Below are 57,671 nucleotides of genomic sequence, written 5' to 3' on the forward strand. Positions count from 1 at the left end.
GATGTGCTCTATGGTGATGATGGAGATGATATGCTTATTGATTATTATGGTGCTAATATGTTGAATGGTGGTAAGGGTAATGATCGGATCTGTGTAGCATCAATGGATAGAGGGCTTCCAGGCAGAAATATCATTCAAGGGGGAGAAGGTGATGATGAAATATATTTGGGCACAGGAACTCATCGTATAACAGGTGGACAAGGAAATGATACCTTTAATTTTTTCTGCTATGAGGGCGTTGAAAGCAATAGTTCAATTTGGGATTTTGAAAAAAACAAGGATAAAATAACGTTGATCACTAGGGATTATAGAAAAATAGATATATCAAAAATGAAAAAAGTTGATAAATTATCAGGAGATAAAAATGAATTTTCATTAAATCATAATAAACCAGCCAACAAAACCATCATAAACGTTTCAACATCTTCTAACGATGATAAGTCCATTGTACATATAGAGATTTTAGGTATATTTAACCACGATGAACTCTTTGCGGTATAAATAAATCTCACCATATGATTTGTTAAAATTTTAAACTATCTCTCTATAAATCATCATCAATTATTATATTAATAACAACCCAACATAATAACGATAACCAACTAAAAACACACTAATAAATAGTGTGTTTCTATAAAATTTATTTCTATAAATATAACAACCACCTAATAATATAAAAAATACTTATATGTGTTTTTTCAAAAAGCAATAAAACAACAAAAATACAATAATTAGCTAATTATAGAATAAGTTTATTTTATAATAATTAATGCAAATAATTTATTATTAAATAAGAAAGGAATTTATATGACTATAGTAAAAAATGTTAAAGAAACGACTAATTTCTATTTACCTAAAGGGATCATCACAACAGGAACTATGATAGGTTGGCCAAAAAAATCACCAAATGAAATAACAACAATAACTTATACATTTCCAGATCATAACACATACCGAGAAATTATAAAAAATAAAAACCCATTAACAGAAAACATGAGAAAAAAAACGCTAAAAGATATATATGAATATTATAGGTTAGTAAATATTAGAGAACAAAAAAAACAAGAATTAAACACCATTGAAGATAAAGATAGTGAGGCTTCAAAAAAAAGAATAAAAGAATTAGAAGAAGGAATAAAAAAAATAGCAAATGATATTTATACTATACTAGATAATATACCTATCTATATTTATTCCACTCAAGAAACAATATTCCCCCATCAACAAGAAGTTATCGAAGAAATATTAAAACATGCCTCAGATATATTACCTATATTTTTTAAAAAAATATCACCATATAGCAATGCTGATTTAAAGTTTGGTTATTATAATCAATTTGTTAATATATCTGGTACAAAATTCATTTCAGGTTATCGAAAAGGCAGTGCTAGTCATCCTAACGAGGAAGGTACACCTATAAAAGAGATAAAACCAGATGAAGAACATGATAAACCTGGTACTATATTTATTGATTTTTCTTCACGCGAATATTATAAAACAATTAAACAAGATAATATTGATGAATATATAGAAAATGAGGCTGATATCTATGATATATATTATATTAATAAAAATAAAACTATTACAATAGCAAGGGGTAATAATGAGTTACGCGAAGAATACCAACAAAATAAACATAAAATCGGCTCATTTGTATATCATGCTTTTATACATGAATTAGGTCATTCTCTAGGGCTATTTCATATTTGGGAATACATACCAAATGAAAAGCATAAAGTATTAGATTCACTTAAATACTCAGTTATGAGCTATAAGTGTCCTGATATTAAAGATGCAGATTTTGGTGGCCTTTATCCTATGACCTTTATGCTATTAGATATATTATTGTTACAATATATCTATGGTCCAAATATGACCACACGCCTTGAAAATAATACCTATGGGTTTCATTCCAATACGGGACGCGCCTCTTACTCTTTAAATAGCATAGAAGATAAACTAGTGAGCTGTATTTGGGATTCGGGTGGAATTGATACATTAGACTTTTCCCTATATACCGTTAATCAAGTCATTAATCTCAATGAAGGCTGTTTTTCAGATATTGGAGGATTACGGAGTAATATCTCTATTGCCTATAAAACGATTATTGAAAATGCGATTGGTGGTAAAGGTGATGATACTCTCATAGGAAATCCTTTTGATAATAACCTAATAGGTGGTGATGGCAATGATTTATTCTATGGCGGTGATGGCAATGATTTATTCTATGGTGGCTCTGGAAACGATGTTATATACGGAGAATTGGGAAATGATGTGCTCTATGGTGATGATGGAGATGATATGCTTATTGATTATTATGGTGCTAATATGTTGGATGGTGGTAAGGGTAATGATCGGATCTGTGCCGCCTCAACTGATAGAGGGCTTTCAGGCAGAAATATCATTCTAGGGGGAGAAGGTGATGATGAAATATATTTGGGCACAGGGACTCATAATGTAAAAGGTGGACAAGGAAATGATACCTTTAATTTTTTCTGCTATGAGAAGGTTGAAAGCAATAGTTCAATTTGGGATTTTGAAAAAAACAAGGATAAAATAACGTTGATCACTAGAGATTTTAGAAAAATAGATATATCAAAAATGAAAAAAGTTGATAAGTTATCAGGAAATAAAAATGAATTTTCATTAAATTATAACAAACCTTCCAATAAGACCATCATAGATGTTTCAACATCTTCTGACGACAATAAGTCCATTGTACATATAGAGATTGTCGGTATATTTAACCACGATGAACTCTTTGCGGTATAAATACATTTCACCATATGATTTGTAAATTTTTAAATTATTACTCTATAAATAACCATCAATTATTACATTAATAATAATCTAGCATAATATGCGTATAAATAATTAATAGTAATCAACTAAAAAACATACTAATAAATAGTGTGTTTTTATAAAATTTATTCCCATATATATCTCCATTAATTATAAAATTAAGAAATATAGAAAATTCTCTTTTGGTAAAAGGATTTAGTATGAATAGTTTTAACTCAATAAAAAAACCAACTTACTTCTATCTACCTGATGGTAAAATTGTTATAAATTATATGTATGGTTGGCCTAAACAACCACATAGTAATATCACCAAAATAACTTATATATTTCCTGATTATAATAAAAAAAGAAATTACTCAAATAAAAAATATTCAGTAACAGAAAAAGATAGAATAGAATCAATAAAACATACCGCTAAAGTATATGAATTGACCTATCTTAAGGAAAAAAAAGAAAAAGAAATCGCTTCATTAAAATATTATAGAAATAAATATTCAATAAGTAGAATAGCTGAATTAGAAAAAGATATAGAGGATATAGAAAATAGTATTAATAAAAATAAGAATAGTATACATCCTTATTTTTATAATACACAAACAACCATATATCCTCATCAACAAGAAGTTATTTCCGATATTCTTAATGAAATTGCCCATATAACACAAGCAAAGTTTATTGCATCTAATCCAAAATACGATGCCGATATAAAATTTGGTTTTTACGATGATTTTCATATTAGTCATGGTTCAATAGAATTTTCATATACCACCAGAGGTTTTGCAACCTACCCTAGCGGGTATTCAACCCCTATAAAAAAGATAAATATTGATGAAACATATCAATACTCTGGAACTATATTTTTAAATTTATCATCACACCAATATTATAAGATAATACATCAAAATGATCTTGATAATTATATAAAAACAGAAGGTAATATTGGTGATGCTTTCAATTTTAAAGATAATGGTACTGTTCTGATAATAAAAAAAACCAATACTCTAATTGAAACACTAAAAAATAATAAATATCAGCCAGGTACATATCATTATAAAGTTGTTTTGCATGAAGTTGGTCATGCACTCGGGCTAAGCCATAGTTGGCAATACTTAGAATATAAAGATAAAAATCATGTATTAGCTTCATTGAAATATTCTGTTATGGGTTATGATATACCAACCTCAGAGCATGCTGATTTTGGTGGTCTTTATCCCATGACCTTTATGCTGCTAGATATATTATTATTGCAACAACTCTATGGCGAAAATATGACCACACGCCTTGAAAATAATATCTATGGATTTCATTCTAATACCGGACGTGTCGCTTACTCCTTAAAAAGCATAGAAGATAAATTAGTAAGTTGTATTTGGGATTCGGGGGGAATTGATACATTAGACTTTTCCCTATATACCGTTAATCAAGTTATTAACCTAAATGAAGGTAGCTTTTCAGATATTGGCGGGTTACGTAGTAATATCTCTATTGCCTACAAAACGATTATTGAAAATGCTATTGGTGGATCAGGTCATGATACTATCATAGGAAATAGTGCTAATAATGAACTTATAGGTGGTGATGGTAATGATACTATCAATGGTGGTTTGGGTAATGATCACCTCTATGGTGGTATGGGTAATGATATTCTCTATGGTGATATAGGCAATGATTATCTCTATGGAGGTATAGGTGATGATATTCTCCATGGTGGTATGGGTAATGATATTCTCCATGGTAGTATGGGTAATGATTACCTCTATGGAAATAAAGGTAATGATAAACTCTTTGGTGGTGATGGAGATGACACCCTTGTTGATTATTATGGAAATAATACATTCATTGGCGGTAAAGGCAATGATCTATTATTTTCGATATCAAAAGCAGGACGAAATGAACTTCAAGGTGGCGAAGGGAATGATATATTTTATTGTGGATTAGGTACTAATCTATTATATGGTGAACAAGGAAATGATACTTTTAACTTCTTATGCTATAAAGGCGCTAAAAGTTATAATTTAATTTTTGATTTTAATACGAATGAAGACAAAATTATTTTTGTTGATCAAAATTATAAAAAAATCGATATATCAAAAATGAAACGAGTAGAACAATTATCAGGAAATGAAAATGAAATAGTTTTACATAATGATATTCATACAAATAAAACCACAATAACTATTTCAACAGCCAATAACGACCATCATTCGACTATCTTTATAAAACTTGAGGGTATATTAAGTTACAATGATCTTTTAGATATATAAAGATATTATTCTAATTAACAATAAGGATTATGATTATATTGTAGTCCTTTTTTATTTAGATGTTCTGTTTTTTAGCAGTATAAAAATAATACATTATGTTATTTTTATTTTGTTTATTATTCACCAATATTATTATTACTATAGAAATAAATCAAACATCAAACATCAAACATCAAACATCAAACATCAAACATCAAACATCAAACATCAAACATCAAACATCAAACATCAAACAACTTAACATAATAAATGATACATTAATTTTAAACAAACCCATTAATTAAATTAAAAATCAAACTTAAGTAAAATTTTCCTTTCAATTATAAAACAATAACTAACAATAGAAATCATCTAAAAATAAAATATAACTATACTTATATTCACCTCATTAAATTATTCTGACTTAAAACACACTTTACTTCACAATTATTTAAAAACTTATTTTACCCCCCTAGATTAATAATAATTAATGTCTATCTTTATCCTCAATGGCATTCGCCAGATAAATATATTTTCAGTATGAAAATAAACTTAACCTAAATTTATATCTGGAGGATATTATGGGATCTTTTTTATTAAAAAAAGCCGTTGGGTTATCTAATATTTCTGATTTATTAGATAAAAGCGGGATCTTCTATAACTATTCAACCAAAGTATTACCTTCTTTTGATTATGATACCGCAGGAAAACATATAGCCCGTGAAGATTCCACTTGGAATGGCAAATATGTTATTGGGCAACCCGCTGAGGTGACTTATTCATTCCCAAAATGGGAAGGCAAATTTAATCAATTTGGTAATAAGAATCCTTATGAATTTAATGAATTACAAAAAGAGCATGCAAGAAAATCTTTAGATGCATGGTCTGACATTGCAAATATTAAATTTACTGAAGTTGCTGTTGGGAATGTTGATGGAATGAAGGCTTCTGACGTAAAAACAGATATTACTTTTGGTAATATCTATGATCCCAATGGCACATTTCAGGCTTATGCAACATTGCCTAATACCTATGCTTATGGAAAAGATCTTTCTGGCCAAGCATGGTTTAGTGATTATCATTATGCAGGTAATACTACACCAGAATTGGGTAATTATGGTCGTTTAACTATTATCCATGAAATTGGTCATACACTGGGTCTTATGCATCCTGGTGATTATAACGCAGGTCAGAATGTTCCAGGTTATTTAAAATCTGATTATGCGGAAGATAGTCGCCAATATACAGTAATGAGCTATTGGGATGAATATGAAACAGGCGCCCACTTCCAAGGTGCTTATGCTGGAGCCCCTCTCCTTCATGATATTTCTGCTATGCAATATCTCTATGGCGCAAATACGACTACCAGAACAGGTGATGATGTATATGGTTTCAATTCAAATACTGGGATTGATTATTATACGGCTACTGATAGCAATGATAAATTAATTTTCTCTGTATGGGATAGTGGTGGTAACGATACATTTGATTTCTCAGGCTTCTATCAAGATCAACTGATTGATTTACGTGCTGGGAACTTTTCTGATGTGGGGGGATTACAGAAAAATGTTTCTATTGCACAAAATGTTACCATAGAAAACGCAATTGGTGGTTTTGGTAATGATATTATTCATGGTAATGATGCTGATAATACTCTTATTGGAGGCGAAGGAGACGATATTATCTATGGCCATAGTGGTAATAACACTATTTATGGTGGTCGTGGACAAGATACATTACATGGTGGCACAGGAAGCAATACCTTTATTTATAAAGAAATTGCAGATTCTTTAGTAACAGCCGCAGATAAAATAATGGATTTCAAAACCGGTATTGATAAAATTGATTTATCAACATTAATTCAAGATACATTTAGTAGCAAAATTCTTAACTTTGTTGATAACTTTACAGGAAATGCTGGCGAAGCAACTCTTAGCTATAATGAAGTAACCAATGCTTCTGAATTAGCCATTAATGCTTATGGCTATAATTATAATCCTGATTTTAAAATTGATATCGTAGGTTTTGTTAATTACGAAACTGATTTTATTGTTTAAGTCATAGTTGGGTAGGAGAAAGTTATTTCTCCTACCCTCTTTTGCTTTAAATGAAGCTATTTTGATATTCATAATAAAAAATAAAGAGAAAATAGACACTTCTTTAAAACCAACAAAAGATATTTAGTACTAAAAATAGACAAATTAAATCAGGAATACCACATGCCACAAATAAAATATAATAACGAGATAACAAGTATCATAAAAGAGAGACGAAAAGTTTTTCTCTCTATTGGGCTATTTACCGCTTTAATTAATATATTAATGTTAGTCCCTTCTATTTATATGTTACAAGTTTACGATCGAGTATTACCATCAGGTAATGAAATGACACTATTGATGCTAACAATCATTATGTTAGCTCTTTTTATCTTTATGGGAGGATTAGAATATTTAAGAAGCATTATTGTTATACGTATGAGTAATAAATTAGATTTATCACTTAATTCACGCATTTATACTGCAGCTTACCGAGAAAAATTAAACAAAATAGCGAATATTAATCCAACATTAGCATTAACAGATCTAATTACTTTACGACAATTCATTACTAGTCATGCCATATTCACTTTCTTTGATCTACCTTGGTTCCCTATTTACCTTTTAGTTATTACTTTATTTAATCCTTGGTTAGGATTATTTGCACTTTGTGGTGCCCTTATCTTATTTGCTTTGGCTATCCTTAATGAATATCTATCTAAAAATCATTTAAAAAAAGCGAACAATTTTGCCAATCAAGCACAACTAATACAAAGTCATCATTTAGAACATCCACAGACTATCGAAGCGATGGGAATGCTTAGTCAATTACGTAAACAATGGCAAACCTCTCATTTCAAATATTTACAAGCACAAACACAAGCCAGTGATAATGCAGCTGGTATTAACGCTATCACAAAAGTAACACGTATGGCATTACAATCTTTAATGCTAGGTTTAGGGGGATGGCTTGCTATTGATAATACTATCAGTCCTGGAATGATGATTGCCGGTTCAATACTTTTAGGTCGAGCATTAGCCCCTATTGAGCAAGTGATCAATGTATGGAAAAGTTGGGATAGTAGTAAAGCAGCCTACAATCGATTGACAACTTTATTAAAAACATACCCTCAAGAAAATAAAAAAATGGCCTTACCTAAGCCTCAAGGCCAATTACTTGTTAATATCGATGAAGCCGTGTATCCACACAGTGACAGAATATTACTAAATAATATCAATTTTGCTCTATTACCGGGAGATATACTAGGTATTATTGGCCCGAGTGCTTCTGGTAAGTCTTCTTTAGCAAAATTTATTGTCGGTATATGGCCGGTCAAAAAAGGCATTGTACGATTAGATAATGCGGATATCTTTCAGTGGAGTAAAGAAGAAATTGGTCCACATATTGGTTATTTACCTCAAGAAATCGCCCTTTTCCCCGGCACTATCGCTGAAAATATTGCACGCTTTACTGAGGTTGATCCTCAAAAAGTGATCCAAGCCGCCAAAATGGCACATGTACACGAGATGATTTTACGCTTTCCTCAAGGATATGAAACCCAAATTGGTGCTCACGGTGAAGGATTATCCGGCGGACAAAAACAACGTATTGCATTAGCCAGAGCATTATATGGCGATCCCACGTTAGTTGTCTTAGATGAGCCAAATTCTAATTTAGATGATTTAGGTATTAGAGCGTTAACACAGGCGATCGAAACATTAAAACAGCATAAAAAAACCGTTATTTTAATTACCCACCAAAAACAGCTACTTTCTGTCACTAATAAATTATTAGTGATATTTGATGGAAACACCAAATTATTCGGTCCAACGGCGTCTGTTATTGCTGAATTAAATAATCCAACTATCACAAAAACGGCAAACACTATTTCTTCAACACCAGCAACCTCAAATAACGCTTAATTTTTCGGAATTGATTATGACTATAGAAAAAAATGTTATACCACTGTCAGAAAAAATTTCAGATGATCCAAAGAAATTTCTCGTTATTGGATGGACTGTGGTTTTATTAGGCTTAGCAATTTTTATTTTTTGGGCTGCTTTCGCGCCCCTTGATAAAGGCGTTCCTGCAATAGGAAACGTAGTAATATCGGGGAATAAAAAAAGTGTACAGTCTTCTGTTGAAGGTATTATTACTCATATTTTTGTAAAAAATGGTGATCCGGTATCAGCTGGACAAACTCTGATACAGCTAAGCCCTATTCAATCTCAAGCGTTAGTAAAATCGTTATCAGAGCAATATGATAATTTACTGATCACTCAACAAAGATTATACGCTGAACTTAATCAACAAACTTCATTTAAATTAAATAATAGCGATAAATACTATTCATCTACTGAAAATAGAGAGAAGTTATTACTACAACAAAATCGTTTATTAAATGAAAAAAGTGCAGAATTAATAAGTGAAATAAATGGTTATAAAGCAGCTATCGATGGCATTACTGGTCGCCTAACCCATCTAAAGCGCTCAATTCAGAATAAAAAGAGTCAAATTAGTAATCTACAAAATCAGCTTAATGATTTACAAATATTAGCTAATGAAGGATATATTCCTCGTCATCGATATCAAGAAATGGTGCGAGAATTAGCAGAAAATAATAATCAACTCAACGAGACTTTTGGGCAAATAAGTGCATTAGAAAAACAAAAATTAGAATATGAGCAAAGAATATTGCAACGTAATGCCAATTTCCACCAACTAGCTCGAACAGAGCTAAATAAAATACAATTACAAATCAGTGAAACAGAAAAACAACTTATTATAGAAACAGATAAATTAGCTAAAATGGCAATTATCGCACCGATATCGGGTACTGTAATGGATCTTTCTGTTTTTACCCAAGGTGGCTTTGTAAAAACAGGTCAGACATTGATGGATATAGTGCCTGAAGATCATCAACTTGTTATTGAAGCGCGTCTTGCTCCGCATCTTATTGATAAGGTAACTCCTGGCCTTCCCGTTGATTTGATCTTTAGTGCCTTTAATCAAAATACCACGCCAAAAATTCCTGGTGAAGTAACAATTATTTCTGCCGATAGATTAATTGATGAACGAACAACTGAGCCATATTATCAAGTTCTTATTAACATAAAAGATTATACATTATTAGCAGATAATAAAAATAAATTGAAAGCAGGTATGCCCGTTGATGTATTTATTAAAACTGGCGATCGCTCATTATTAAATTATCTTTTCAAACCAGTATTGGATAGGCTCCATACTTCATTAACGGAAGAATAATGATGCTAATAAAAAAACTTTTTACACTTTTTTCCGTAGGACTCCTAAGCTTGCCAGCTTCAGCGGTTACACTGTCTGATCTCTATTTTTTAGCGATTAAACATGATCCCACATTTAATGCAGCTGTAAAAGAGCAAGTAGCAGGTAAAGAGTATGAAAATATCGGATTATCACAATTGCTACCCAATATTTCTGTCAATTACAAAAATAATCCTCGCAATTGGCAACGTAAGGCTTATCCAATAAATATATTTCAGGATAAAATAACAACAGTTGAGTATCAAAACTATCAAAGCTATTCTGTCAACGCGATTATTAGTCAACCACTATTTGACTACACCGCATTTAGTGAATACAAAGCTTCTATCATTAAAACATTATTAGCAGACAGTCATTATCAAAATAAATTTTCAGAATTAATTATTCGACTTATTGATAATTATATTCAAGTTGCTTATACACAAGATAAATTATTGCTAAATCAAGCACAGCAAGAAATCTATCAAAAACAACTAGCTTCAAGTCAACGCCTATTTGAGTTAGGAGAAGGAACCAAAACAGATATTGCTGAAATAGAGACTCGTTTATATTTAACCCAGTCACAATATACCGATCTTCAATTAGAAATTGAAAAGGCTAAAAACAAACTCAGTGCTATGATCGGTTCACAATTGCCTACTCATGAGCACATCGCAAAGCTAACTGATACAAAGTTTGTTCTTCAATCACTGGCTCCCGATGACTATTCCACATGGGAAAAAAATGCCATACAAAATAACTTAAAGATACAATCTGCTCGTCATGAAATGGCGATAGCTAAACAAGAGATTGAGAAAAATAGAGGAGAATTTTTCCCAACAGTACAATTTTATGCGGCTTACTCTAGTAGTAATTCTGATAGTAATAATACCATTAACCAGAAATACCAATCTGCTAACGTGGGTTTTTATGTCAGTATGCCTTTATTTAATGGGGGTAAAACAACGGCATCAATGCGTCAGTCGACAGCAAAATATCAGATGAGTGCATTTGAAAGGGATGCTATTATTCAAAATATTATGCAGGAATTAAGATATCAATATCAAATTTGCTCAACGAGCCATATTAAATTGATGGCTTTTGAGCAAGCCGTTAGTTCCGCTAAGTTACAATTAAATGCAACACGAAAAAGCTATATTGGTGGTCAGCGAACGATGGTTGATGTGCTTAATGCGGAAGAGCTTTTATATAGAGCGCAGCAAGATTTAATCAAAGCCAAATATGATTATATTCAAGCTTGGGCATTATTACATCAATATACCAATACTCTAGATATTGAAAAAATAAAAATTATTGAAAACTATTTTCAGTAGCTGAAAATATATATTTAATTTAACTCAATACTATAATAAAAGCCCTATAATTAATCAGGTTATAGGGCTTTGCGTCTATGATAGTTAGTCTAATAGATTACTTAGCTTATTAGCATATCGTATTTTCATCACTTCTTTTTATTACCGTACAACATTAATACACGGTGAGTAAGAGCAATTGATGCCAGACCGATAATACATTCAGTTAAAAAAATCAGCATAAATTCCCCCTATTCATGAGTACATTTTGTCTGGGTGGGGGTTCTGATAAAGTTAAGTGACTTGTCATATAGTGCTTAGCTAACTCCGTTCTAATGGACACATTTTAAACCTACCATTAAAACGACAAAGAGCAAAATATATTTACCGACAAATTCTGTTTTTTAATCTAGATCACATATAAATCACACGAAAAGCAAAATCGTAATACATGATCAGTACTCACTGAGAAAAAACATCACAGCAAAATAAATATTAAAGCAATTCAGCTAATTAAAGAACACCAGCGTTAAATCGCCCTCTTTTTCTACTATCGGCTTTTCCTTTAATGTAGTCAATTTAGTCAAAATCTGCTTTCTATCAGGTCTGACTAAAACAATCGCTACCCCTTTATATTGGTTTGCTTCAATTAATGCTAATAGCTGTTCAAGGCTATAGTATTTATTTTTTACATCTGGGTAATTTAAACCATAAGCCAACTCACCTTTCGTCTCTGTTAAACGAATATCAGTCCGTTTTAGTCCCCAAGCAAGTGATGTACCAATACCAACTTCGTCCGTTAAAAGATACGATTTATTACTCAAAGGCTCATAATAACGTTGGATAATATTTTCCGGTGTACTTCTACTTTCTATCTTTTCTGGGATTGCATAGCCAATAACTAAACTTAGTCCGATAGAGCAAAACATCGTTAAAAACTGTGTTTGTCTAAACAGCGCCCCCGCACCAATCACACTCCAAAATAAAAACCCACTTATTGCTAACACTATTTTTAACGTTTCATTCGTATCATAAAGCGCAAATTTGGCACTGTATAAAGAATAGATAACGGCTGATATACCCATTAGCCCAAAAGCAATATTGATAGATGCATTCACTTTGCTAATTTTCTCATCAGGTCTATCTTTTAACTCTTCGATATAGTGTGCAATTAAAATAGATAATGGCACAAAGCACGGTAGCATATAGGTTAATAGTTTTCCTTTTGAGGCTGAGAAAAAAGCAAAAAAGAGAGCAAACCACAGCAGAAAATAGAGTGTACCTTTTTTTAAAGAGAAAGCTGATTTTAATGCACCAAATAAAAAACCTAGCCAAGGCAATACACCCAATATAACTATCGGGATATAGAACCACGTTGGTTGTGAGCGAGCAGACTCTTTAGCAATAAAACGCTGTACATGTTCAACCCAGAAAAAATAATTCCAATAATCCGGTGCTTGTAATGCAACAGTAATCACCCAAGGTCCAGCTGTAATAGCGAGAGCTAACAATGCAATAGAGGAATAGCAAACCACTTCTTTAAAGCGAGCTTGACTAATTGCCATGACTAAAAAAACTAATGCAGGTAAAACAACCGCAATAAAGCCTTTTGTTAAAAAACCAAGTGCGCAAAAAAAGCCAATACCCATATAAGCAATTATTTTGCCCTTTTTATTCGGGGTCGATAACGCAACTAAAAATGAGTACATTGCAGCGGTCACAAACAGCGTCACAATAGGATCTAATATATTATAAGTACCTATTGCTAATACCAGAAAAGAAGATAAAAAAACGGTCATAGCATTAAAAGCAAGAGCACTATTGCGCCAAACTACCATTGCCGCTTTATAAATAAGCCATCCTGTTAATAAGGTTGATGTTACTACAACAATACGCACCGCAAAATGGCTTTCACCAAATAGCCACTGAGCAATACAATTGATCCAATATCCTAAAACAGGTTTTTCAAAATAACGAATATCAAGAAGATAAGGCACTGACCAATTGCCAGAAACTAACATTTCACGGCTAATTTCAGCATAACGAATTTCATCTGGTTGCCATAACAGGCGCGTTTCTAAAGGAATAAAATAAGTTAATAAGATAAATAGGAAAAACAATAACCATTTATATCTTTCTGTCATCGCTATATTCATAATTCCTCAAATAAACGCACTACATTATTTATCAACATCAATTAGTCATAATATTTTATAAAAAATTCAAATATATTTATTAAAGCTTTATTAATAAAAATAGAGAAATAAAAAAATATTATTAAAAATCAAATTGTTATCTTTTATTTTTTTACGTAAAAATACTCACAATTCCTTTATGTTTTTATAAAAAAAGGTTATCAATAATAATTTCCTTTTGGCATTTCACGAATATAACTAATACCATTAGTAATCATTAAGAAAAACTAAAATATAAGTGAGCCACTATAAGCTTTAAAACCCAAAAAGCCAGCAATATGCTGGCTATAATGATAACTAAATTTTATTAAATACTATTGACTAAATTCTTTAAAAGCACCCATGGTATTGGACGCATACATCACAGAAGGGCCCCCTCCCATATAAATCGCGACGCCCAATGCTTCTGCAAGCTCCTGCTCTGTCGTCCCTAATTCAACTAGGGTTTTAGTATGAAAACCTATACAACCATCGCAACGATTAGCAACAGCAATGGCAATAGCAATCAGCTCTTTGGTTTTAGCATCGAGCACACCATCTTTAGAGCTTGCTTTGGTGGTACTCATAAATGACTTCATAACTTCAGGAATATTTTTAGATAATGTCCCCATATTTCCCGAGATGTCTGTTACTATTTCTTGGTACTTGCTCATTTTACTCTCCCTACAACAATATATATTTTTATATAATATAAAAATATAATATCATTTTATGTGATTTGATCAAGTGAAATTAAGTTTGTTATTTTATTGATTACATTAGTCATTAATGTTGAGGCTGAATAATGTCAATTCTTGATGAATGGGCGGAGCGCCACATTGAAAAGGCGTTGAAAAATGGTGAACTCTCTTCTTTGCCAGGAGAAGGTAAACCCTTGGTATTAGATGATAACAGTCATGTTCCTGAGTCTTTGCGGGCTAGTTATCATTTGCTTAAGAATGCCGGCTTTTTGCCCCCAGAAATGCAAGATAGAAAAGATGCATTATCTTTAGCCGAAATATTAAGTTCACTTTCAGAAACTGGCATCAAAGATGAACAGTTACAAAAAAAACTCACTTTACTCGAATTAAAATTACAACAGGCAGGAATGGACACACAGTTTCTACATACGGACTATGCAACCCAATTAACAGAAAAGTTAGCAACACATAAACACAAATAAGCCTATACATCCTTGTATAAGCTTATCTAAAGAATAATATTATCCCGCATGCGGTGAATAATAAATTGGCGATCCAGGCCCTACAGGTAAGTGGAAAACAAATACCCAAAGGTAGAATAACAGTGACCAACCAATTAAGAAGATAATAGAATATGGCAACATCATCGAGATCATAGTTCCAATACCCGTATCTTTCTTATATTTTGTGGCAACCGCTAAGATTAAACCAAAGTAACTCATCATTGGCGTAATAATATTCGTCACCGAATCACCTATACGATAAGCTGCTTGAATAGTTTCTGGCGCATAACCTGCCAGCATTAACATAGGAACAAAAATAGGCGCCGTTACTGCCCATTGCGCGGAAGCTGAACCAATCATTAAATTGATAAAGGCGCAAATTAAAATAAAGCCCAAAAATAGCAACCCACTTGGCATATCAATACTATTAAGTAAAGCCGCACCTTTAACAGCGATCACTTGCCCTATATTTGTCCAGCCAAAAAAAGCCACAAATTGAGCAGCAAAGAAAATAATTACTAAATAAAGACCTAATGTGCTCATAGAGTTTGCCATGGCATCGACAATATCTTTATCTGAACGCATAGTCTTAGCTATCCAACCATAAACAATACCGGGGATAGCAAAAAATAAGAAAATGAATACAACAATGGATTTTAAGAATGGTGAGTTACCAATTAAACCTGTTTCTTGGTTTCTTAATATGCCATTTTCAGGTACGACAGTGAATGCCAGAATGATGGCCATCACAATAAATGTTCCTGTTGCTGCCCATAGTGCTTTTTTCTCAAGAGGGGTAACTTGCGCAGCATTTTTTAGATCAGTTTCTTCATCATCTAATTCATTACCATTATAAGGCCCTAACTGAGGCTCAACGATTTTTTCTGTGATGATGTAGCCTAAAAATGTAATTAAAAAGGTGCTGACAAACATAAAGTACCAGTTTGCTTCCGCACCAACAATATAGCTTGGGTCAATAATGCGTGCTGCTTGTTGTGTAATACCTGATAATAATGGATCGATAGTCCCTAACAGTAAGTTAGCTGAATATCCGCCAGATACTCCCGCAAACGCAGCAGCAATCCCCGCTAATGGATGACGACCTAGCGAATGGAAAATAATTGCCGATAGCGGGATCAAGACAACATATCCTAATTCAGCTGCAGTATTTGACATAATACCTGCAAATACAATGGCTAATGTAGTCATTTTGCGTGGGGCTTTCATAACCACTAAACGCATAACGGCTGATAATAATCCCGCTCGTTCAGCTATTCCGACACCGAGTAAAGCCACCAGTACGGTTCCTAAAGGAGCAAACCCTGTAAAATTGGTAACAATATTAGCAAGAATACGTCGTATACCATCAGCATCAAGTAAACTGATAATATGAATATAACCATCTTCAGCGCGCCCTTTAGCGCCTTCTGGTCGTGGATCTTGCACTGTAACGCCGAAGTATTCACCAACCGCTGAAGATACAAGTAAAATAGCAATTAAAATAATAAATAAAATAACGGGATGGGGGAGTGCATTTCCAAGCCATTCCACTGTGCGTAGAAAACGACTTCCTCCCTGTTTTTTTGTTTGCATGATTTATCCTTTTTATAAAAAAACAGAAAATGCACAGTACACAACCAAATTTGTTTTTACTATCCGTAAATACCTATCATATAAATGATATGATCTAAAATTAACACTCAAACAATGAAAAAAAACATAATTTAATTAATACAAAACAATAAGTTAAAAAACATACCATCAATTATAGATAACAAACATTAAAATCAATTTATAATATCTAAAATTAAAAAATGCGCGCAAGTTAACACTTTTTAACATTTTAAAGTCTATTTATTAACCTTTACAGAACTAAAAACTCCTTAAAAAGTACATAAAAAGCTTCGAATACTCTAATAAACCTGATAATAACGGCTGAAATTACTATTTATAGTCACATCATTACAAGAATTAACTAAGAGATGTTAAAAAATAAGTCTATTTGTGACTAAGCGGTATGATAATAAAATAGGAGAAAAGCCTAATAATAGCGTAGTAAATAATAGAAAAATAATAAATGGGTGTATTAGAAGAGATAAAATAAGTCAGCTTTCAACATAAAAAAACGGCAAGGTTGCCCTTGCCCTACCAATAAGGTAATCAATCAAAGAAATGTAATATCTAGCAAAACATCAATATGTCATATCGACTTAATATCAATAATGAAAAGCATCAGGTGTTGCTTGAGCAATAACATAATTGCGCTTATCTATTCCTTTATTATTTAATGAAGGCTTTTTTACGTAGCAATCCTCAAAAAACCAATAAATGGGTGTATTTAAATAGAGAGCTAACAACACTAAATGTCTGAGATCTATTTTGTTCATACCTCGTTCATAGCGAGAAAACTGTTGCTGGCTGACACCAATTTTTTTAGCCAGCTGCATACCGGTATAACCCAGCTCTTTACGTTTTTTTTGGATCTTTTTACCTACAGAAGCATTTACATCTATATTCGCAAAATCAAAATTCATCATCATAATATTCACCCATTATCATGATTAAGGCATGGTTAAAATAATTGAACCGGAACCGGAGAAACGACCTGGAGCTACCCGTCCATTCGTGCGTAGCGTTGAACTCACAGAGACTGGCGCTGAACCGCCTGCTGGAACATTTACCGTAACGCCTTTTTCACCAGGATAATTGTTTAGATATAAATCAGCATATAAACTCTTATCTGCACGCAGAGGTACCCGCCCACTATCAGAGCCAGATGCGATAACCAACACTTTCATTGCTAAATTACAGGTTACATTGATTGTTTCAGAGCGCTTAGCACCACTTAAACTAGCTTCATCAATATCACCATAGTTAAGGTTCACCGCACCTTCAGATATTTTACAAGCACCCACTGGTGGTGGTGCGATACCGCATAGTGAACCTGGTAAGAGTTTTCCTCGTGGTGATATACCACTTGAATTCGGTTGATAAAATAATCCCACACACTCTTGATTAGAGTTTAATGAAGGCCCTCTGTGGGTGGTTTGCCCTTCAATAGGGAATGATCTATTTTTAAGTACTACATCACGAACTTCAGCTAAAGTACGTAGTTTTTCAATTCGAGCAATCTGAAATGCAGGATTTCCCCCAGTACCATTTACTGTATGTTTATGGTTCACTGTGACATAACACACAGGCCAACCATAACAAGGATTTAATATTCCTGAGGTTTCTGGATCCCAACGCTCAATAACATAAGTGTAAGTGGCGTTAGAAGGTGTCCCTGTTGATTCTGTTATATAAGAAAAAATAGAGGCCATCGCAGGTGCTGAGAAAAGCCCCGCTATTAAGATAAATATCGCCGGAAATCGTTTAAATATAAACATGTAAAACCTCAATCTTCATTATCAGTCATAATTCAAATAGAAGGTGGCTATTGCACTAAAAGGACCACGTTTAATCGACTTATTCGCAATCGCATCCGGCTCACCTTGAATAAAGGCATAAAAATTCAAAATAGTGTCACCCGCAGTTAATGACATCTTGTCTGTTTCTTTATTTATAGGTAGAGCATTACCATTTTCAGACTCTAATCCCACCGCAATACCAGAAGCTTGGCTGCCCGGACTTATTGCCAAAAATCCTTCTCCTGCCATTGCTTGATTTTCCTCTCCTTTAAAGGTTATTTTGACGCTTTTACCGATTGAGAGATCGCATTCTGACAGACGTAATTGAAATAACTTGCTTGGCGTTCTTTTATAGGCATAAAGGTTTTTATCAGGAATATTGCCAAAATCGAGTACCACGGTTTCATCACCCGGTTTTATGGTACAAGGCTCATCAACTAATATGCCGTGAAAATAGAGGTTGTCCGGTATTGCAAAAGCCGCTGAAGTTAACCCTATTGATACAGATAGACCCAATATGAACCGGATCGATAATGTTTTTATTTTCATCAAAACGCTCCTATTGGTATTCTGCTAATAAGGTGGCTGAGACTTCAAATGCCCCTTCAGGCAATGTACTTCCCGGTCTTTTTACTGGAACAGCTTGAATAACCGGAGGCGAATCTGGTGAAATCGCAATACGCTCATTTAGCTTAAAAGGCTTACCATCTTGAGTTAAATGAATACCTAAATCTGGAATATTGGTTTGCAATGCCGCCTCATCAAACTGGGTTTTAGGTCCGATAATTGATAATCCCAAATCCCAGCCTTTTAAATTAGCGTCGCATACCAAGGTATAATTCACCGATTCGGTATAGTTAATACCATCAACTTTATTAATACCGACGTTCTTACCAAAAAAAACCTCAATTCGTTCGTCATTGCTGATAACACAAGGAGGTGGCACTAATAATGTTCCGAATAATTTTAAATTAGGCGAGTCGGCCGCCATTACTGCTGTAGAATTTAGTAATATAATCAGACAAATAGATTGCAATTTATTCATCGTGTTGCCCCTTTACTGATAATCTACATGAAGTGTGGCATTGGCAACAAAATCTCCACCAACTAGTGTTTCTCTATTATCACGCACAGGGATCGCTTCTAGTTTAGGCAAATTGGGATAGGTAAATTTAACCGCTGAGCCTAATCCTAATAATTTACCTTGATAAAGAATGCGTACCCCTAATCCCGTAATATTAGTTTGTAGGGCATTACTATCGAACCCTGTTGCATTACCTGTTATATAGACTTTCATGGCGTTAGTCGGTCTTTTTTGGCAAGTCGCGGTATATTCGATAGGTTGCTTATAATTGCTATCATTAATACGCGTACTCATTACTTCGCCAAAATTCACCTCGATCATCTTGCCGTCATTGATTAAGCAAGGAGGTGGAGCGATGACGTTTCCAGTAATATTGATATAAACAATCCCGGGGGTCGCTCTTATTACTGCTCCTGCAGGTAAGTTAGCAACAGCAGTAGAACTCAGGCCTCCAGTAAATGTTGCCAGAATAAAAACCAACACTGCCTTGCTTGGGCTAAACCACTGTTCCATAACCATAAATCAGACCTATTTAGTTTCCAGCTGCCGTTTCTGTTACTTTGCATTGATTGCCACTACAGGTGAATTTCATCTGAGGGCGACCGCCATAATCATTGATGTAGCTCAATACCGGTGAAGCACCAAACATGGAAGCACTCAGATTTATCGTGCCGCTACTTTTAGGTGCGATCATTAATGGTTCAAAGCCATCCAAGCTTTTTCCTTTCAAACTGGTTAATCCATCGACTAATGTCACATAGTAAGGCGTTGGATTATTCACTTCGAAGCGATCACCTTTTTTAGTTAAAGTGATCTGCTCTTGCCAAGGATTGGTTAAATCCGTTTGCGAGGCATAGATTGATGCAGGACGATAAAATAATTTGATCCGCGTTTGTAATGCAATTTGCAGTACATTAGGCTTATTACTACGTGGTGGAATTTCACGTAGGTTAAAATAGAAAACACTTTCTCTATCTTGTGGTAATTTGGCTATATCAGGTAATGATTGCACCTTAATCTGACTTTTATCACCCGGTTCAATACGTTGGATCGGGGGTAAAACAATCAGTGGGCTTTCAATACGTTCGCCGTTTTCATTTTCCATCCAGCCTTGAGCAAGATAAGGCAAGTCCTTATTTTGATTGCTGACATTTAAACTAATCGATTTTTCGGCACCATTAAAAATGACACGAGTTCGATCTAGCGCAATGGCAGCAACAGCTTGATGAGTAAATGCCATTCCCATTAACAAAGTGGTTGCAACAATGCATGAGCGTTTTAATAACATCATCTTTAATTACTCTTTGTCTGAAGTTGTTTTTATCTTTATTTCCTATTCCTTAACCTTAACGAGATAGAAACTTCGTTTTAGGTAAGGAGACTTCTCTTTGATTGAAAGTAGAGGTTGCTGTGCCATCATCACTACAGGTCAATAACAGTGATGAAATTTGCACATTCTCCACCAATGTTGGAATAAGTACTTTGCACTGCTCTTTACCACTCCAACGAACACTCAATACATCCCCGGTATTAATACCAGTTAGATAAACATTTCCACCATCATTAATGATGCCTAACTCACGCCCTTTTTCTGTTGTGACACTGGCGCCAAATGGTGGGAAGGTTCCATCTTTTAACCGAATAACCGCCATAGCTTTTTGCCCTTCGATAACATCAAATCGACGGTAACCAATCGCCCCTTCGGTTAGGGTTAATTGCTGAATTGAGCGTAATGCTTCGACATTTTCAGGTAATCGATTAAGATCGATACTCGCGCTACTACGGTAGTAATCATTAATATCTGGCAATACCGCTTTACCAAACATATTGGTATGGGAAATCGCACCAAAATTCTTCACGGGAATATTAGCGATACCGTCTGTATCAATAAGTAAGCGAGTACTACCTGTACGACTAACGCGGTGTAATGCTCCACCTTTCGGCGTAAGTGTGGCACCACCTTGTAGCGATAAAGTGGCAGAGGTATATTCACCATTGATATGACTTGCACTGGCGGTGACTAAGGCCGCATCAGCATAATGCATAAAATAAGCATCGGCTGAAGGTTTACCATTGCTACTTACCCCAGCGCCAACACGATAACTGCTATTGTCATCAATTCGATCGTAATAGCTGACATTATGAGAGTTACCGCTCTTATTAATGACAGTGTTGTAACTGATGGTCGCACGATCACCCCAAGGCATACTGACATTCATATAAACGCCATTATCATTGGTGCCATTAAATTTATTACGGAAAGCGGAGAGACTAAAATTGATATTTTTAAAACGACCAATATCCGCGCTTTTCGCTAACGATAAGTTGTAATTATCATTAGTTGGCTTATTCCAATATGTTTGGTGACTATAGTTTAAGTAAGTACTCAATCCCCAGTCAGGAAATTGCTTACTAAACATAATGGTATAAAGTTCTTTGTTATTATCAGCATTACCATCGCGATAGCGACGCTCTAAATACTGATCCATGGTCATAAAGTCGCGTTCTGAGAAGCGATAACCAGCAAAGGTGACTTGGCTATTAATAGCTTCAAAACGTTTTGAATAACTTAATCGATAAGAGCCACCGTTATAACGCTTATCATCACGAGGAATTTTTGCCCAAGAGTGAGTAGCATCAAAAGAGAGAGCACCAAAAGCCATCAAGTCACGGCCGATACCCGCAGACAAGGCGTTATAATCACCTGCAACAATTGATCCCCCATAAAGTGACCAACCGTTACTCACCCCCCATGAAAATTCACCCATACCAAAAACGGGGCCTTCGGTATTATGGTCAATATTAGAAGGTTTACCTGCCGAGAATTTATATTGCACTCGTCCTGGTCGAGTTAAATAAGGAATACTTGCCGTATCCATTTGAAACTCTTGTACAGAGCCATCTTGCTCTTCGACACGTACATCTAATTTACCGCTAACGGCATCATTAATATCTTGAATACGAAATGGTCCTGGAGCAACTTGCGTCTCGTAGATCACTCGACCCTGTTGGCTAATTGTCACTTTGGCATTGGTTTTTGCTACACCTGTGACTTCTGGCGCATATCCACGTAAATTAGGTGGCAACATATTGTCGTCAGTTGCGAGATGAACCCCGGTAAAACGGAAACTATCAAAAATATCGGAGCGCGAGTAAGTCTCTCCCATGACAAAGCGCGCTTCCCATTGAGGGATAGCTCTATAGAGATAGTATTGATTCCATTTCCAGCTGTTTTCTGTACTTTGAGGGATCCCTGTCGTATGTTGGTAGCTCGCTTGCCAATCAGCGCGAAAACGCCAAGCACCTAAGTTCGCCCCTAAAGTACCTAACCCCGTCACTTGCTGACGTTGTTTTCCTTTAGCAGGATCAGTCACATTGGCATTGACGTTATAATCAAAAAGTATCCCTGAAATACCGTCATCCCAACGAGAAGGCGGATCCCAGTTTGGTGCTGAATACTCCAAATAAGCTTGAGGTATCGTTAATAATAAATTACCACTACCTAAACTGGCATTTATTGTCATTCCGGGAATAGATGATGTATCAAGGCAAGTTTGATTATCGTTAAAACGAATTTTATCAAGCCACTCTGGTTTTAGTCCTAATTGACGAACTAATTCAGGAGGTAAGCAAGGTTCACTTCCTTTGGGATCATCTGCAGGTACAACATAATTAATGTTGTAGATATCGGGAAGTTCATTATTATTTATACGAACAACAAATTCGTAGCGCCCTGGCATAATATAGCCAGCTCGAGAGAAATCAGATAAATCGATATTTTGTTTATCTTTAAGATCTAAAATATCAGCATTAAACTCAATATCGCTATTCGCTAAAGCTGAATTTGAAAGACTGGATGCCCCAGTAACAATTAAATAGATCAATATAGCAACAGGCCGAATAGCATGCTTTTTTCTCTTTTCTCGCTTCTCTAAACAAACGGTTTTGAATGATCTAACCATAAATTATCCAACCCTGATCCATTTAATAGTATTCCAGCTTAAAGCGCAGCGTCGTACGGTAATTCCCCGCTTTTGGCGTATCGTTGTTTTTGACTATTCGAGCTTGGTACAGCAATGCCATTGACTGCGAATCAATGCCAACGGGCGGTAGGGGTTGTCCTGGAATAGCTTGTCGACCATAACGATCCGCTATCGCTAATGAAGCACCTTTGGCCTCACCGGATAACTCAAAGTTGCCATTTCCATTAGAAGGACCATCGAACGTTGCGATAAAACGTGGATTATCCGCTTCTTGCCCTTTCTGGCTAATTAGCGTACAGTCCGTTAATCTGATAGAAAAATATTCAATCGGTCCTTGACCTTCAGTGACTAACGTTGGGATAGATACCGTCGTTAGCGGGATCACTTGATCACTACTTCCCGCTGATATTGCACATGACGGCTCTAATATGGTTCCTTGTAGATTGAGCCACCCAAATCGCTGATGCATGTTTTTATCTTGTTTTACATCACTGGCTATCGTTGACGCAGTCACTAAACTGGCAACAAGGCATAGCAATAGTGGTGCCATCTTGCGATTCATATTTTTCTCCGTTAGTAAGAAAAATCATTAAAAGTAAAGACAGGAATTAAAGCTCTGTACTTCCTTGTACAGAACTTATTTTTTCTTACTGATAAGTCAGTGCGAAAGTTGCGATTGCAGTAAAGTCACCTGGAACAGCAGCTTCAGATGCAGAACCTTGTAAATAAGCAGCAAAGTTCAGATCATTGTTACCATCACGCAGGTTTTGAGCAGCACTTGGGGTGCCTAATTTGATTTGTTTACCACCCGCATCGGTGATAACAACAGCTGCATTTTTAGCGATACCTTCAATGCCTAAAGAACCTTCTAAAACTTCAGTTGCTTCAGAGCCAGTGAAAGTTGTTTGAACAGTTTTGTAAGTCTCTGTAGTACAATTTTCTAAAGAGATTTTAAAGTCACGAGAATTACTACGGCCACCATCTTTTAATGCAGCAGTAGAAATTTGACCTAGTGGAACTGTTTGATTTTCAGTATCAGGAGTAATTGAGCAAGGAGCATCAATGATTGAACCAACAAATTTAACAGTACCATGACCTTGATCTGCAGCTAAAGCAGAACCCGCAACAACAGATAAACCTAAACCAAGAACTAAAGCTAATTTATTTAATTTCATCTTTTTGTTTCCTGAAATATAAAGGATGAAGACATCTAAAATAATTAATTCATTTAGGATTGGATTATTCCTAATTGAATGGCTCATTTATTGAGCTCGGGAATTTTGGTATATTTAAGTCCACTTCAAACGCCACGAAATATCGTTAGAAACGAAACAAAATACACCAAATTGTTTAGTTAAAGATTTTCATCTTGCAAGTATGACTATTTAGATTTTTTCATCTTAAAATTTAGGAAAAAGATGATATAATTCTAAGTGCAAATACTATAGTTTGTTAAAAAAGTAAAAAAATTTATTTCAGTGTTTTGCACAAAGTAATAAATTATTTTGATTTTTTAAAAAATTGTTTAATATCAATATGTTAAATAATTAAGAATATATACCCAATAATATATTTGACTTAAGTTAGAAGCCGGAGAATAATAGTAAACAATTTGGTGTATTTTGATTGTTTCTCTAAATAGGTGTAAATATCACCTGCTATTCTCCTTTCTCTTACCTATCAATGGTTTTCGTTTTCTAAAAATTGGCAAACTTTCAATAAACTTGTTTAAAATTAACGAGTAAAAAAGAAAGTATAAAAAAAACACAACCCTTTATTGATGCATATTACTTGCTATAGTGATGCTGCAACTGACTTTTGTTGTTTATTATCTAATTGAAAAGGTTACGAAAATGAAGCAACGTAAATTTCTTACACGTTTTGAAGTGAATGCTATTTTAAAGCAAGCTAAGGAAGGTAGGTATCCCGAAAGAGATTACTGTATGTTTTTAATGTGTTTTTTACATGGTTTTCGTGTTAGCGAACTATGTAATTTAACATTAAGCGATATTGATCTAGAAAGTAGAATACTCTATGTCAGGCGTTTAAAAGGTGGGCTTTCAACAACACAACCTATTATTGATGAGGAATATGAAGCCTTATGCAACTGGTTGAAAAGTAGAGAAAACTGGAGAGAATCAGATTCTGAATGGGTATTTTTATCACAAAAAACGGGCCCCATTTCCCGTCAACAAGTTTATGGGTTATTACGCCGTTTAGGTAAAAAAGCCAATGTTTCTATTAGTCCACACCCTCATATGTTACGCCACGCCTGTGGCTACGCACTGGCGGATTTAGGCAGAGATACACGTTTAATTCAAGACTATTTAGGCCATCGCAATATTTCCCATACGGTTATTTATACAGCAAGTAACTCAAAACGATTTATCAATATGTGGGAAACGCGAAACTCACAATAGTTCTTTATTAATAGATTACTTAAAAAGTTAATATCAATAATTGAGTACGTTTTATTTTACAATAAGAATATAGATATTTTTTTCTTTTTAATTCAAATTAGGATTTATATTAAAAATTATATCATTTAATATAAATAATCACGATAGTAATCTTAATAAAGAATTAATTAATGATACTTGATTTTAATAAACCCGGTCATATTTGGTGTACTAATTTTTTTTGAAATATAATCATTTTTATTCCAATAGACTCTATCTTAGAAGGTATCCATTTACCCACAGAAAAACATTAAAAAGATTTATCATTAATAATTTAACTTAGTATAAGAGATATATTCAAAATACAATTAATTCTGATTTTTTCGTCTCTTTCTACACATTTATAATGCTCATAAAGCAATCACTACCCATCTAAGCTCGCTTAGGGATAGTGATTGCAAGCCTAATGAGTGCAACATAACTCGACAGTCAATATCGCTATAGCGATCATTAAGGGAAAACATCCCCTTAGCCTGACCTAAATAGGTTGCTTATTTAAGGACTTTTTCTTGTAAGAGGTAAAGGTTAATACAGAAATGCGTCTAGTGCTTTTTTGGCTAAAAGATTGCTTCGTCGACTTAGCGGTTTGCCACTTTTGACCGACGTTGAAGTAATACAGTCCTCAAAAAACCAGTAAATGGGTGTGTTTAAGAACTTAGCTAATAGCACTAGATAAGTAAGATCTATTTTGTTTAACCCTCGCTCATAGCGTGAGAATTGTTGTTGGCTAACCCCTAATTTTGCCGCCAATTGGCTACCTGTGTAACCTAACTCTTTACGTCTTTTTTGTATGCGCTTACCTACCAGTGCATTGACATCAATATTTGCACGACGATATTTCACCATGATATTTCAACCTTTTATTATTATGGTAACGTTAGAATCAACGCGCCAGAGCCAGAAAAATACCCTGGAGCAACATGTCCATTGGTTCTCAATTTAGAACTCACTTGTATAGAAACCATTTTGCCTTTAGCGACAAAGATAGCCTCTCCCTCTTCGCCAGATTTATCATTAATATATAAATCAGCATATAAGCTATTGTCATTACGTAGTGGGACTTGACGATTATTCATTCCTGTTGCAACAACCTGTAAAGAGACATCACGATTACACGTCACATTCACAGTTTGAGAACGAACCGCATTGTCTAATTCATTTTCCCCCACATTGCCGTAATCCAACTCAACAGAATGGGCTAACACATCACAATGTCCAACAGGTGGGGGAGCAATTGCACAAATAGAACCCGGTAATAAATAGCCATCTTCAGCAAAACCATAAGCATTTGGCTGATAAAATATACCAACGCACTCTTGTATGGTTGATGTATCAACATATCGATGAATGGCAACTCCTGGGCCATAAGGGAATCCTCCTAATTCTTTCATAACAGCAATACGTAGATCTTCCATTCTTCGATATTTATGCCCATCACTTAAAATAGTTCTGGTCGCTGAGCCTCCAGACTGGTTAGGCTGATGACGATGATTTATGGTTATATAACAAGGTTTTTTTTTATAACAAGGATTTAAAGCCGTTGGTGGCTCGGGATCCCAACGCTGGATAATAAAAGTGTAATCAGCCCCTGTCCCCTCATTACCTACTGGTTTTGATTCTGTAATATAAGAAAAAATAGCGGCTATAGAGGAAGCTGGATATATCAACATGCTAGTAAATAAGTAAAAGATTAATTGGCGCTTAGGTATAAGCATATAAACCTCAAGTCAACATTAGTCATAATTTAAATGGAATGTAGCAATGGCGCTAAAGGGCCCCCGTTTTATTGATTGATTAGCAATTGCGGTAGGTTCTGCTTGTATAAAAGCACTAAACCTCAATGTGTTATTAGTTGAAAGTAAAGCCATATTTTTCGATGGCTGATTAATGGGTAAGAGGACTCCATCGCTATCTTCTAGACCAATAGCAATACCAGAGGCTCGACTTATTGGACTCAATGCTAGAAAACCTTTCCCTGCCATCGCCTTATTTTCATCACCTTTAAATGTGATGGAAACTTTGTTATTCATAGAGAGATCGCACTCCGATAGATGGATCTCAAATTGCTGGCTTTTGGTCCTTTCTACTCCATTATAAAAAGCACTATCAGTCACTTTATCCAGCGTGATGACAATAATTTCATCACCGGGTTTTATTACACATGGCTCATCAATTAACTCACCATGAAAACGCATATTAGGATCAGCATTAGCCATAGCTATCACAGCGGCAAAGATTGCAGTACTCAGAGATAATCTTTGTAATATCATCCCGATACTCCTATTGATATTCAGCAAGTAGCGTTGCTGTTGCCTCAAATGCACCTTTTGTTAAGGTACTTCCTGATTTTTTTACAGGCACAGCTAAAATAATCGGCGGTTTATCAGAGGTAATAACAAACCGTTTATTTAAAATAAATGGCTCACTATCTATCGTGAGATGTACGGCTAAATCCGTTATATTGGTTTGTAAAGCAGCCGCATCAAATTGGCTTGCAGAGCCGATAATGGATAAACCTAATGCCCAACCTTTTGCATTTTCTTCACACTGCAACGTGTAATTGACGGTCTTTGTATAATTAATGCCATCGATGCGACTCGTTCCCAGTTGGTGACCAAAATTAACATCAATCATGTCATTGTTTTGGATCACACAAGGAGGGGGAATAAATAGTGTGCCAAATAATCTCAAATTATTTTCGCTGTTAGTGATTGTCGCCTTATTTGCCGTCTCATCAGCCATTAATGAAAATGATGAAAGTAACGTTATGAAAAAGAATATCCTCTGTTTATTAAACATTCCCGTTATCTCCTCACTGATATTCCATGCGCAATGTCGCTGTGGTAGAAAAGTCTCCTCCCACAAGAAGAGTAGAAAAATCACGCACAGGCACCGCTTCCAATACAGGAAAATCGGGATAAGTAAAATTAATTGCCTGCCCTAACTTAAGTGGTTTATTTTGATACAAAATACGTATACCTAATCCGGTAATATTGGTCATTAATGCATTGGCATCAAAAAAAGTACCATTCCCCTCGACAGAAAGTTTTAGTGTATTAATGGGCATTTGTTCACAACTTGGATGATAATCAACCAGACGTTTGTAATTTAAGCCATCAACTCGTGTACTTAGCACATCACCGAAATTCACTTCTACCGTTTTGCCCTCATTGATCATGCAAGGAGGGTGAGCGATAACGTACCCTTTTATATTGATAGGGATCGGATAAATAGGTGTAATAGGCGAATTTTGTGATAGTCCCGTACTTGACAAAACCGGTGTCACAGCAGTTACATTTGTTGTGATAAAAAAGCTCAATAGTACCAATATTGATACAAGACTATTTTTATTAATCTGCTGTTTCATAAATATACCTATTAATTTCCTTGGTCTGTTTCTATCACCTTACATTCACGACTATCGCAGCTAAATTTCAATCTTGGACGACCACCGTAATCATTGATGTAACTTAATACCGGAGAAGCCCCCAGCGTAGAAACCGTTAAATTGAGTTTTTCCTGCCCTTGAGGCGCTACCATGATAGGGGTAAATCCTTCTAAGCTTTTCCCTTTCAGATCCGTTAGACCATCAACAATAGTGATATAATAGGGTGTGGGATTATGCACAACATAACTCTCCCCCTGCTTTGTTAAGGTAATTTTTTCCTGCCATGGATTACTTAAATCAGTTTGGGTGGCATAAATAGATTTTGGTCGATAGAACAATTTTATCCGCGTTTGTAGTGCAATTTGTAATACGTTGGGTTTATCACTACGTGGAGGGATCTCACGTAAATTAAAATAAAAAACACTCTCTCTATCTTGAGGTAGTTGTGCAATATCAGGTAATGATTGCACTTTCACTTGGCTCTTATTCCCAGGTTCAATACGCTGAATAGGAGGTAATACAATAAGAGGTGTTTCTATTTTTTCTCCTTGCTCATTCTCTAGCCAACCTTGAGCTAAATAAGGTAATTCTTTGTTTTGATTACTTATACTCAGACTTACTGATTTATCAGCACCATTAAAAATAATACGTGTACGATCTAAAGCGATTGTCGCACCAACTTGCGACGTAAACACCATTCCAGTTAATAAGGTGGTAGTTACCATAAATAAATGTTTAGATGCCATCATCTTTAATTACTCTTCTCTCTATTAATCAATTATTGTTATTACTTAGCGTTATTTACTAAGGAATGAATGTTGAGGTAATGCTTGCGTTTTATCTGTTTCCAGGAATGATGTTGAAATAGTCGGCTGTCTTTGAAAGCAAGTTAAAAGCAGTGATGTGATCAGTTGTGTATCCGCCAATTTAGGAATGGATAATTGGCATTGGTTTTTACCATCCCAATGTACATACAAGACATCGCCTGAATTAATACCGCTTAAATAAACCTTTCCACCGTCGTTAAAAACACCTAATTCTCGACCATTAAGCGTTATTACTGTCGCTGCAAATGGCGGAACGCCTCCTTCAGCCAACTGTACTGTTGCCATCGCTTTGTGTCCGGCAATCACATCAAATTGACGATAGCCAATAGCGCCTTCAGTCAAAGTTAATTGATGAATAGAACGTAGTGCTTCAACATTGTCTGGTAGCTGCTTAAGATCGATAGAAGCACTGCCTCGATAATAGTGATTAATATCGGGGATCACCGCCTTGCCAAAAATATTGGTATGAGATATGGCACTAAGACTTTTTACCGGGACATCAGAAACACCTTGAGTATCAATTAACAAACGGGTTGCCCCCGGCATATTGCTACGGTGAAAATCCCCGCCTTTGGTGGTTAATGTTGCCCCACCTTGGAAAGATAAAGATGCCGAAGTATAGTCGCCGTTAATATGACTGGCTGAAGCCGTTACTAAAGCAACATCACCATAATGTGTAAAGAAACCATCCGCCGATGGTTTACCTCGACTACTAACTCCTGCACTTAGACGATAATTATTGTTATCATCAATGCGATCGAAATAGCTGACATTATGTGAGTTACCTTCTTTATTTATGACCGAGTTATAACTTATCGTTGCTCTATCACGCCAAGGCAAATTAATGTTGAAATACACGCCGTTGTCATGATTGCCATTAAAACGATTACGATAAGCGGATAAGCTAATGTTAATGTTTTTAAACTTCCCGATAGCGAGATACTTTGATAAAGAGAAGTTGTAATAGTCGTTATTCGGTCTATCCCAATACCTTTGATGGTTATAATTTATATAGGTACTAAGTCCCCATTGAGGAAATTGTTTACTCAGTGTAAGGGTATAAAGCTCTTTATTATTTTCTTGTGCGCCATAGCGATAACGCCTATCTAAATATTGATCCATACTCATAAAATGACGATCAGAGAATCGATAGCCTGCAAAAGTGATTTGCCCATCAATAGATTCAAAACGCTTTGAATAGCTAATTCGATATGAACTGCCATGATAGTGTTTATTCTCATTAGCGAAGGTTGCCCATGAATGAGTCGTATCAAAAGAGATAGCACCTAACATCATTAGATCTCGTCCAAAACCTAGCGAGGCCGAGTTATAATCCTTAGAAACTAAAGTGCCACCAAAAAGAGACCAACCATTATTCACTCCCCAAGAAAACTCTCCCATTGCAAAAATAGGCCCTTCAGTTTTATGATCTAATCGAGAAGGCTTACCCGCAGATACTTTATATTGAAGGCGTCCCGGTCTTGTAAGATAAGGAATATTGGCTGTATCAATTTGGTATTCTTGTATTGTTCCGTCCTGCTCTTCAATACGAACATCCAAGCGTCCACTTACCGCATCATGCAGATCTTGAATACGAAATGGCCCAGGCGCGATTTGTGTCTCATAGATAATCCGTCCTTGTTGACTCACAGTGACTTTTGCATTCGTTTTTGCAACTCCCGTGATCTCTGGAGCATAACCTCGTAAATTAGGGGGCAACATTTGCTCATCCGTAAGTAAACTTATTCCCGTAAAACGGAAATTATCTAATAGGTTTGAACGTAAGTAAGTCTCCCCCATGACTAAACGGGCGCCCCATTTCGTTATCGCTCGATAAAGATAGAATTGATCCCAATTCCAGTGATTTTCTGTGCTATGCAATACACCTGTAGTGTGCTCATAACTTGCTTGCCAATCTGCCCGAAAACGCCAAACACCTAAATTTGCCCCCGCCGTACCATTTGCGGTGATCTGCTGTTTCTGCTTGCCATCACTAGGCGCTCTGACATTGGCATTAACGTTATAATCAAACAATAATCCAGCAATACCTTCGTCCCAAAAAGAAGGCGATTCCCAATTCGGTGATGAATACTCTAGATAAGCTTGAGGAAGAGTAATAAAAAAAACCCCACTACCTAAATCTGTCCTCAGGCTCATACCTGGTAACGATGCCTCATTAAGGCAATTACCCTTATCTTTCCAAGTTAACTTTTTTAACCATTCTGGTCTGAGTGCAAACTGCTTAACTAATATGGGTGAGATACAAGGTTCGCTTGCCTTGGGATCATCTTTGGGCACAATATAGTCAACACGATAAGTTCCACTTAATTCATTGTTATTAATATTAATAATTAACTCATACTTGCCAGGAGTAATATATCCCGCTCGGGAAAAGCTTGATAAATCAATATTTCCTCGATCTTTTAAGTCAAGAATATCTGAGTTAAATTCAATATCTTTGCTAACAGCAAATGACTCGCTGGCAATACTTGCCATCCCTATAATCACGAAATAGATCAGTGTAGTAGCAGAACGACCTCTGCACTGCTTACTTTTATGTTTAACATTTAAATCAATCGTCTTGAATAATTTAGCCATAAGTAAACCTAACTAATCCATTTAGTGATATTCGAGCCCAAAACAGTCAATTATCGGTAATGCCCCTACGGATGAAATATCACTATGTTTAATAATCCTTTTGTATTTATAAAAAGAGCGCGTTTTACTATTATTCACCATCGATATCTAGCGCGATGACAAAAGTGTCCTAACGATAAGAAAGCTCATCAGTTAACAAAGCCTTGTATATCCTTATACAAAGCTTTATTTGACGACTATTATTGATAAGATAAAGCAAAAGTGGCTATTGCTGTAAAATCACCAGGAATAGCAGCTTTTGAGGAAGAACCTTGTAAATAAGCGGCAAAATTTAAGTCATTGTTACCGTCATTCAATGTTTGGGCGGCACTTGCTTGACCTAATTTGATTTGTTCACCACCTGCATTGGTGATAACAACAGCTGCATTTTTGGCGATCCCTTCAATACCTAAAGCCCCCTCTAAAACATCAGGAGCTTCAGCACCGGTAAAGGTTGTTTTGACTGTTTTATATGTCTCAGTAGAACACTGTAATAATTTGATTTTAAACATTTTTGACGCACTACGGCCACCGTCCTTCAGTGCGCTAGATGACACTTGACCTAATGGAATACGTTGAGCACCTGAATCAGGATCGATAGAACAAGGAGCATCAATAATTGAACCATAGAATTCAACAGTACCATGCCCCTGATCTGCCGCTAATGCAGAGCCCGCAATGATAGATAAGCCTAACCCTAAAACTAAATGCAGTTTTTTTAATTTCATTTTGTTTTCCTAAAATATAAAAGTTAAATAAAGTATAAAAGCAACAACATTCAATTAAGAAAAATAATCCCATACAGGCGATACACTTCTCTTTTATGAATAAGATACGCAATGAATTTGGTATATCTTGATATATTGTAAAAATTAATCTCTATAATTAACCATCAATACATAAAATAAATAATAATTAACAACCGAAATTAGATAACGCTCATATCAAGTTGGGTTTATTATTCTCTGCCACTTTATTTAAGTCAAACCTGATAAATTTAATTAAATATATATTTATTAATACACTGATATTAATTGGATTTTTTTTCATCTTACGCAAATTATAATTACCCCCAAAATAAGTAATTAGATAAAAAAACCAAAAATAGCATCATAAAAAGAATATTTATAGAATTTTAAATACAAAATACTTAGATATAAAGTGTAAAAAATTGAAGGAAACATATTTTTATAAATAGAAATAAATTTTATTATTTTAATATTATAACAAAAAAACAAATAACCATAAATTTACATATAAGCACAAAAAAGATACAATATTATAACTTTTATTATTCAATAACGATGATTTTTCAGAATAAAAAACCAATAAATTATTTTTAATGGATTTTAAAACTAAAAGGTTATTTTGAAATATTGCGGTTAAATTTAACAGTATGAAAAAAAAGAAATTAATTAGAAAATTGAAAGCATTAACTTACTAAGAAATAGACATAATAAAATTAAATAATGCTGTAACCAAATAATAAAAAAGAACTATATAGAAATTAAACCTTCATAATGGAATATTTTCTGATTAGACAGAATTAATATCATTACATTGTATTAACAAAACAACTTTTTAAGATAAAAATTAAAAACTAAAATTGTAAAAAAAACACAAAAAGTATTTCAATTTGTAAGATATGTTTATTTTTTATTTACTCAAAAAATCATAATTTAAATTTTACTTTTTTTATTTTTTCAATAAGAACTTTAAACTTTATTAAAAAAAATAAACAAATTAAGAATATGCCCCATTCATTCTGTTTGTATAAAAACAGATACATTTAAATCGTTAATCAGAGAAATTTAATTTTAGTAAATAAAGTATATTATCTTTTATTCACACTATTATTCATATCAACTTTAATGAGAAGATTATCTTAATCACAGTTGCAGAATTTTATTTAGTTTAGATACCATTACGATTAAGATGAATGTTAAAAATTCACCATGGAGATCAGGATTTCATTATGGAACTTACCTTTTTAGGCACTAATGCAGGCGTACCTTCTAAAGATCGCAACGTCACCAGTATGGTGCTTGATTTACAAAATAAACAAAAAAGTCTGTGGATGTTCGATTGTGGAGAGGCGACCCAGCATCAGATCTTACATAGCCATGTAAAGCTATCACGCATTAATAAGATTTTTATTACCCATTTACATGGTGATCATATTTTTGGTTTACCCGGACTACTCTGTAGCCGTTCAATGGGGGGCACAGAAAACCCGTTAACCATTTATGGGCCTACAGGCATTAAGGCATTTATAGAAACAGCCCTTACATTAAGCCAATCTTATCTCACTTACCCTTTAGATATTATTGAAATAGAACAAGATGGTTTTCTTTTTGAAGAAGAAGGTATACGTGTAAGTTGTGGCGCATTATCACATCCTGTCCCCTGCTTTGGTTATCGTCTAGAAGAAGACAATAAACCAGGTAAACTCAATGCTGACAAGCTAGAGGCAGAGAATATCCCTAGAGGCCCTTGGTATAAATTATTAAAACAAGGGAAAACCGTTACACTACCTGATGGACGGATCATAGATGGAAAAGATTATCTAAGCACAGAGATCAAAGGCCGTTGTATTGTGATTTTTGGCGATACACAACCAACGCCTAATGCAGTTAAACTCGCTGAGAATGCCGATGTTATTGTCCATGAAGCAACCTTTAAACATGACATGGCTGATAAAGCCAATAGTCGTGGACATTCAAGTACCATACAGGCAGCTGAGTTAGCCAAAAAGGCGAATGCTAAGCGACTAATCATTACCCATATCAGTAGTCGCTATTCACCTAAAGAAACCCCCGAACTATTAGCGGAATGTCATACTATATTTGACAATACACAAATCGCCAGTGATTTTGAGACATTCAAACTTTAACTAATACCAAATCAAAATAGAGCAACGATAGCGACTCTTGAGATAGTATTAATCGTTGCTTTTATTCTTTCACAGGATATTGCTACTCAGCAGTCGGAATGAAATCGTGTTTGATCTTACCGTCTTGCAAAATGAAATTGACTTTACCATCCCAAAATTCGGCTAAAAAAACATCTTCTGGGTTATCTATATGTTGTTTTTTCATCTCTTCGTTTAACCAATTTTCATCTCGTTCTATCTGCTCAAGTTCAGAAGTTCGGATAACACCATCTTTCATAATAATGATAGAGGGCATTTTAGCACCATCACACACCACCGTTATTTGTCCATCAGGTTCAATTTGAGCATAATTAACTTCTTGAAAAGAATGAATTCCTTGGGCATGTAACCTAGAAGTGATATTAAGAATATCAATCTTATTTTTCTTCTCAGTAATGTTTTCCATAATAAATCTTCCCTTTTTAATAATCGGGATCGGATTACCTATCGCTACTGCTCGGAAAAAATTAAATTTTTTACTGATATAATTGAGAAAAGAAATAAAAAATACACCTATCAAAAAGACAATAACATATTGGTAAAGCGGGATTGCATCTGTGTAAATAACCCCTCCCATAATCCCCCCTAAAACAAAATTACCAATAAAATCAATGGGAGTTAGTTGAGAGAGTTGTGTCTTCCCTGAAATATTCATATGAGCCAAAATTATTGTAAAACCAATAATAAACTTGATAACCACAAGCAGATAATATTCCATTTCTTAAGCACCTTTGCAAAACGATTCACACTGTAATTATAAAGCATAAAACATACCATTGAGAGAAATCTGACAGATATTAACCTTACAAATCTAATATATTTGACTAGTGGTAATCACTTAATATACTTAACCTTGTTGATTTTCAGACTCTCACTATACTTATTTTATTGGGAGTTAAGATAATATATAAAATATCAACTCAATAACCTCTCGCTTTTAATACTAGTTATGCGAGATATCATCGATATGTTTTGGATACATTCTCTGGAGAGAAACATGAACAAAAAATTACTGGCATCTTTAATTCTAGCAGGTCTTGTTACCATTACAGCAGGTTGTGATGATTCATCGAAAAAAGTGGATGAAGGTATTGATAAAGCAAAAGAGACAGCAACCCAAGTAAATGAAACGGCTCAAGACAAAGCAAAAGAATTAACAGATCAAGCTAAAGAAAAAGCCGCTGATTTAAAAGAGAGTGCATCAGCGACAGCTGACGAATTAAAACAAGATGCGGCCAAGCTAAAAGAGCAAGCTGAAGATAAAGCTGCAGAGCTTAAAGCACAAGCCGATCAAAAAACCGATGCATTAAAAGAGAGCATTGCACAAAAAACAGATGAACTAAAAGATTCTGCAAGTGCAAAAGCAGATGAAATCAAACAAAGTTTAAATAATGAAAGTGACAAACTGGCTGGTAAAGCAGAAGAAGTGAAACAAAACGCTAATACCACTGCAGATAACTTAAAACAAAATGCTAGCGACAAAGCAGCGCAACTAAAAGAAGATGCGGCTAAAACCAGTGATGATGTAAAACAGCAAGCGCAAGATACTAAAGATAAAGCGCTTGATAAAGCCGATGAGCTAAACGATCAAGCAAAGCAAAAAATTGATTCTCTAAAGGCTGATAATAAATAATTTCATTTCAGAAATTTTGATGTTGAAAAAGCCAGTAATATTTTACTGGCTTTTTTTGTGCAAAAAACAAACAGGAGTTGATCGATTAAGCAAAAAATGTAACCATACTATCCTTTTTTCAACAGGAGAAACCTATTAAAGCGTCAAGGCGCTGACTAAAAACATATGATAATGAATTGATTTAATTGTAATTTTCTTCACCTTACGGAAAAATATAATTTATTTCCGTTCTTTTATAAAGCTTCAAGATCATCTGATGTTTTATTCAAATTTTCTTACAAACTTTTCTTTCCTAGCGATACCACTAACATGCTAGATTGCAATACCGAAAAGTTTTTTCTAAGAAAAATAACAAAAATAGGTTAACTATGAGCCAACAAAATGAAATCACACCAAAAAAAATTAGGATGAAAATTAATCCTCCCGTATTTTACACCTCCGCAATACTTATTATGCTCGTCGTAGGGTTTTCAGCGCTGTTTCCTGAACTCGCTAATGACAAGCTAGGGCACCTTCAGGAAAACCTTTTCACCAACGCGAGCTGGTTTTATATTTTAGCCGTAGCATTGGTTTTGCTGAGTGTGACTTATTTAGGGCTATCGCGCTTTGGCGAAATAAAATTAGGCCCTGATCATGCTCGTCCACATTTTAGCTATTTTGCTTGGTTCGCGATGCTGTTTTCAGCAGGTATGGGTATTGGGCTGATGTTCTTTGGTGTCGCAGAACCCGTTATGCACTATTTAATGCCACCCACAGGGGATGCGCAGACGATTGAAGCCGCCAAAGAAGCTATGCGTTTGACTTTCTTCCACTGGGGATTACATGCTTGGGCTATTTACGCCATCGTGGCATTAATTCTGGCGTTTTTTAGCTACCGCCATGGCTTGCCATTAACGTTACGTTCCGCCCTTTATCCTATCATTGGCGACCGTATTTATGGCCCTATTGGGCATGCGGTAGATATTTTTGCTGTGATGGGCACCGTATTTGGTGTCGCAACTTCACTGGGTTTTGGTGTTCTACAAGTTAATGCCGGTTTAAACCATCTATTCGATATTCCAATTAATCCAACCGTGCAAGTGGTTTTAATTGTTGTTATCACCGGGCTTGCTACTATTTCAGTTGTCTCTGGATTAGAAAAAGGTATCCGTTTTTTATCCGAGCTTAACCTTGGTTTAGCCGTTATTCTTCTTTTATTAGTCATTATTCTTGGCCCTACTGTATTGATTTTAAAATCGTTTGTTGAAAATACAGGGGGCTATTTATCAGAAATAGTGAGTAAAACGTTTAATCTTTATGCCTACGAGCCAAAATCAAGTGATTGGTTAGGTGGATGGACACTGCTTTATTGGGGCTGGTGGTTATCGTGGTCGCCTTTTGTCGGTATGTTTATTGCACGGATCTCCCGTGGTCGTACTATTCGTGAGTTTGTTGTCGGCGTACTCTTTGTTCCAGCTGGCTTTACCTTACTTTGGATGACTGTCTTTGGTAATACCGCTATCTATTTAATTAAAGATAAAGGTGCTGAAGTTCTTGCGAATATAGTACAACAAGATGTGTCATTAGCACTGTTTGAATTCTTAAATTATTTTCCATTCTCATCAGTGCTTTCCTTTGTCGCAATGCTGATGGTCATTGTCTTTTTTGTCACCTCAGCAGACTCCGGTGCAATGGTGGTTGATACCCTAGCGTCAGGAGGAGATTCAGAAACCCCTGTATGGCAACGTATCTTCTGGGCTGCATTAATGGGTATTTCAGCCATTACCTTGTTATTGGCAGGAGGTTTATCAGCATTACAAACTGTCACCATTGCCAGTGCGTTACCATTTGCCATCGTGCTATTGGCATCAATTTATGGATTAATTAAGGCATTGCGAGTGGATGTTTATAAGCGAGATAGCCAACAGATGACGACTATCGCCCCACCGGCTAGCCGTAATCCTATTCCTTGGCAACGTCGATTAAGAAATATTGCTTATTTTCCTAAACGTTCACATGTAAAACGTTTTATGGAAGAAGTCGTTAATCCTTCCATGGAAATGGTGTCGGCTGAATTAAGCAAACAAGGTATTCAATGCTATATCCATGACGAAGAAGAAGATCGCATCGGCTTTGAAGTGGACTTAGGTGAGGATATGAACTTCTTTTATGAAGTACGATTACGATTCTATACTCAACCCGCTTTCGCGCTAGCCGGCTTAACAGATGAAGAAAAAGATGAAGAGCATAAATACTATCGCGCTGAAATTCATCTCAAAGAAGGTGGGCAAGATTACGATGTCATGGGCTGGACAAAAGAACAAATTATTCATGACATTCTCGATCAGTATGAAAAACATATTCACTTCTTACACGTATTAGGTAAAAGGTAATTTCACCTATTACATAAAAACAAAAGAGATGATGGTATAACATCATCTCTTTTTTCTTGGTGCACACATGTTATTTTTCAGTTGAATGACTATTTTCTGGATTTAACGCTATCAGTTCTTTCAGTAAGATAGACAAATGTTGCAGTTTTTCTGTAGAAAACTTTTGTTCGAGTAATTGATACCCTTCTTCTATCTTAGGCTGGATTTTATCATATAAATTTTGCCCATTGGTTGATAGAGAAACGAATAATTTACGTTGATCACTCACTGGTTTTAATCGACAAATTAGCTCATCTCTTTCCATTCTAATCAAAATACCTGTCAAACTTGGACGCAGGATACAGGTTTTTTGTGCTAATTCGTGAAAATCGATAGAGCGCTTATCAGCAAGAACTCGGATGATCCGCCACTGCTGCTCTGTCAGATTATGCTCTTTAAGAACGGGGCGAAAAAATCCCATCGCAGATTCCCGTGCTTGCAATAGCGCGATTGTTAATGACTCATGCATAATCAGAAGCTCTTTATTGATAGATAAATTGATGAAAAATCACTCAATCTAGCCGGTGAAAATTATAACTCGTTATAGTTATAAATGAATAATATTCTAAGAATAGACTTTTTATTACAATTAATCATATTAACAAATAAATAAACTTGACTCAATTTCTAACATTTTAGGCTATTTTAGCAATTGATGACCTTAGTACTTTTCTCAGACAAAACCGCGTAATATCCCCAAAAAATAACAGGATAATATGTGTCATTTCGTGTTATTTATCAGCAAACTAGGCTAAATCACTTGATTTACCTATCGCTTTTCTTGACTTATTAGGAATAATAACAACCAGCGATAAGGTTGTCTCACGACTTTTTGAGATAAAGTTAACAGGTTGTAACAAAGAAAGATTGATCTCTTGGCTAATGCGAGGTAGCGTTACGGCTTTAAATTCACACAGCAAAGAAATCAGCAAGATCATTACAACTTTGTGAAGCGGCACTAGTTAGATAAATTCTGATTTTCTAACTAATGGTTATTTTAAGTGAAGACGCCCACAGATGAGAAGTCTGGCAGTAGGAGTAAAAAATGTCTGATGAAAAACAGGCTAACCCACTTTTTCGGGATGCAATGGCAAGCTTAGGTGCTGCCGTTAATATTGTCGCAACTAATGGTGATGCAGGATGCTGTGGTTTAACAGCAACAGCTGTATGTTCAGTTACCGATACTCCACCGACAGTGATGATTTGCATCAATAGTAAAAGCCAAATGAATAGTACGTTTCAAGAAAATGGCAAATTAAGTATCAATATTTTAAATCATGAACAAGAAGAGATGGCTTGCCATTTTGCCGGTATGACAGGTCTGGCAATGGCTGATCGCTTTACCCAACCAGGATGGCAATATGGCGCATTACAGCAACCGATATTAACCAATGCACTCGCTAGCCTAGAAGGTGATATTTACGATGTACGCCAAGTAGGTACTCACTTTGTTTATATGGCAGAGATAAAAAATATTGCGGTTCGAGAAGATGGCGATGGCTTAATTTATTTTAAGCGTCGCTTCCATCCTGTTAAACATAAATTAGTCCCAACCACCGCTTAATTAGCTAATATTAAAAACAAAAACGCACTTTATTATTTTGAAGAGGGTATCAATTTAAATCCTTCATTATTAATAAAGGCGTTTTTATTACCTTTGTTAAATTTTAAATAATTACCCGCACTTCATGCATATTTATTTCACTTTATCCTAAAATAGAGCTATCAGCGTTTTATTAAACTATTTTTAACATCTGTTTGTTATAAAAGAAATTATTAAAATTATAAGAAAACTTTTTCTTTAGAAAATCAATTAGTCACGATATAAATAACCCTTCCACTCTATTTTTATGCTTATATTTTATCAGCTTTATTAAGCTTAAAATATAAACAAAACAGGCTCTTTTTGGTGATTATTTATACCAAAGATCAATTAAATCGCTTTAATTGAAAATAAATTAATGACTATTTTTTTCAATCTGGTATTAATCTTACTAACAGTGTGATCAACCTTTGAGAAGTCATTCTATCAATATATTAGTCTACCGGACTTACTGATCACCATCTTAAATTTGCAAACATCACTCTAAATACAACAGATAATGTTATCAGGGTGTAACATTCATCGTGAATTTGAGTAAATAGCATCGTTGTTGAAAATAAATAATAATTAGGGGCATTAAAGATATGGATAAACCCGCTAAAGTCGGTTTATTACAACAGCCTAAACCATTCTTTATGATTTTCTTTGTGGAATTATGGGAACGTTTTGGTTACTACGGCGTACAAGGTATTCTTGCCGTTTATTTTGTTAGTAAACTCGGATTCTCTCAAGAACAAGCTTTTATTACTTTTGGTGCATTCTCCGCATTAGTTTATGGGCTTATTTCTATTGGTGGTTATGTTGGTGACCATCTATTAGGCACCAAACGAACCATTGTTTTAGGGGCTATCGTATTGGCTATCGGTTATTTTATGACCGGCATGTCAATTATGTATCCTAATTTAATCTTTTATGCTTTAGCCACTATCGCAGTAGGTAACGGTTTATTTAAAGCAAACCCAGCAAGCCTATTAGCTAAATGCTATAAACCTAAAGATCCCCGTCTTGATGGTGCATTTACACTATTTTATATGTCGATTAATGTTGGTTCATTAATCTCCTTATCTATTGCCCCCGTTCTTGCCGATCGCTATGGCTATGCGCTGACTTATAATATTTGTGGTATCGGCTTAATAATGGCCATATTGGTCTATTTTTTCTGCCGTAAAATGGTCGTGAATATTGGTTCTGAACCAGATCACCTGCCAATGAATTTCAACAAACTGCTATTAGTTATTGCAGGCTCTGTCGCTATGGTCTTTATTTGTGCATGGTTGTTGCACAATGTGATGATTACTAACATCGTTTTAATCAGCTTGTCTATTGTTGTGGTTATCATTTATTTTCGTGAAGCCTTTAAACAAAAAGACAGAGTGGCACGTAATAAAATGTATGTTGCATTTGTTCTGATGTTAGAAGCTGTTATTTTCTATATTCTCTACGCTCAGATGCCAACCTCACTTAACTTCTTTGCTATCCATAATGTTCACCATACCCTGTTAGGCTTTGATATTAACCCGGTGAGTTTCCAAGCATTAAATCCATTTTGGATCATTATTGCCAGCCCTATCTTAGCAATGGCTTATAGCCATTTTGGCGCGAAAGGCAAAGATTTATCCATGCCGGCAAAATTTACCACAGGTATGCTTTTATGCTCATTAGGCTTCCTAACCGCTGCCGCTTCAGGTATGTGGTTTGCTGATGCTCAAGGCTTAACATCACCTTGGTTTGTTGTACTGATTTATCTCTTCCAAAGTCTAGGGGAATTGATGATCAGTGCATTAGGCTTAGCGATGATTGCCGCTTTCGTACCGCAATATATGATGGGCTTTATTTTAGGTATGTGGTTCTTAACACAAGCGACGGCTTACCTGTTAGGAGGCCATGTAGCAACCTTTACCGCCCCACCTGAAGGTATTACCGATCCACTACAAACACTGCCTATTTATACTGATGTGTTTGGCAAAATCGGTATCGTTACCTTAGTGGTTGGCTTGATTATGTGGGCAACAGTACCTTTACTAAACCGCATGATGAAAGAAGAGAGTAAAATGATTAAGTAAATGAGCAAACACCTTTGCTTATCACAGACAAAGCGCCTAGAAAGGCGCTTTTTTTATCTCTTATAAAAACGCTTAGCGATTAAATCTTCTACAACCTTAATCTTTTATTATTTATGATTAGTGATCTTCTCTTTTTTTCTTTTTTCTGGTTTTAATCTATCTTATAAATAGTACCTTTAATTGAAACTGACAATATTTAGCATTGTCTAATAATCAATATTCATAATTAAAAACCAATGATTGGTAATAGGAGCAGATATTAATGAATGATAAAAATAAGCTAGCAGCCGCATTATTAGCTATTTTTCTTGGTGGGCTAGGAATACATAAATTCTATCTTCGTAAAGTAGGAATGGGGATTTTATATCTCATTTTTTGCTGGACGGGGATACCCGCTATTATCGGTTTTATTGAAGGAATTTATTATCTGTGTATTTCAGACCAAACCTTTAATGACAAATATAACCGAAACTAAATAGCCCAATACCATCGTATCTAGTGCTAACAACCAACAAAAAAACCCGCATACTAAGCGGGTTTTTTAGGTGTATTACAATAAAATTGTATTACAGAACATCAATCGCATTTAGCTCTTTAAATGCTTGCTCTAAACGAACAACCATTGATGTTTGACCATGACGTAACCAGTTACGTGGATCATAGTATTTCTTGTTAGGTTTATCAGCGCCTTCTGGATTACCTAATTGGCTTTGTAAATAGCCTTCGTTCTTTTTGTAGAACTGTAAGATACCGTCCCAAGTTGCCCATTGAGTATCAGTATCGATATTCATTTTCACAACACCGTAGCTTACAGCTTCTTTGATTTCTTCTGCAGATGAACCAGAACCACCGTGGAAAACAAAGTTTAAGCTATTGTGTGGCAGATTGTATTTCTCTGACACATAGTCTTGTGAGTTACGAAGAATTTTTGGTGTTAATTGAACGTTACCTGGTTTATAAACGCCGTGAACATTACCAAATGATGCAGCGATAGTGAAACGTGGGCTGATAGCATTTAGTTTTTCATAAGCGTAAGCAACGTCTTCAGGTTGGGTATATAGCGCAGAGCTATCCATACCTGTGTTATCAACGCCATCTTCTTCACCACCAGTACAGCCTAATTCGATTTCTAAAGTCATATCGATTTTAGCCATACGCGCTAAATATTTAGAACAGATTTCAATATTTTCTTCTAATGACTCTTCTGATAAGTCAATCATATGAGAAGAGAATAGTGGTTTACCTGTTTTCGCATAGTGTTTTTCACCTGCATCTAACAGACCATCAATCCAAGGTAACAGTTTTTTCGCACAGTGGTCAGTGTGTAAAATAACAGGAACACCATAGTATTCTGCCATTTGGTGTACATGGTGAGCACCAGAAATAGCACCTAGGATAGCCGCTTGTTGTGGCGCTTCAGCTTTAAGACCTTTACCTGCGATAAATGCAGCACCACCATTAGAGAATTGAACAATAACAGGAGAACGCACTTTCGCAGCTGCTTCTAATACAGCATTAATTGAGTCTGTACCTACGCAGTTAACTGCAGGCAGAGCAAAATTATTTTCTTTTGCTACTGCAAATACTTTTTGTACATCATCACCAGTGATGACACCCGGTTTTACGAAATCAAAAACTTTAGACATGTAATAAGATCCTATATTTGGAACAGGCAGAGTTTTACACTCTACCTGTATGAGCGTGACTTAATTACTGTTTAGCGCGTTCTTCCAGCATAGCAACCGCAGGAAGTTTTTTACCTTCTACGAATTCTAAGAAAGCACCACCACCGGTTGAAATGTAAGAGATTTTATCTGCGATATCAAATAAATCGATAGCCGCTAATGTATCACCACCGCCAGCGATAGAGAAAGCATCACTATCAGCAATCGCTTTAGCAATCACTTCAGTACCTTTACGGAAGTTAGGGAATTCAAAGACACCCACAGGGCCATTCCACAGAATGGTTTTGGCGTTTTTCAGGATTTCAGCTAAACGTTCAGCCGTCACATCACCGATATCTAATACTTGTTCATCATCTTTGATGTCATTTGCTGATTTCAGTACAGCTGGCGCTGTTTCTGAAAATTCTGTCGCAACACGGACATCTGTTGGTACTGGAATATCGCATTTTTCCATTAATTTTTTCGCATCGTCAACAAGGTCTGCTTCATATAATGAACGACCTACAGAATGACCTTCTGCTGCGATAAAGGTGTTAGCAATACCACCACCAACGATTAATTGGTCAGCAATTTTTGATAATGAATCTAAAACTGTTAATTTAGTAGATACTTTAGAGCCACCAACGATAGCCACCATTGGACGCTCTGGTTTATCTAATGCTTTGCCTAATGCTTCAAGCTCTGCTGATAACAGAGGACCCGCGCAAGCGATATCCGCAAACTTAGCAACACCGTGTGTTGACGCTTGAGCACGGTGAGCCGTACCGAATGCATCCATGACAAAGACATCACATAATGCAGCATATTGTTTAGACAGCGTTTCGTCGTCTTTCTTTTCGCCTTTATTAAAACGAACGTTTTCAAGTACAACTAATTCACCTGCATTAACATCAACACCGTTTAAATAGTCTTTTGCTAGGCTAACGGGTGCAGATAATTTCTCTTTCAGATAGTCAACAACTGGTTTTAAAGAGAACTCTTCGTTGTACTCACCTTCAGTAGGACGGCCTAAGTGTGAAGTTACCATAACTTTAGCGCCTTGTTTTAAAGCCGCTTCAATAGTCGGTAATGAAGCACGAATACGTGCATCTGAAGTTACTTTTCCATCTTTCACTGGAACGTTCAGGTCAGCACGAATTAGTACTCGTTTACCGGCCAGGTCTAAATCGGTCATCTTAATTACAGACATGATGAATCCTCTCATTGATTCTCTAAAATTTAGTAATCTTCTGTTCAGTACCGCGCATTATCACATAATGTGCTATTGCTGAGTACCGTCATTAATACATGATTATTTAAAACCAGTTGCAGCCATAGCTAACGTCGTATCAAGCATTCGGTTAGCAAAGCCCCATTCATTATCACACCAGACTAACGTTTTAATCAGATGCTGCCCACTGACTCTTGTTTGTGTACCATCAACAATGGCACTATGAGGGTCGTGGTTAAAATCTGTTGAGACTAATGGCAATTCTGTGTAATCCACTATACCACGAAATGCGCCAGTTGCTGATTTTTGAATTAACTTATTGACATCTAACACATTTACAGCATTTTTTACCGTGACACTTAAATCAATTGCTGTCACATTAATTGTAGGAACTCGTACAGAAATTGCCTCGAAATGATCTTTAAATTTCGGGAAAATCCGTGTAATACCGGCAGCTAATTTGGTATCAACCGGAATAATCGATTGTCCTGCGGCTCGTGTACGACGTAAATCTTTATGATATGCATCAATAACAGGTTGATCATTCATCGCAGCATGGATTGTCGTCACTGTACCTGACTCTATACCAAAAGCATCATCCATCATTTTAATAATCGGGATAATACAATTTGTGGTACAAGAGGCATTAGAGACGATGCGGTGCTGTTTTTTCAGTTCATGTTGATTAACACCGAATACCACCGTAGCATCAAGATCTATCGTTCCCGGATGAGAAAAGAGCACTTTCTTTGCCCCTTGAGCAATATGCGCCTCACCATCGGCACGAGATCCATAAACGCCACTACAATCAAGTACCACATCAATACCTAACTCACCCCAAGGTAAGTCTGCAATATCGGCATGATGGAAAAGACGGATTGCATCATCACCCACTTGCAATAAGTCATTATTAACACGAATATCCCAAGCAAAGCGACCATGGCTTGAGTCATATTTAAGCAAATGAGCAATACCTGTCGCATCAGCCAATTCATTTATTGCAACAACGCTTATTTCAGCCCGCTTTCCAGATTCATAAAGCGCTCTTAACACATTACGCCCTATTCGACCAAAACCGTTAATAGCAACTCTAATTGTCATGTAACTTCCTTGATAACTCGTAATTACGCAACCGCCTAGAATAATCGAGCAATTGACTAATCAACAACGATAAATCAAGTAAAACTAAAAAATGTGCGGTCACCGACATTTTTAGCACAACTGAAACGGTTCAGCTTATTGGTATTCAGATTACGAGAAATGAGAGAAAATCGCAATAGCAAAAAAAGGGGGAAGCATAAAAAAAGAGCACATCTGAGAAATTATTCCCAAAAATGTGCTCTTGTTAACATTTATTGATTATTTAAGTAGAGTTTTTGCCTGTGTAACCACATTTTCAACAGTAAAACCAAACTCAGCAAACAGTTCGTTTGCAGGAGCAGATTCACCGAAGCTATGCATACCGACAATCACACCATCAAGACCAACATATTTAAACCAGTAATCCGCGATACCCGCTTCAATAGCAACACGAGCTTTAACCGCTGCAGGTAATACTGCTTCACGATAATCAGCATCTTGTTTATCAAATGCATCTGTTGCTGGCATTGAAACCACACGGACTTTACGGCCTTCTGCTGTTAATTGATCGTAAGCATTAACAGCTAATTCAACTTCAGAACCCGTAGCAATAAAGATAAGTTCAGGTGTACCGTCACAATCTTTCAGGATATAACCACCCTTCTCGATATTAGCCAGTTGCTCTGGAGTACGTGGCTGTTGAGCAAGGTTTTGACGAGAGAAGATGAGCGCAGTTGGACCATCTTTACGCTCAACAGCGTATTTCCATGCTACTGCTGACTCAACTTGGTCACATGGGCGCCATGTACTCATATTTGGTGTTACACGCAGACTTGCCATTTGCTCAACAGGTTGGTGAGTAGGACCATCTTCACCTAAACCGATAGAGTCATGGGTATAAACAAAGATACTGCGGATTTTCATCAGTGCAGCCATACGTACCGCATTACGTGCATATTCCATAAACATCAGGAAGGTAGCGCCGTAAGGAACAAAACCACCGTGTAATGCAATACCATTCATAATGGCAGACATACCGAATTCGCGAACACCATAATGGATGTAGTTACCGGCTTTATCTTCATTTAATGCTTTAGAGCCAGACCACATAGTTAAGTTACTTGGTGCAAGGTCAGCAGAGCCACCCATAAACTCAGGTAAAACTTTACCAAACGCTTCTAATGTATTTTGTGATGCTTTACGGCTAGCAATACTCGCTGGGTTATGTTGCAACTGCTCAATAAAGGCTGTTGACTCTTTTTCCCAATTTGCAGGTAATTCGCCAGACATACGACGTTTAAATTCAGCTGCTAATTCAGGGAATTGTGCTGCATACTCAGCAAATTTAGCGTCCCACGCAGCTTCTTTTGCTTTACCAGCTTCTTTAGCATCCCACTCTTTGTAGATCTCTTGTGGAATTTCAAAAGGACCATACTCCCAGCCCAGAGCTTTACGAGTTTCTGCAATTTCTGCATCACCTAATGGTGAACCGTGAGAATCGGCAGTGCCTGCTTTATGAGGAGAACCAAAACCAATGGTGGTTTTGCAAATTAACAGTGAAGGCTTATCAGTAATTTGTTGTGCGGTTTCAATCGCAGCTTTAATACTCGCTGCATCATGACCATCAATACCACTAATAACATGCCAGCCATACGCTTCGAAACGTTCAGCAGTATTATCAGTAAACCAACCATGTACTTTACCATCAATAGAAATGCCATTGTCATCGTAAAATGCAATCAGTTTACCTAACTGTAAAGTACCTGCTAAAGAGCATACTTCGTGAGAGATACCTTCCATCATACAACCATCACCCATAAAGGCGTAGGTGTAGTGATCTACGATATCGTGACCAGGACGGTTAAATTGAGCCGCTAATGTGCGTTCTGCGATCGCAAAACCTACTGCGTTAGCAATCCCTTGACCTAAAGGACCCGTGGTAGTTTCAACACCTGGGGTATAACCATATTCTGGGTGACCCGGTGTTTTAGAATGCAGCTGACGGAAATTTTTTAGATCATCTAAAGAAACTTGATAACCAGACAGATGTAATAAGCTATAAATCAGCATTGAAGCATGGCCGTTAGATAAAACAAAACGGTCACGATCTGCCCAGTGAGGATTAGTTGGATTATGATTTAAAAAATCACGCCATAATACTTCTGCAATATCAGCCATGCCCATAGGTGCACCAGGGTGCCCTGATTTGGCTTTTTGCACTGCATCCATGCTTAAAAAACGGATCGCATTTGCAAGGGTTTTACGAGTGGTCATTTTCTACTCCAAGTCGGATAAAAAGCATCTAGATAGCTGATTCTCTCAATGCGGGCAAAAAACCGCAATATAAAAAATCCACAAAGGTGGCTATCGTAATCAGTGAAAATCAATAATTCTTTGATTTAAACAGCATTTATTACGATAAACGCGGGAAATAACATTACACCACCACATTGTTGCGCAACAAAAATGAAAAATGACTTTTATTTGCGCAATTAAGAAGTATCTTATTAAACCTTAGCTTGATATGACTAATCAAGCTAAAATTACGTTGCTGTTTTATCCATCAAATCAAATAAATACTAAGCTATTTAATTTTCCCGCTGTTAATGGTCACCTACCAACACCTAACTTGAAAACATTCAGATGATTACTGGCTATTTTTTCAACTAACTGTTCAAGCGGAAAATTAACGGCCGGAAGGCTTGGAGAAAATAGATGTCGAGTAGTTTTATAAGGGAAAATATTACCTTGCTTTAATATCTGCTCCCTTATTCTTAATGGGCTAAACGCTCGTCCATTCTGCCAATCATACACAGTTATGCGTGTATCAGTGTAATCAAGCAACACACAAGGAATATAAGTGAGAGCAAGATGATGAGCGACTTGATACCTATGATTACCGTCCATAATAATTCCGGTCTCTTTTTCAATGGGTATAGGTGTTGTCCATCTTTGGCAACGGACTATTTCCTTAGTTAAAGCTTCAACATGAGCCATGTTGACTTCTTCTGAAGGACGGAGCAAGGCAATGGGATATAACACGACATCATACTCCATATTTACCTCCCCTCTTTTTCCAAATCAATCATATATCCCGGCTGATATGAGATGGGTAGAAATTCTTGATGTAAACGACGGAATGTGTCATCAGGATCAAGATCAGCAAATAATTGGGGATGTATCCACTTAGCTAGCTGCTGGATAGCAATAACATCATAGGGACTATTATAAAACTGATGCCAAATAGCAAAAAATGCGCCACGACGGCGAGCGTTACTATCAACATAAGCAGGGCGAGTCGTAAACCATGCGAGTCGGTGTTTTGATTGTTGAATATTAATCCCCGGCCCAAGTGGGATCCACTTTCCACCCGGCACAAATGCCTGAAAATTGCCGCTGGTAATAATCACAATATCGGGATTTGCAACAACCACTTTTTCTGGATTTAGCGTAAAAAAGGTTCCCGGAGCAAGATTGTCGGCAATATTATCCCCCCCCGCTATTTTAACAAAACGGCCAAAACTCCCTTTACCAAAGGTCATACAGCACTCTTCTGAATAACCCCCAAGACGCTCTAAAAATACTTTTGGCAATGCCCCCTGTAATTGTTCAACTCGAGATGTCACTCGTTGTAACTCTTTATCACGGAATGTTAAATAAGCTTCTGCGCGATCTGGTTGGCCAAATAATTTACCAAATAACGTCACTGTTGGAGGAATGTGTGCAATAGGATCATAGCGAAAGTCGACATAAACAATGGGAATACCCGCTCGGGCTAGTGCAGCTTCGTGTCCAGCATCAACAATAGTATTGCGTGCGTCCATATTCATGATGATGACATCAGGTTGCAGATTAATCGCCTGCTCTATATCAAACGTTCCTTGTTCGCTGCCACCAAAGGTAGGGATTTTTGCCAACTGTGGAAATTGTTGTCGGTACTGTTGCCATGTGGCCGGATCGGACTGTATTAAATCTTTTCGCCAAGCGACTATCCTTTGTGCTGGATTTTCTTTATCAAACATAGCCACTAAATAAAGCTGTCGTCCTTCCCCCAAAATGACGCGCTGTACCGGTAATTTGACATTCACGGTTCTGCCAAGTAGGTCAGTAACAGGTGTTACAACTTGCTGTGAGTAAGCCATTGATGAATACAACAATACAATAGAAAATATAAATCGTAATATCATGATTAATAACCTATTTTTGGTTAGTGTTTTTTGAAGAGTAACTCATTTTCAGCGTAATAATTAAAGTAATGCAATACATCACCGCCACACACAAAAACAACGTGGTCAACCCAGGCCAAACAAGTATTCCGCCCCCCAGTGCAATGCCAACCATAGAGGCAAACTGGCTAATACTTTGCACCAGTCCCAAAATATAACCCTGTTTACTTTCAGCGGTTGAGCGAGATATTAATGCGGTTAATACTGGCGTTGTTGCCCCAAGAAGAATGCCCCACAAAAAATAAAGTCCGATAAACCAGCTTATTTCTCTTACTGCTGCTAGCAGTAAGGTCACAATAAAACATCCCGCAATGATCCCCACCATTCGATAGAGTGCATGAGATATGTTGTGTGCTTCAAACCATCTTGCCCAGAGGGAGGCTGAGACAATCACACCTGTAGCCTGCAATCCGTAAGCGACCCCTGTTAACCAGTTAGGGGCATTAAATACGCTACTGACATAAAGAGAAAAAGGGGTTTGTGTGATCATGCGGCTCATTAATAACAAACCCAGTACGGTAAGTAAGCCAACAATGACGCTGTGGTTAATTGATGATATCGCTTTTGCTTTATTTGTTGAGGAAGTGACGCAATTGGATGAAGCGTGGCGCGGTAAATCATTCGGTAATATGAAAAAAACCAGTAGTGCACATAACGTACAAATGATAAATGCCCCGAAGTTTATCCAAAAGAAACTCAGTAAATCGAGGATGGCCCCACCAGCAATGGCACCAGCTAACGATCCTGCATTGGTAGATACTTGTAACCATGCCAAAAGCCGAGTACGTTGTGCTATGGGGATCATGGCAATACCATAAGCTTGAGCAGGTGCAATATACCCCGCACAAGTTCCCTGTAAAAAGCGTAGTAGCAGTATTACCCAGACATCATTGGCAAAAGCGAGCCCCAATTGCGTTAATGCAAGCCCCATCAGTGCACGGATCATCATCACTTTATTGCCAGTTTTATCGCCTATTCGTCCCCAAAAGGTACTGGTTAGCATAACGCCCAACATAGGTGCGATATACACGCCGGTTCCCACGATACTCAGTAGCTCTGTCGACGCCATGCTTTCGAGATGAAGCGGCCAAAAAGGGCCACTCATTTCCATGGCTCCCATTGAGAGTAGCTGTACGATAAATAAAAACTGGACAATAAAAATGACACTGCCGGTAACACGCATACTATTTCACCCTTATTATTGGCCAATCCATTGGGATCTGAGGGTGAGGCAGATTTCCTCCCATATAACCACAACACCAATCATATATTTCTCTTATATAGGGTGTTGGTACTCGAAGACGTTCCCCAAGAGCAACAAGAAGCGCTAGTCCATAGGCAATGTCTTCCTGAAAAACTCGATGTTGTTTGTCAAAAATATAACCATGGGATTGGGTTGTAGAAATAAGAGGTAAAGGAATACCCTGATAGGCCTTATTCGTTCGTAACACACTGAGTAATGTTCGCGGATCAGCAATTGAGTCCGCATATGCGGCTACTATTTCCTGCTGTAATGGTTGCACGGAACTGAGATTAATCCCCAATACAATTTCTGCTTTATTACATAACGCTTGATTCTCCCTATCACAGCGGGCAAGAAAATAGGCCCCCAACTCAGGGCAATCGTCCCACCAACATGGAATGCTCTCAAAAGGCCTATTGTGCCACTGTCCCCATGGACCGATAAGGCCATAGATAACAGAGCTGTGCATAATAGGATTTCCTGGCGTTAGGGTAATTTCTAGATAATCGGTCAGTAGCGTAATAGGTGAGTCATAAAGTTGTTTGAGGTAATTGAGAAGAAGATTGGCATATTGCGGTTTTTCTCTTCCATGCACAGCTACATAGAGTTGTGATTTTCCGCCCCCCATTCTGACACTTTTTCCCGGTTGCAGATCAAATGCAATATGGGGAACATCTTTCATTCCCCATATAACAATATTGGGTGCATCGCCTAACGTTTTTTCAGCCAGCCAGTCAAAGCCAGCAAAACCGGGAATGGCGCCCACAAAGATGTTTTTATGTTTCGGCAGTATTGGCGCCATACGTTGAAGTAAACTTTCACGTACATGACTTGGTGTCGTAATAATGATGATATCTGCCTTAGAGCACGCCTCATCAATGGCTTCTGTCATCCTAACCGAACCGGTTTTAATAACTTGACCATCAGGCATCACCGCCTGAAGTTGATGATCATTTTCTTTATATGCTGTCACAGTTTCTGAGCGACTGCTGTAAAGAGTGACGTCAATCGCAGGATTTAAGCTAAATAAAATTGCCGCAAGATGCCCTGTACGACCGGCTCCACATAGTGTTACTCTCAATTTCTCATTTGGGATCATCTGCTATCCCCCAAACAAGTTGGCAAAGAAAACCAATTATCAAGTTGTTCCCAGACTGACTCCGATATTAGATTTCGCTCTTTAAGCCATGTGTCATTAAAAATCGTCTGCAGATATTTTTCACCACCATCGGCCATAGCAAGTGCAACATTTCCGCAAATTGTACTGTTATTAATCAACTCCAGCGCTTTATATACCACTCCCCCTGTAGAGCCACCAACCAGTAAACCAAAACGACGAGCAAGGTAACGAGCCGTTTCAAAAGCACATACATCAGAGACTTGTTCGCCATAATCAATACAACTGTAATCCAACACTAACCCCACTGTATCGCCTTGTGGGGTGCCTGTACCTGATTGATAGTATGGTTTACCGGGTTTTCCGAATACGATGGAGCCTTCCGGCTCTACGGCAATGGTTACAAGTTCTGGATTATGAACCCTTAATCCATGGGCTATCCCTGTCATAGAGCCCCCCGTACCTACACATCCAACCCACGCATCAATTTTGCCTATCTGACTAATAAGTTCACGTACCAGATCTGCATATCCTCCCGCATTGGCTGCATTATCTGATTGATTCATAAAGATAGCGCCGGGAATTTCATTGGCGATTTCAGCCGCCATACGTTGGCGTTCCACAACAGCAACTTCATTTTCACCATAGTCGCCTTTAACGTAGCGGATCTCAGCACCCAAAGCGCGCATGATAGCAATTTTATCTTGGGCAGCATGGTGATCGACCACCGCGATAAATCGAAGCCCAAATTCGATAGCAGCGATTGCCAACCCAATGCCAGTATTTCCTGATGACGACTCCACAATTGTACTACCAGGCTTGATCTTTCCAGATTTCAGTGCCGCAACAACCATATTTCTCGCCATGCGATCTTTCATACTGCCTCCGGGATTATTTTTCTCCACTTTGATATAAAGACGCGTATCCGATTGCAGCAGCGGTAATTGAATGATAGGAGTATTACCAATTAAATCAGTTACTTTGCTAAAAACCATATTAAAAGTCCTTAATTATCAATGGTAAATATAGGTTTTTGATGTGAGTTTATGACCGCAGTTAATCTTGTGGGCAACGGATGCCGATGAAATTGATTTTCCAGTAAATCCATTTGGTAACCTGCGGTATTAGCAAATATCAGTAAATCACCTGGCTTTGGTAGGTGTGCAAAAGCGATCAAACGATTGGTGATAACATCGTCGTCCAAACAGCTATGGCCCGCAATCCAAGCATTTCCAGCAGAAGAAAGTGGCTGATGGTTATTTTGATAAATATGGAGAGGATCACTTAAGAATTCAGAATTAAACCACGTTTCACATGCGCTAAAACTAGTTCCTTCGACAAAAATAACATGTCCGACATGATCATATGGACGAACTCGACAGACACGAAATACACTGATCGCACTTTGATTAACCAAGCTCCTTCCGGGTTCAAGGCAAAGTGTTAATCCTTCCTCAATTAATGCATCACAAACTCTTTTACCTGTGGGATCGACTCCGGTTAGAAACTCAGTGAGCCAGCCTTGGGCATTTATCTCTCCACCATATGGATAGAAAGAATCAGGAATTCGTCGAGTACGATAGTCTTTATGTGTTTGCGTAGAGAGCCATTTCTTATAACAATGACTGTCTACATACTGAACAGGTAACCCTCCCCCAATATCGATAATATAAGGGGAGTAACCCAAAGCACGTGCGTAGCTAATCAAGGGTAAGGTATCAAAAAAAGCCTTGATCCTAGATACCGAAGAGTAACCACTAAGATGGAAATGGAATCCATCAACCTTTACTTGGTCACTATAATTAAGTTTCTCAAGTGCTGTCATGATCTCAGCGGATGACATACCAAAACGACTGATATGATTAGACTCAGGACGAAAACGCAGCAATATACTTATACGTCCTGATGGACTTATCCACCTTGTAGCAAGGTGGATAAGCTCGTCCATTTCCTCAATAGAATCAATAACAATCCGTGCCCCTTGCACTATTAACGCCTGTAAAAACGCCGTTGTTTTTGCAGGGCCTGTGGCACACAACTCTGTACCTTTACATCCCGCACAAATAGCATCATTGAGTTCATATAGGCTAGATACATCCGCCCCAGTTCCCGCAGCAACAGCGGCTTGTAATAATGACTGTGATTTATTGACTTTAACCCCATAATACAAATTGGTTTGTATACCAAATGTTTTGGCGACTTCGACCATGGCATTAACGTTCTGCTCCACGGTATGAGGCCAGACAATATTAAGGGGTGAACCATATATCTGTGTTAAATGAACAAGGGTATCAGGGGATGTCTCCAACCAACGGATAATAACCGGATCGATATAAGGGGGTAATACTTGAGTTATAGCGATCTGCCAAGATTCATTTGCTCGGTAATAAGTATTTAACAACGAAGACATATGGAACCCTCTTAGAAATCAACACTTACCGAGGCAAGGAAAGTACGTGGTGCTCCCTGTGCAATAGTGGTATATGACGCGACACCAGACCAGTAATGGTGATTAAATAGATTCTGTACATCAAAACGGAAAGTGGTAGGCGCACCATACACACGTGTTTTATAGGAGGCTCCCATATCTACCGTTGTCCAAGAATTGATAGACTGTGTATTTGCCTGATTGACATATTGCTTTGCGCTATAATTGACATAACTGTTTAATGACAATCCATGCAAAATAGGAAGGTCATATTCCACTCCCACATTTGCTTGTAGAGGAGAAACGCCAACGGGTTTGTTACCACGGATATCAGATTTAGGCGATTTGATAAGTTTGGCATCAATAAGAGAAAGATTGCCTGAGATTTGTAAATTATCCAGCACCTGCGCTGAAAGGTTAACTTCAACGCCACGATTTCGCTGCTCACTATTAGCATTAAATATATTATCAGTGCTGTCGATAGCACCACTAGGCTTGGTTATCTGGAAAACAGCCAAACTGCTTTGTATTCCCGCGTTATCATACTTAACCCCAACTTCGTACTGTCGCGAGCGATAAGGACGCATCACTTGGCCGGCATTTTTTGCAAAACTCGGGGCTATATCGCCTTTGCTTAACCCTTCAATATAGTTGGCATAGAGCGAAACAGACTCTAAAGGATGGTAAACCAGCCCCAACATTGGCGTCACCGCTGATTCATCATAACTGGCCGAACGCTGTCCATTAGCCATAAAGTTATCGGCTTGCACTCTTTGCAAACGTATCCCGGGGATAATATCCACACTGCCATTCAATATGGTCATGATGTCCGAAACGGCAAAGCTAGTTAATTGACTAGAAGATACTTTGGGAACGCTTGCTGGAGACGATGGTAGGGTAACATCGACTTCTGATGGTGAATAAATATTAGAAATCACCTTTTGTTTTCCTACATTACCCGCAACAGCAAGACGGTCATGATAATAGCTGGCCTGTAATGTCATCTGATGATCAATAGCGCCCGTTGAAAAATAACTTCTGACACCGGTTTCAAAAATATAACGATGTACATTAAAGCGATAATTAGTGATTGCCGATTCAACATCTCCATTGTCGTTAATAATCTTTGGGGTTTGCTCAGAGATACGTGAAACGATTGAACGACCACCACCGGCATTCATGAAGAGTGTTAGATTA

The 57,671-nt window shown here is 36.6% G+C and carries 49 protein-coding genes (1 of these 49 running past the window's edge); 15 read left to right on the plus strand and 34 right to left on the minus strand.

The window, feature by feature from the left end:
* The 7 genes from AACQ49_RS11055 to AACQ49_RS11085 form a co-directional block, all read left to right on the plus strand.
* Positions 1-501 (plus strand): M10 family metallopeptidase C-terminal domain-containing protein (locus tag AACQ49_RS11055; protein WP_202611303.1); only part of this gene is annotated, 501 nt, incomplete at its 5' end.
* A gap of 306 nt (positions 502-807) precedes the next feature.
* Entirely contained in the window at positions 808-2,772 is a 1,965-nt protein-coding gene (locus AACQ49_RS11060) for a M10 family metallopeptidase C-terminal domain-containing protein (protein ID WP_161779046.1), read from the plus strand.
* 230 nt (positions 2,773-3,002) lie between these two features.
* Entirely contained in the window at positions 3,003-5,066 is a 2,064-nt protein-coding gene (locus tag AACQ49_RS11065) for a M10 family metallopeptidase (protein ID WP_049218712.1), read from the plus strand.
* 560 nt (positions 5,067-5,626) lie between these two features.
* The gene (locus AACQ49_RS11070) at positions 5,627-7,102 is read left to right on the plus strand and encodes a serralysin family metalloprotease (protein ID WP_004247335.1); all 1,476 of its coding nucleotides are present in this window, start codon (positions 5,627-5,629) and stop codon (positions 7,100-7,102) included.
* A gap of 162 nt (positions 7,103-7,264) precedes the next feature.
* A complete protein-coding gene (locus AACQ49_RS11075) occupies positions 7,265-9,004 on the plus strand; it encodes a type I secretion system permease/ATPase (protein ID WP_049218708.1) in 1,740 nt (579 codons plus the stop codon).
* Between the two features lie 16 nt (positions 9,005-9,020).
* Positions 9,021-10,346: an HlyD family type I secretion periplasmic adaptor subunit gene (locus AACQ49_RS11080; RefSeq protein WP_004247333.1), complete on the plus strand. Its 1,326-nt coding sequence runs from the start codon at positions 9,021-9,023 to the stop codon at positions 10,344-10,346.
* Entirely contained in the window at positions 10,346-11,698 is a 1,353-nt protein-coding gene (locus AACQ49_RS11085) for a TolC family outer membrane protein (RefSeq protein WP_012367534.1), read from the plus strand. Before AACQ49_RS11080 ends, AACQ49_RS11085 begins: the two co-directional genes overlap by 1 nt.
* A 488-nt stretch (positions 11,699-12,186) precedes the next feature.
* On the opposite strand, the gene arnT is transcribed toward AACQ49_RS11085, so the two are convergent.
* Positions 12,187-13,821 (minus strand): lipid IV(A) 4-amino-4-deoxy-L-arabinosyltransferase, encoded by a 1,635-nt coding sequence (gene arnT, locus AACQ49_RS11090; protein WP_223302911.1) that lies wholly within the window; start codon positions 13,819-13,821, stop codon positions 12,187-12,189.
* A 365-nt stretch (positions 13,822-14,186) separates the two neighbouring features.
* Positions 14,187-14,525, minus strand: coding sequence for a carboxymuconolactone decarboxylase family protein (locus AACQ49_RS11095; protein WP_004252444.1), 339 nt, complete (start codon positions 14,523-14,525; stop codon positions 14,187-14,189).
* A gap of 131 nt (positions 14,526-14,656) precedes the next feature.
* On the opposite strand from AACQ49_RS11095, the gene AACQ49_RS11100 reads away from it, so the two are divergent.
* Positions 14,657-15,034 (plus strand): DnaJ family domain-containing protein, encoded by a 378-nt coding sequence (locus tag AACQ49_RS11100; protein WP_004244915.1) that lies wholly within the window; start codon positions 14,657-14,659, stop codon positions 15,032-15,034.
* A 39-nt stretch (positions 15,035-15,073) separates the two neighbouring features.
* Here the strand turns inward: AACQ49_RS11100 and AACQ49_RS11105 are convergent, their stop codons facing one another.
* The 10 genes from AACQ49_RS11105 to mrpA all read right to left on the minus strand — a co-directional run bounded on the left by AACQ49_RS11105 (position 15,074) and on the right by mrpA (position 24,707).
* The gene (locus AACQ49_RS11105) at positions 15,074-16,648 is read right to left on the minus strand and encodes an AbgT family transporter (RefSeq protein WP_004244916.1); all 1,575 of its coding nucleotides are present in this window, start codon (positions 16,646-16,648) and stop codon (positions 15,074-15,076) included.
* 623 nt (positions 16,649-17,271) lie between these two features.
* Entirely contained in the window at positions 17,272-17,595 is a 324-nt protein-coding gene (gene mrpJ / locus AACQ49_RS11110; RefSeq protein WP_004244917.1) for a transcriptional regulator MrpJ, read from the minus strand.
* Between the two features lie 21 nt (positions 17,596-17,616).
* Positions 17,617-18,444 carry an MR/P fimbria adhesin subunit MrpH gene (mrpH, locus tag AACQ49_RS11115; RefSeq protein ID WP_004244918.1) on the minus strand — a complete coding sequence of 276 codons (828 nt, stop codon included), beginning with the start codon at positions 18,442-18,444 and terminating at the stop codon, positions 17,617-17,619.
* A 21-nt stretch (positions 18,445-18,465) separates the two neighbouring features.
* Entirely contained in the window at positions 18,466-19,014 is a 549-nt protein-coding gene (locus AACQ49_RS11120; protein WP_004244920.1) for a fimbrial protein, read from the minus strand.
* Between the two features lie 10 nt (positions 19,015-19,024).
* Entirely contained in the window at positions 19,025-19,510 is a 486-nt protein-coding gene (locus tag AACQ49_RS11125; RefSeq protein WP_004244922.1) for a fimbrial protein, read from the minus strand.
* Between the two features lie 12 nt (positions 19,511-19,522).
* A complete protein-coding gene (locus AACQ49_RS11130) occupies positions 19,523-20,068 on the minus strand; it encodes a fimbrial protein (protein WP_004244923.1) in 546 nt (181 codons plus the stop codon).
* Positions 20,069-20,081: 13 nt separating this feature from the next.
* Positions 20,082-20,840: an MR/P fimbria assembly chaperone MrpD gene (gene mrpD / locus AACQ49_RS11135; RefSeq protein WP_004244924.1), complete on the minus strand. Its 759-nt coding sequence runs from the start codon at positions 20,838-20,840 to the stop codon at positions 20,082-20,084.
* Positions 20,841-20,895: 55 nt separating this feature from the next.
* Complete coding sequence (gene mrpC, locus AACQ49_RS11140) at positions 20,896-23,511, minus strand: MR/P fimbria usher protein MrpC (RefSeq protein ID WP_004247328.1); 2,616 nt, start codon at positions 23,509-23,511, stop codon at positions 20,896-20,898.
* 22 nt (positions 23,512-23,533) lie between these two features.
* Positions 23,534-24,082 (minus strand): MR/P fimbria assembly terminator MrpB, encoded by a 549-nt coding sequence (gene mrpB / locus AACQ49_RS11145; RefSeq protein ID WP_139149873.1) that lies wholly within the window; start codon positions 24,080-24,082, stop codon positions 23,534-23,536.
* 97 nt (positions 24,083-24,179) lie between these two features.
* Positions 24,180-24,707 (minus strand): MR/P fimbria major subunit MrpA, encoded by a 528-nt coding sequence (gene mrpA / locus AACQ49_RS11150; protein ID WP_004247325.1) that lies wholly within the window; start codon positions 24,705-24,707, stop codon positions 24,180-24,182.
* Between the two features lie 678 nt (positions 24,708-25,385).
* Here mrpA and mrpI point away from each other — a divergent pair.
* Positions 25,386-25,952 carry a phase variation DNA invertase MrpI gene (gene mrpI, locus AACQ49_RS11155; protein ID WP_004247323.1) on the plus strand — a complete coding sequence of 189 codons (567 nt, stop codon included), beginning with the start codon at positions 25,386-25,388 and terminating at the stop codon, positions 25,950-25,952.
* Positions 25,953-26,516: 564 nt separating this feature from the next.
* On the opposite strand, the gene AACQ49_RS11160 is transcribed toward mrpI, so the two are convergent.
* The 8 genes from AACQ49_RS11160 to AACQ49_RS11195 all read right to left on the minus strand — a co-directional run bounded on the left by AACQ49_RS11160 (position 26,517) and on the right by AACQ49_RS11195 (position 33,571).
* The gene (locus AACQ49_RS11160) at positions 26,517-26,837 is read right to left on the minus strand and encodes a helix-turn-helix domain-containing protein (RefSeq protein WP_004244929.1); all 321 of its coding nucleotides are present in this window, start codon (positions 26,835-26,837) and stop codon (positions 26,517-26,519) included.
* A 20-nt stretch (positions 26,838-26,857) separates the two neighbouring features.
* Positions 26,858-27,706: an MrpH family fimbial adhesin gene (locus AACQ49_RS11165; protein ID WP_004247322.1), complete on the minus strand. Its 849-nt coding sequence runs from the start codon at positions 27,704-27,706 to the stop codon at positions 26,858-26,860.
* An 18-nt stretch (positions 27,707-27,724) separates the two neighbouring features.
* Positions 27,725-28,261, minus strand: coding sequence for a fimbrial protein (locus tag AACQ49_RS11170; RefSeq protein WP_004247321.1), 537 nt, complete (start codon positions 28,259-28,261; stop codon positions 27,725-27,727).
* A 10-nt stretch (positions 28,262-28,271) separates the two neighbouring features.
* A complete protein-coding gene (locus AACQ49_RS11175) occupies positions 28,272-28,790 on the minus strand; it encodes a fimbrial protein (protein WP_004244936.1) in 519 nt (172 codons plus the stop codon).
* Positions 28,791-28,803: 13 nt separating this feature from the next.
* On the minus strand, positions 28,804-29,358 hold the full coding sequence (locus AACQ49_RS11180) for a fimbrial protein (RefSeq protein WP_004244937.1): 555 nt from the start codon (positions 29,356-29,358) through the stop codon (positions 28,804-28,806).
* Between the two features lie 11 nt (positions 29,359-29,369).
* A complete protein-coding gene (locus tag AACQ49_RS11185) occupies positions 29,370-30,128 on the minus strand; it encodes a fimbria/pilus periplasmic chaperone (RefSeq protein ID WP_080726887.1) in 759 nt (252 codons plus the stop codon).
* Between the two features lie 48 nt (positions 30,129-30,176).
* Positions 30,177-32,804, minus strand: coding sequence for an outer membrane usher protein (locus AACQ49_RS11190; RefSeq protein ID WP_161779047.1), 2,628 nt, complete (start codon positions 32,802-32,804; stop codon positions 30,177-30,179).
* 239 nt (positions 32,805-33,043) lie between these two features.
* On the minus strand, positions 33,044-33,571 hold the full coding sequence (locus AACQ49_RS11195; protein ID WP_004244940.1) for a fimbrial protein: 528 nt from the start codon (positions 33,569-33,571) through the stop codon (positions 33,044-33,046).
* Positions 33,572-34,818: 1,247 nt separating this feature from the next.
* Here AACQ49_RS11195 and rnz point away from each other — a divergent pair.
* Positions 34,819-35,736 carry a ribonuclease Z gene (gene rnz, locus AACQ49_RS11200; RefSeq protein WP_004252451.1) on the plus strand — a complete coding sequence of 306 codons (918 nt, stop codon included), beginning with the start codon at positions 34,819-34,821 and terminating at the stop codon, positions 35,734-35,736.
* Positions 35,737-35,818: 82 nt separating this feature from the next.
* Here the strand turns inward: rnz and AACQ49_RS11205 are convergent, their stop codons facing one another.
* Positions 35,819-36,493, minus strand: coding sequence for a DUF421 domain-containing protein (locus AACQ49_RS11205; protein ID WP_004244944.1), 675 nt, complete (start codon positions 36,491-36,493; stop codon positions 35,819-35,821).
* Between the two features lie 279 nt (positions 36,494-36,772).
* Between AACQ49_RS11205 and AACQ49_RS11210 the strand changes: the two genes are divergently transcribed.
* Positions 36,773-37,408, plus strand: a complete 636-nt coding sequence (locus AACQ49_RS11210) for a lipoprotein (protein ID WP_020945264.1) — start codon at positions 36,773-36,775, stop codon at positions 37,406-37,408.
* Positions 37,409-37,776: 368 nt separating this feature from the next.
* Positions 37,777-39,780, plus strand: coding sequence for a choline BCCT transporter BetT (betT, locus tag AACQ49_RS11215; RefSeq protein WP_004244946.1), 2,004 nt, complete (start codon positions 37,777-37,779; stop codon positions 39,778-39,780).
* A gap of 70 nt (positions 39,781-39,850) precedes the next feature.
* Here betT and hpaR read toward each other — a convergent pair whose 3' ends face one another.
* Together hpaR and AACQ49_RS11225 are read right to left on the minus strand one after the other, a co-directional pair.
* Complete coding sequence (hpaR, locus tag AACQ49_RS11220; RefSeq protein ID WP_004244947.1) at positions 39,851-40,288, minus strand: homoprotocatechuate degradation operon regulator HpaR; 438 nt, start codon at positions 40,286-40,288, stop codon at positions 39,851-39,853.
* Between the two features lie 277 nt (positions 40,289-40,565).
* On the minus strand, positions 40,566-40,757 hold the full coding sequence (locus AACQ49_RS11225) for a hypothetical protein (protein WP_041707081.1): 192 nt from the start codon (positions 40,755-40,757) through the stop codon (positions 40,566-40,568).
* A 107-nt stretch (positions 40,758-40,864) separates the two neighbouring features.
* Here AACQ49_RS11225 and hpaC point away from each other — a divergent pair, with 107 nt between their 5' ends.
* The 3 genes from hpaC (at position 40,865) to AACQ49_RS11240 (ending at position 43,960) form a co-directional block, all read left to right on the plus strand.
* Positions 40,865-41,383 carry a 4-hydroxyphenylacetate 3-monooxygenase, reductase component gene (gene hpaC / locus AACQ49_RS11230; protein ID WP_004244949.1) on the plus strand — a complete coding sequence of 173 codons (519 nt, stop codon included), beginning with the start codon at positions 40,865-40,867 and terminating at the stop codon, positions 41,381-41,383.
* Between the two features lie 623 nt (positions 41,384-42,006).
* On the plus strand, positions 42,007-43,485 hold the full coding sequence (dtpB, locus tag AACQ49_RS11235; RefSeq protein WP_161779048.1) for a dipeptide/tripeptide permease DtpB: 1,479 nt from the start codon (positions 42,007-42,009) through the stop codon (positions 43,483-43,485).
* A gap of 262 nt (positions 43,486-43,747) precedes the next feature.
* Positions 43,748-43,960, plus strand: coding sequence for a TM2 domain-containing protein (locus tag AACQ49_RS11240; RefSeq protein ID WP_004244951.1), 213 nt, complete (start codon positions 43,748-43,750; stop codon positions 43,958-43,960).
* A 91-nt stretch (positions 43,961-44,051) separates the two neighbouring features.
* Here AACQ49_RS11240 and fbaA read toward each other — a convergent pair whose 3' ends face one another.
* From fbaA to AACQ49_RS11295, 11 genes are all read right to left on the minus strand, one after another.
* The gene (fbaA, locus tag AACQ49_RS11245; protein ID WP_004244952.1) at positions 44,052-45,131 is read right to left on the minus strand and encodes a class II fructose-bisphosphate aldolase; all 1,080 of its coding nucleotides are present in this window, start codon (positions 45,129-45,131) and stop codon (positions 44,052-44,054) included.
* Positions 45,132-45,195: 64 nt separating this feature from the next.
* Entirely contained in the window at positions 45,196-46,359 is a 1,164-nt protein-coding gene (gene pgk, locus AACQ49_RS11250) for a phosphoglycerate kinase (RefSeq protein WP_004247314.1), read from the minus strand.
* 102 nt (positions 46,360-46,461) lie between these two features.
* Positions 46,462-47,481 (minus strand): erythrose-4-phosphate dehydrogenase, encoded by a 1,020-nt coding sequence (epd, locus tag AACQ49_RS11255; protein ID WP_004244954.1) that lies wholly within the window; start codon positions 47,479-47,481, stop codon positions 46,462-46,464.
* A gap of 258 nt (positions 47,482-47,739) precedes the next feature.
* Entirely contained in the window at positions 47,740-49,734 is a 1,995-nt protein-coding gene (gene tkt, locus AACQ49_RS11260; protein WP_004244955.1) for a transketolase, read from the minus strand.
* Positions 49,735-50,070: 336 nt separating this feature from the next.
* Positions 50,071-50,517: a ParB N-terminal domain-containing protein gene (locus AACQ49_RS11265; protein WP_004244957.1), complete on the minus strand. Its 447-nt coding sequence runs from the start codon at positions 50,515-50,517 to the stop codon at positions 50,071-50,073.
* A 2-nt stretch (positions 50,518-50,519) separates the two neighbouring features.
* Positions 50,520-51,647 carry an ABC transporter substrate-binding protein gene (locus tag AACQ49_RS11270; RefSeq protein WP_004247313.1) on the minus strand — a complete coding sequence of 376 codons (1,128 nt, stop codon included), beginning with the start codon at positions 51,645-51,647 and terminating at the stop codon, positions 50,520-50,522.
* Between the two features lie 10 nt (positions 51,648-51,657).
* A complete protein-coding gene (locus tag AACQ49_RS11275; RefSeq protein WP_004252461.1) occupies positions 51,658-52,869 on the minus strand; it encodes an MFS transporter in 1,212 nt (403 codons plus the stop codon).
* A 1-nt stretch (position 52,870) separates the two neighbouring features.
* Entirely contained in the window at positions 52,871-54,028 is a 1,158-nt protein-coding gene (locus tag AACQ49_RS11280; protein ID WP_129623295.1) for an NAD/NADP-dependent octopine/nopaline dehydrogenase family protein, read from the minus strand.
* A complete protein-coding gene (locus AACQ49_RS11285) occupies positions 54,025-55,041 on the minus strand; it encodes a PLP-dependent cysteine synthase family protein (RefSeq protein ID WP_004244961.1) in 1,017 nt (338 codons plus the stop codon). Before AACQ49_RS11285 ends, AACQ49_RS11280 begins: the two co-directional genes overlap by 4 nt.
* An 11-nt stretch (positions 55,042-55,052) precedes the next feature.
* Positions 55,053-56,456, minus strand: a complete 1,404-nt coding sequence (locus AACQ49_RS11290) for a Y4yA family PLP-dependent enzyme (RefSeq protein ID WP_129623296.1) — start codon at positions 56,454-56,456, stop codon at positions 55,053-55,055.
* A gap of 11 nt (positions 56,457-56,467) precedes the next feature.
* Positions 56,468-57,671, minus strand: partial view of a TonB-dependent receptor gene (locus AACQ49_RS11295; RefSeq protein WP_161779049.1) — the 3' portion only. Its footprint extends 908 nt past the window's final position; 1,204 of the gene's 2,112 nt are visible here — the last part of the coding sequence; its start codon lies beyond the right edge, outside the window; its stop codon occupies positions 56,468-56,470.

The sequence above is a fragment of the Proteus sp. G2675 genome, assembly GCF_963886535.1.
Taxonomy (GTDB): domain Bacteria; phylum Pseudomonadota; class Gammaproteobacteria; order Enterobacterales; family Enterobacteriaceae; genus Proteus; species Proteus mirabilis.

Excerpts from the sequence above, each read along its gene's own strand:
- AACQ49_RS11290 (WP_129623296.1), bottom strand. The coding sequence starts at position 56,456 with ATGTCTTCGTTGTTAAATACTTATTACCGAGCAAATGAATCTTGGCAG.
- mrpI (WP_004247323.1), top strand. The coding sequence starts at position 25,386 with ATGAAGCAACGTAAATTTCTTACACGTTTTGAAGTGAATGCTATTTTA.
- AACQ49_RS11105 (WP_004244916.1), bottom strand. The coding sequence starts at position 16,648 with ATGCAAACAAAAAAACAGGGAGGAAGTCGTTTTCTACGCACAGTGGAA.
- AACQ49_RS11205 (WP_004244944.1), bottom strand. The coding sequence starts at position 36,493 with ATGGAATATTATCTGCTTGTGGTTATCAAGTTTATTATTGGTTTTACA.
- mrpC (WP_004247328.1), bottom strand. The coding sequence starts at position 23,511 with ATGGTTAGATCATTCAAAACCGTTTGTTTAGAGAAGCGAGAAAAGAGA.
- AACQ49_RS11130 (WP_004244923.1), bottom strand. The coding sequence starts at position 20,068 with ATGGTTATGGAACAGTGGTTTAGCCCAAGCAAGGCAGTGTTGGTTTTT.
- arnT (WP_223302911.1), bottom strand. The coding sequence starts at position 13,821 with ATGACAGAAAGATATAAATGGTTATTGTTTTTCCTATTTATCTTATTA.
- AACQ49_RS11175 (WP_004244936.1), bottom strand. The coding sequence starts at position 28,790 with ATGTTTAATAAACAGAGGATATTCTTTTTCATAACGTTACTTTCATCA.
- hpaC (WP_004244949.1), top strand. The coding sequence starts at position 40,865 with ATGTCTGATGAAAAACAGGCTAACCCACTTTTTCGGGATGCAATGGCA.
- pgk (WP_004247314.1), bottom strand. The coding sequence starts at position 46,359 with ATGTCTGTAATTAAGATGACCGATTTAGACCTGGCCGGTAAACGAGTA.
- mrpH (WP_004244918.1), bottom strand. The coding sequence starts at position 18,444 with ATGTTTATATTTAAACGATTTCCGGCGATATTTATCTTAATAGCGGGG.
- AACQ49_RS11240 (WP_004244951.1), top strand. The coding sequence starts at position 43,748 with ATGAATGATAAAAATAAGCTAGCAGCCGCATTATTAGCTATTTTTCTT.
- mrpJ (WP_004244917.1), bottom strand. The coding sequence starts at position 17,595 with ATGATGATGAATTTTGATTTTGCGAATATAGATGTAAATGCTTCTGTA.
- hpaR (WP_004244947.1), bottom strand. The coding sequence starts at position 40,288 with ATGCATGAGTCATTAACAATCGCGCTATTGCAAGCACGGGAATCTGCG.
- AACQ49_RS11190 (WP_161779047.1), bottom strand. The coding sequence starts at position 32,804 with ATGGCTAAATTATTCAAGACGATTGATTTAAATGTTAAACATAAAAGT.
- AACQ49_RS11085 (WP_012367534.1), top strand. The coding sequence starts at position 10,346 with ATGATGCTAATAAAAAAACTTTTTACACTTTTTTCCGTAGGACTCCTA.
- betT (WP_004244946.1), top strand. The coding sequence starts at position 37,777 with ATGAGCCAACAAAATGAAATCACACCAAAAAAAATTAGGATGAAAATT.
- AACQ49_RS11225 (WP_041707081.1), bottom strand. The coding sequence starts at position 40,757 with ATGATCTTGCTGATTTCTTTGCTGTGTGAATTTAAAGCCGTAACGCTA.
- AACQ49_RS11270 (WP_004247313.1), bottom strand. The coding sequence starts at position 51,647 with ATGATATTACGATTTATATTTTCTATTGTATTGTTGTATTCATCAATG.
- AACQ49_RS11210 (WP_020945264.1), top strand. The coding sequence starts at position 36,773 with ATGAACAAAAAATTACTGGCATCTTTAATTCTAGCAGGTCTTGTTACC.
- AACQ49_RS11125 (WP_004244922.1), bottom strand. The coding sequence starts at position 19,510 with ATGAATAAATTGCAATCTATTTGTCTGATTATATTACTAAATTCTACA.
- epd (WP_004244954.1), bottom strand. The coding sequence starts at position 47,481 with ATGACAATTAGAGTTGCTATTAACGGTTTTGGTCGAATAGGGCGTAAT.
- AACQ49_RS11070 (WP_004247335.1), top strand. The coding sequence starts at position 5,627 with ATGGGATCTTTTTTATTAAAAAAAGCCGTTGGGTTATCTAATATTTCT.
- AACQ49_RS11180 (WP_004244937.1), bottom strand. The coding sequence starts at position 29,358 with ATGAAACAGCAGATTAATAAAAATAGTCTTGTATCAATATTGGTACTA.
- rnz (WP_004252451.1), top strand. The coding sequence starts at position 34,819 with ATGGAACTTACCTTTTTAGGCACTAATGCAGGCGTACCTTCTAAAGAT.
- AACQ49_RS11075 (WP_049218708.1), top strand. The coding sequence starts at position 7,265 with ATGCCACAAATAAAATATAATAACGAGATAACAAGTATCATAAAAGAG.
- mrpA (WP_004247325.1), bottom strand. The coding sequence starts at position 24,707 with ATGAAATTAAATAAATTAGCTTTAGTTCTTGGTTTAGGTTTATCTGTT.
- mrpB (WP_139149873.1), bottom strand. The coding sequence starts at position 24,082 with ATGGCACCACTATTGCTATGCCTTGTTGCCAGTTTAGTGACTGCGTCA.
- tkt (WP_004244955.1), bottom strand. The coding sequence starts at position 49,734 with ATGACCACTCGTAAAACCCTTGCAAATGCGATCCGTTTTTTAAGCATG.
- AACQ49_RS11065 (WP_049218712.1), top strand. The coding sequence starts at position 3,003 with ATGAATAGTTTTAACTCAATAAAAAAACCAACTTACTTCTATCTACCT.
- AACQ49_RS11280 (WP_129623295.1), bottom strand. The coding sequence starts at position 54,028 with ATGATCCCAAATGAGAAATTGAGAGTAACACTATGTGGAGCCGGTCGT.
- AACQ49_RS11100 (WP_004244915.1), top strand. The coding sequence starts at position 14,657 with ATGTCAATTCTTGATGAATGGGCGGAGCGCCACATTGAAAAGGCGTTG.
- dtpB (WP_161779048.1), top strand. The coding sequence starts at position 42,007 with ATGGATAAACCCGCTAAAGTCGGTTTATTACAACAGCCTAAACCATTC.
- AACQ49_RS11275 (WP_004252461.1), bottom strand. The coding sequence starts at position 52,869 with ATGCGTGTTACCGGCAGTGTCATTTTTATTGTCCAGTTTTTATTTATC.
- AACQ49_RS11060 (WP_161779046.1), top strand. The coding sequence starts at position 808 with ATGACTATAGTAAAAAATGTTAAAGAAACGACTAATTTCTATTTACCT.
- AACQ49_RS11170 (WP_004247321.1), bottom strand. The coding sequence starts at position 28,261 with ATGATATTACAAAGATTATCTCTGAGTACTGCAATCTTTGCCGCTGTG.
- fbaA (WP_004244952.1), bottom strand. The coding sequence starts at position 45,131 with ATGTCTAAAGTTTTTGATTTCGTAAAACCGGGTGTCATCACTGGTGAT.
- AACQ49_RS11160 (WP_004244929.1), bottom strand. The coding sequence starts at position 26,837 with ATGGTGAAATATCGTCGTGCAAATATTGATGTCAATGCACTGGTAGGT.
- AACQ49_RS11185 (WP_080726887.1), bottom strand. The coding sequence starts at position 30,128 with ATGATGGCATCTAAACATTTATTTATGGTAACTACCACCTTATTAACT.
- AACQ49_RS11195 (WP_004244940.1), bottom strand. The coding sequence starts at position 33,571 with ATGAAATTAAAAAAACTGCATTTAGTTTTAGGGTTAGGCTTATCTATC.
- AACQ49_RS11265 (WP_004244957.1), bottom strand. The coding sequence starts at position 50,517 with ATGGAGTATGATGTCGTGTTATATCCCATTGCCTTGCTCCGTCCTTCA.
- AACQ49_RS11120 (WP_004244920.1), bottom strand. The coding sequence starts at position 19,014 with ATGAAAATAAAAACATTATCGATCCGGTTCATATTGGGTCTATCTGTA.
- AACQ49_RS11285 (WP_004244961.1), bottom strand. The coding sequence starts at position 55,041 with ATGGTTTTTAGCAAAGTAACTGATTTAATTGGTAATACTCCTATCATT.
- AACQ49_RS11165 (WP_004247322.1), bottom strand. The coding sequence starts at position 27,706 with ATGCTTATACCTAAGCGCCAATTAATCTTTTACTTATTTACTAGCATG.
- AACQ49_RS11080 (WP_004247333.1), top strand. The coding sequence starts at position 9,021 with ATGACTATAGAAAAAAATGTTATACCACTGTCAGAAAAAATTTCAGAT.
- mrpD (WP_004244924.1), bottom strand. The coding sequence starts at position 20,840 with ATGATGTTATTAAAACGCTCATGCATTGTTGCAACCACTTTGTTAATG.
- AACQ49_RS11095 (WP_004252444.1), bottom strand. The coding sequence starts at position 14,525 with ATGAGCAAGTACCAAGAAATAGTAACAGACATCTCGGGAAATATGGGG.